The organism is Lachnoclostridium sp., assembly GCF_031997925.1.
Lineage (GTDB): Bacteria > Bacillota > Clostridia > Lachnospirales > Lachnospiraceae > Lachnoclostridium.
In genome coordinates this window covers 1-57,671 of the sequence record NZ_DAMADT010000005.1, presented here as the reverse complement: position 1 = coordinate 57,671, position 57,671 = coordinate 1, and the positions used below count along the sequence as shown (strand labels likewise).

Annotated in this window: 48 protein-coding genes and 1 pseudogene (1 of these 49 running past the window's edge); 42 read left to right on the top strand and 7 right to left on the bottom strand. The window is 32.9% G+C overall.

The features are described from left to right. Together RTP52_RS05375 and RTP52_RS05370 are read right to left on the bottom strand one after the other, a co-directional pair. On the bottom strand, nt 1-677 hold the 5' portion of the coding sequence (locus RTP52_RS05375) for an ABC transporter ATP-binding protein (RefSeq protein ID WP_312100923.1). Its footprint begins 397 nt before the window's first position; the window shows 677 of its 1,074 coding nt (coding positions 1-677); it begins with the start codon at nt 675-677; its stop codon lies beyond the left edge, outside the window. Nucleotides 678-691: 14 nt separating this feature from the next. Beyond that, nucleotides 692-1,231 (bottom strand): helix-turn-helix domain-containing protein, encoded by a 540-nt coding sequence (locus tag RTP52_RS05370; protein ID WP_312100915.1) that lies wholly within the window; start codon nt 1,229-1,231, stop codon nt 692-694. Nucleotides 1,232-1,740: 509 nt separating this feature from the next. On the opposite strand from RTP52_RS05370, the gene RTP52_RS05365 reads away from it, so the two are divergent. Next, a complete protein-coding gene (locus tag RTP52_RS05365) occupies nt 1,741-2,793 on the top strand; it encodes a DUF3221 domain-containing protein (RefSeq protein ID WP_312369720.1) in 1,053 nt (350 codons plus the stop codon). 278 nt (nt 2,794-3,071) lie between these two features. On the opposite strand, the gene RTP52_RS05360 is transcribed toward RTP52_RS05365, so the two are convergent. Next, the gene (locus RTP52_RS05360) at nt 3,072-5,069 is read right to left on the bottom strand and encodes an ABC-F family ATP-binding cassette domain-containing protein (protein WP_312369718.1); all 1,998 of its coding nucleotides are present in this window, start codon (nt 5,067-5,069) and stop codon (nt 3,072-3,074) included. Between the two features lie 652 nt (nt 5,070-5,721). Here RTP52_RS05360 and RTP52_RS05355 point away from each other — a divergent pair. The 22 genes and pseudogenes from RTP52_RS05355 (at nt 5,722) to RTP52_RS05255 (ending at nt 27,475) form a co-directional block, all read left to right on the top strand. Further along, nucleotides 5,722-6,369 (top strand): redox-sensing transcriptional repressor Rex, encoded by a 648-nt coding sequence (locus RTP52_RS05355; RefSeq protein ID WP_312369716.1) that lies wholly within the window; start codon nt 5,722-5,724, stop codon nt 6,367-6,369. Next, complete coding sequence (locus RTP52_RS05350; RefSeq protein WP_312369714.1) at nt 6,366-7,139, top strand: hypothetical protein; 774 nt, start codon at nt 6,366-6,368, stop codon at nt 7,137-7,139. The genes RTP52_RS05355 and RTP52_RS05350 overlap by 4 nt, the downstream gene beginning before the upstream one ends. 24 nt (nt 7,140-7,163) lie before the next feature. Continuing rightward, entirely contained in the window at nt 7,164-7,523 is a 360-nt protein-coding gene (acpS, locus tag RTP52_RS05345; RefSeq protein ID WP_312104523.1) for a holo-ACP synthase, read from the top strand. A gap of 204 nt (nt 7,524-7,727) precedes the next feature. Beyond that, on the top strand, nt 7,728-9,287 hold the full coding sequence (locus RTP52_RS05340; RefSeq protein ID WP_312369711.1) for an NAD(P)H-hydrate dehydratase: 1,560 nt from the start codon (nt 7,728-7,730) through the stop codon (nt 9,285-9,287). Continuing rightward, on the top strand, nt 9,268-10,437 hold the full coding sequence (gene alr, locus RTP52_RS05335) for an alanine racemase (RefSeq protein WP_312369709.1): 1,170 nt from the start codon (nt 9,268-9,270) through the stop codon (nt 10,435-10,437). Before RTP52_RS05340 ends, alr begins: the two co-directional genes overlap by 20 nt. Nucleotides 10,438-10,568: 131 nt before the next feature. Further along, the gene (locus tag RTP52_RS05330) at nt 10,569-10,916 is read left to right on the top strand and encodes a type II toxin-antitoxin system PemK/MazF family toxin (RefSeq protein WP_029501644.1); all 348 of its coding nucleotides are present in this window, start codon (nt 10,569-10,571) and stop codon (nt 10,914-10,916) included. A 485-nt stretch (nt 10,917-11,401) separates the two neighbouring features. Then, nucleotides 11,402-12,865 (top strand): hemolysin family protein, encoded by a 1,464-nt coding sequence (locus RTP52_RS05325; protein ID WP_312104512.1) that lies wholly within the window; start codon nt 11,402-11,404, stop codon nt 12,863-12,865. An 870-nt stretch (nt 12,866-13,735) separates the two neighbouring features. Beyond that, nucleotides 13,736-14,509, top strand: a complete 774-nt coding sequence (locus tag RTP52_RS05320) for a threonine/serine exporter family protein (protein WP_312369707.1) — start codon at nt 13,736-13,738, stop codon at nt 14,507-14,509. Then, nucleotides 14,506-15,102 carry a threonine/serine exporter family protein gene (locus RTP52_RS05315; RefSeq protein ID WP_312369705.1) on the top strand — a complete coding sequence of 199 codons (597 nt, stop codon included), beginning with the start codon at nt 14,506-14,508 and terminating at the stop codon, nt 15,100-15,102. The genes RTP52_RS05320 and RTP52_RS05315 overlap by 4 nt, the downstream gene beginning before the upstream one ends. A gap of 163 nt (nt 15,103-15,265) precedes the next feature. Then, a complete protein-coding gene (gene rlmH / locus RTP52_RS05310; protein ID WP_312369703.1) occupies nt 15,266-15,745 on the top strand; it encodes a 23S rRNA (pseudouridine(1915)-N(3))-methyltransferase RlmH in 480 nt (159 codons plus the stop codon). A gap of 522 nt (nt 15,746-16,267) precedes the next feature. Beyond that, a complete protein-coding gene (locus tag RTP52_RS05305) occupies nt 16,268-17,587 on the top strand; it encodes a reverse transcriptase/maturase family protein (protein WP_312369701.1) in 1,320 nt (439 codons plus the stop codon). 85 nt (nt 17,588-17,672) lie between these two features. Beyond that, complete coding sequence (locus RTP52_RS05300) at nt 17,673-20,096, top strand: DNA cytosine methyltransferase (RefSeq protein WP_312369699.1); 2,424 nt, start codon at nt 17,673-17,675, stop codon at nt 20,094-20,096. Between the two features lie 1,181 nt (nt 20,097-21,277). After that, nucleotides 21,278-22,510 carry a hypothetical protein gene (locus RTP52_RS05295; RefSeq protein ID WP_312369698.1) on the top strand — a complete coding sequence of 411 codons (1,233 nt, stop codon included), beginning with the start codon at nt 21,278-21,280 and terminating at the stop codon, nt 22,508-22,510. A gap of 294 nt (nt 22,511-22,804) precedes the next feature. Then, nucleotides 22,805-23,028, top strand: a pseudogene (locus RTP52_RS20500) (ApaLI family restriction endonuclease). A gap of 60 nt (nt 23,029-23,088) precedes the next feature. Next, entirely contained in the window at nt 23,089-23,379 is a 291-nt protein-coding gene (locus RTP52_RS05290) for a hypothetical protein (protein ID WP_312369696.1), read from the top strand. Beyond that, a complete protein-coding gene (locus tag RTP52_RS05285; protein WP_312369694.1) occupies nt 23,336-24,529 on the top strand; it encodes a recombinase family protein in 1,194 nt (397 codons plus the stop codon). The genes RTP52_RS05290 and RTP52_RS05285 overlap by 44 nt, the downstream gene beginning before the upstream one ends. Nucleotides 24,530-24,791: 262 nt before the next feature. Next, nucleotides 24,792-25,403 carry a hypothetical protein gene (locus RTP52_RS05280; RefSeq protein WP_312369693.1) on the top strand — a complete coding sequence of 204 codons (612 nt, stop codon included), beginning with the start codon at nt 24,792-24,794 and terminating at the stop codon, nt 25,401-25,403. Nucleotides 25,404-25,436: 33 nt separating this feature from the next. Beyond that, on the top strand, nt 25,437-25,625 hold the full coding sequence (locus tag RTP52_RS05275) for a hypothetical protein (RefSeq protein WP_312369692.1): 189 nt from the start codon (nt 25,437-25,439) through the stop codon (nt 25,623-25,625). 42 nt (nt 25,626-25,667) lie between these two features. Next, the gene (locus RTP52_RS05270) at nt 25,668-25,955 is read left to right on the top strand and encodes a helicase C-terminal domain-containing protein (protein WP_312369691.1); all 288 of its coding nucleotides are present in this window, start codon (nt 25,668-25,670) and stop codon (nt 25,953-25,955) included. Nucleotides 25,956-26,231: 276 nt separating this feature from the next. Further along, nucleotides 26,232-26,786, top strand: coding sequence for a hypothetical protein (locus tag RTP52_RS05265; protein WP_312369689.1), 555 nt, complete (start codon nt 26,232-26,234; stop codon nt 26,784-26,786). A 66-nt stretch (nt 26,787-26,852) separates the two neighbouring features. Next, on the top strand, nt 26,853-27,227 hold the full coding sequence (locus RTP52_RS05260; RefSeq protein WP_312369687.1) for a hypothetical protein: 375 nt from the start codon (nt 26,853-26,855) through the stop codon (nt 27,225-27,227). Between the two features lie 68 nt (nt 27,228-27,295). Then, on the top strand, nt 27,296-27,475 hold the full coding sequence (locus RTP52_RS05255) for a hypothetical protein (protein ID WP_312369686.1): 180 nt from the start codon (nt 27,296-27,298) through the stop codon (nt 27,473-27,475). Between the two features lie 375 nt (nt 27,476-27,850). Here RTP52_RS05255 and RTP52_RS05250 read toward each other — a convergent pair whose 3' ends face one another. Both RTP52_RS05250 and RTP52_RS05245 read right to left on the bottom strand, forming a co-directional pair. Further along, nucleotides 27,851-28,303, bottom strand: coding sequence for a hypothetical protein (locus RTP52_RS05250; RefSeq protein WP_312104505.1), 453 nt, complete (start codon nt 28,301-28,303; stop codon nt 27,851-27,853). Nucleotides 28,304-28,463: 160 nt separating this feature from the next. After that, nucleotides 28,464-28,883, bottom strand: a complete 420-nt coding sequence (locus tag RTP52_RS05245) for a VOC family protein (RefSeq protein WP_312369684.1) — start codon at nt 28,881-28,883, stop codon at nt 28,464-28,466. A gap of 607 nt (nt 28,884-29,490) precedes the next feature. Here RTP52_RS05245 and RTP52_RS05240 point away from each other — a divergent pair. From RTP52_RS05240 to RTP52_RS05170, 15 genes are all read left to right on the top strand, one after another. After that, entirely contained in the window at nt 29,491-29,718 is a 228-nt protein-coding gene (locus tag RTP52_RS05240) for a hypothetical protein (RefSeq protein WP_312369682.1), read from the top strand. Between the two features lie 364 nt (nt 29,719-30,082). Further along, complete coding sequence (locus RTP52_RS05235; RefSeq protein WP_312369667.1) at nt 30,083-30,691, top strand: hypothetical protein; 609 nt, start codon at nt 30,083-30,085, stop codon at nt 30,689-30,691. A 604-nt stretch (nt 30,692-31,295) separates the two neighbouring features. Continuing rightward, nucleotides 31,296-32,693 (top strand): Wadjet anti-phage system protein JetA family protein, encoded by a 1,398-nt coding sequence (locus RTP52_RS05230; protein ID WP_312369680.1) that lies wholly within the window; start codon nt 31,296-31,298, stop codon nt 32,691-32,693. Nucleotide 32,694: 1 nt separating this feature from the next. Continuing rightward, nucleotides 32,695-33,345: a DUF4194 domain-containing protein gene (locus RTP52_RS05225; protein ID WP_312369678.1), complete on the top strand. Its 651-nt coding sequence runs from the start codon at nt 32,695-32,697 to the stop codon at nt 33,343-33,345. Next, on the top strand, nt 33,329-36,589 hold the full coding sequence (locus RTP52_RS05220; protein ID WP_312369676.1) for an SbcC/MukB-like Walker B domain-containing protein: 3,261 nt from the start codon (nt 33,329-33,331) through the stop codon (nt 36,587-36,589). The genes RTP52_RS05225 and RTP52_RS05220 overlap by 17 nt, the downstream gene beginning before the upstream one ends. Then, nucleotides 36,570-37,793 carry a Wadjet anti-phage system protein JetD domain-containing protein gene (locus tag RTP52_RS05215; protein WP_312369674.1) on the top strand — a complete coding sequence of 408 codons (1,224 nt, stop codon included), beginning with the start codon at nt 36,570-36,572 and terminating at the stop codon, nt 37,791-37,793. The genes RTP52_RS05220 and RTP52_RS05215 overlap by 20 nt, the downstream gene beginning before the upstream one ends. 331 nt (nt 37,794-38,124) lie before the next feature. After that, nucleotides 38,125-39,897, top strand: a complete 1,773-nt coding sequence (locus RTP52_RS05210; protein WP_312369673.1) for an ATP-dependent nuclease — start codon at nt 38,125-38,127, stop codon at nt 39,895-39,897. A gap of 288 nt (nt 39,898-40,185) precedes the next feature. Continuing rightward, the gene (locus RTP52_RS05205) at nt 40,186-40,992 is read left to right on the top strand and encodes a MerR family transcriptional regulator (RefSeq protein WP_312369671.1); all 807 of its coding nucleotides are present in this window, start codon (nt 40,186-40,188) and stop codon (nt 40,990-40,992) included. Nucleotides 40,993-41,120: 128 nt separating this feature from the next. Continuing rightward, entirely contained in the window at nt 41,121-41,924 is an 804-nt protein-coding gene (locus RTP52_RS05200) for a CPBP family intramembrane glutamic endopeptidase (RefSeq protein WP_312369669.1), read from the top strand. A 303-nt stretch (nt 41,925-42,227) separates the two neighbouring features. After that, nucleotides 42,228-42,836 carry a hypothetical protein gene (locus tag RTP52_RS05195; RefSeq protein WP_312369667.1) on the top strand — a complete coding sequence of 203 codons (609 nt, stop codon included), beginning with the start codon at nt 42,228-42,230 and terminating at the stop codon, nt 42,834-42,836. Nucleotides 42,837-43,438: 602 nt separating this feature from the next. Further along, complete coding sequence (locus tag RTP52_RS05190; RefSeq protein WP_312369665.1) at nt 43,439-44,227, top strand: ABC transporter ATP-binding protein; 789 nt, start codon at nt 43,439-43,441, stop codon at nt 44,225-44,227. A 4-nt stretch (nt 44,228-44,231) separates the two neighbouring features. Continuing rightward, on the top strand, nt 44,232-45,872 hold the full coding sequence (locus tag RTP52_RS05185; RefSeq protein ID WP_312369663.1) for a hypothetical protein: 1,641 nt from the start codon (nt 44,232-44,234) through the stop codon (nt 45,870-45,872). Between the two features lie 144 nt (nt 45,873-46,016). After that, nucleotides 46,017-46,556, top strand: a complete 540-nt coding sequence (locus RTP52_RS05180; protein ID WP_312103024.1) for a YcxB family protein — start codon at nt 46,017-46,019, stop codon at nt 46,554-46,556. 116 nt (nt 46,557-46,672) lie between these two features. Beyond that, nucleotides 46,673-47,164 (top strand): adenylate kinase, encoded by a 492-nt coding sequence (locus RTP52_RS05175; RefSeq protein WP_312369661.1) that lies wholly within the window; start codon nt 46,673-46,675, stop codon nt 47,162-47,164. A gap of 341 nt (nt 47,165-47,505) precedes the next feature. After that, nucleotides 47,506-48,096, top strand: coding sequence for a nitroreductase family protein (locus tag RTP52_RS05170; protein WP_312369659.1), 591 nt, complete (start codon nt 47,506-47,508; stop codon nt 48,094-48,096). 437 nt (nt 48,097-48,533) lie between these two features. Here the strand turns inward: RTP52_RS05170 and RTP52_RS05165 are convergent, their stop codons facing one another. After that, a complete protein-coding gene (locus tag RTP52_RS05165; protein WP_312369657.1) occupies nt 48,534-51,161 on the bottom strand; it encodes a glycosyl hydrolase-related protein in 2,628 nt (875 codons plus the stop codon). After that, complete coding sequence (locus RTP52_RS05160) at nt 51,161-52,243, bottom strand: substrate-binding domain-containing protein (RefSeq protein WP_312369655.1); 1,083 nt, start codon at nt 52,241-52,243, stop codon at nt 51,161-51,163. The genes RTP52_RS05165 and RTP52_RS05160 overlap by 1 nt, the downstream gene beginning before the upstream one ends. Before the next feature lie 461 nt (nt 52,244-52,704). Between RTP52_RS05160 and RTP52_RS05155 the strand changes: the two genes are divergently transcribed. The 4 genes from RTP52_RS05155 to RTP52_RS05140 form a co-directional block, all read left to right on the top strand. Then, a complete protein-coding gene (locus RTP52_RS05155; protein ID WP_312369653.1) occupies nt 52,705-53,598 on the top strand; it encodes a carbohydrate ABC transporter permease in 894 nt (297 codons plus the stop codon). 37 nt (nt 53,599-53,635) lie between these two features. Continuing rightward, nucleotides 53,636-55,051: an extracellular solute-binding protein gene (locus RTP52_RS05150; RefSeq protein WP_312369651.1), complete on the top strand. Its 1,416-nt coding sequence runs from the start codon at nt 53,636-53,638 to the stop codon at nt 55,049-55,051. Between the two features lie 29 nt (nt 55,052-55,080). Continuing rightward, nucleotides 55,081-56,022 carry a carbohydrate ABC transporter permease gene (locus RTP52_RS05145; RefSeq protein WP_312369649.1) on the top strand — a complete coding sequence of 314 codons (942 nt, stop codon included), beginning with the start codon at nt 55,081-55,083 and terminating at the stop codon, nt 56,020-56,022. Between the two features lie 15 nt (nt 56,023-56,037). Next, the coding region (locus tag RTP52_RS05140; protein ID WP_312369648.1) for a discoidin domain-containing protein at nt 56,038-57,671 on the top strand (1,634 nt) is incomplete at its 3' end.

Sequence of the window (57,671 nt, the reverse complement as noted above, 5' to 3'; positions counted from 1 at the left end):
TCGTTGTAAATCTTCTCTGGTGTACCAATCTGCTGAATATAGCCTTGATTCATGACCATAATTGTATCAGACATGGTTAATGCTTCTTCCTGGTCATGAGTAACATACACGAAAGTAATACCAAGTTCATTTTTTAAACGAATTAATTCATATTGCATGTCTTGGCGAAGTTTTAAGTCAAGAGCACCAAGAGGCTCATCTAGTAGAAGAACCTTAGGCTCATTTACAATAGCACGAGCAATTGCGATACGCTGTTGCTGACCACCGCTTAAGGAATCCGGCATACGATTTTCAAAACCATCTAAGTTTACTAATTTTAAGGCATAAGAAATCTTATCATTAATATATTGCTTGCTTTTTTTCTTGATTTTAAGACCGAACGCAATGTTTTCTTGAATCGTCATATGAGTAAATAACGCGTATTTTTGAAATACAGTATTTAGTTGACGTTCATTTGGAGGAAGCTTCGTAATATCTTTCCCATTAAAAATAACACGGCCCTGATCAGGCTGTTCAAAACCACCAATAATACGGAGGGTAGTAGTTTTACCACATCCGGAAGGACCCAGGAGTGTTAAAAACTCATTTTCACGAATGTAGAGATTTAAATCGTCGATTACGACGTTATTTCCATAGCGTTTTGTTATATTTATAAGATCGATTAACTTATTATCTATCATGTTCATTCCTCCTAGAAGCTCGGCGGGGTGGATACCCAAAGTAGCGTAGCGCCGGTCTTACCGGTAGCCGCTATATAGTGATTTTTATTTGGAGTAAAGTAAAAGGATTCCCCTTTCTTTGCTCGATGTGTTTTGTTACCGATATGAATTGTAATCGAACCGCTAAGCACATATCCAAATTCTTCTCCCTCGTGTGGGTTATCTGGATAGGTGGAACCACCTGGTTCTAATGTCAATAAAATTGGCTCCATCATATTTTTCTGAGCATTTGGAATAATCCATTCTATCTTATTATTCAGCTCATTATCTACCTTTTCAAAATAATCCCCACGTTTGAATACTACCTGCTCCGATGTTGTGTCCGTAAAGAATGCCTCTAAGTTCGTACCTAAGCATTGCAAAAGATCGACTAAGGTGGCGATGGAAGGCGAAGTGATGTCACGTTCTAATTGAGAGATAAATCCTTTTGAAAGCTCCGCTCGATCTGCAAGCTCTTCCTGGGTTAAGCTTTTTTGAACTCGTAGTTCTTTAATTTTAGCACCTATCTTCATGCTGTTCACCAAACCTTTCTTTGTGGTTCATGTTTACATGTATCATCATTCGTTATCAAAGGATAAAAGGTACGATTTTTGTACCGCTAATCCGATTATGTTCTTTAGAATTCCATTAATAGGAAGTTGAGATTTTATTAAACCATAAGTTTAGCATTTCTAAACTCGACTTCTATTATTATACACAGATAAAATAGTATGTCAATATAAATTCTTTCTATTACTAAACTTTTTATGTCATTTTACTAAACTTATAAAAAGTTGGAAATGAAATAAGATTTAACTTACATAAGGAGTATTCTTGTAATTCATAAATAACGTTTTGAGGCAGTGCCACTTCGAAAAGACATCATTGGAGAAGAAGGAATCAATAAAATCTGGCATAAATATAAACTGTGTGCCGCTTTAGTGGCTACAATTAAAATATGGAACTTTTGGATATTCTAATCGTCTAATAATTTTGATATTCTAATCGTCTAATAATAAGGAGATGTGGAAGGAGCAATTTCATGAAGAGAAAAATGTATTTATTTTTATCCATATTACTTTTTTCCGGAATATTAGTTGGATGTACTAAGAAACCTTTCTCTATAGAAAATACAAAATTGGAATTTACAAATATAGAAGTTAGGGATGGTACAACTGGTAATATGGTATCTTTGGATGAGAATGAATCAAAAGAGTTATATAATTATCTAAAGAAGATAGTATTTACAAAAGGAAAATCACCTGAGCAAAATACAGGATGGCGTTATGCTCTTGATTTTATGGCAGATGGGAAAGTAATAGATACCATCATGATTCAAGATGAATCAATTATTAAATATAGGAATTATTTCTATAAGACTGATGATGATACTACTATGGATTTAGATTATATAGCCTCTTTATGTAAATCTGTATTTAAGGCACTGGTTATTGATAACAGCAATGGTCTTTTAGTAAAACCGGATGTTAATTCCAATGAATTTAGGTCTTCTGATAAAATCAGTATAGGAACTGGCAGTGCAATAATATATGATGAAGATAAAAAGGAAGTAGATTTAAATGAGATTCAAATTGGAGATGTTATTAATATCACTTATAACGGGATTATATTAGAGTCATATCCTGCGCAGATAACAGCTGATTATATTAATATTTTGGAATCTAATCTATTAATAGATGGATATGCTACTATAATTGATGATATTTACAACCTTGATAGTGGTTTAAATAGTGGTATAAACATAATTGCTCTCGATTTAACTGAAATAACGAATCTTTCTGAGACAGATAAGGAAATCTTATTAATGAAATTGTATGGAATGTATGGTCTGGAAGTAAAGGAAAGTACTTTTGATCAATTAGCGGAAGAAGGACTTATTAATAAAGAAGAACTTTATTTTCCTACAGGAATTATAATAACCATTAGTAATTCAGAATATAAGGAAGATATAGAAACACTAAGGTATGATATCAGAAAATGGAGAAGTGGACTAGGTGCTATTGGTTATAAAGGTAATGCAAAGTTTGATGGAGAAAAGTGGATAATATCAAGTGAAAATATGTGGGTTAGTTAAAAAAATGATTAAGATGATTTGATAAAAATAGCCTCTGGTAACACTCAAAGATTCCGGGAGATTTAGTGTTCAGAATAAGAGATTAAGAATGAGGTAGTACTGGTAGCGTAAGCGGAAAACTTGCCTGTAGGCAAGTGGAAATATCCGCTTTGACCAAAAAATAAGATCAGCAAAAGTCTATAAAAGGTTATATATCAACCTTTTTGACTCTGCTGATCTTTTCTTTATTTTATAGTATTTTTAGATCATTATTATGTCTTATAAATTTAAATGATTAGTTACTCACTAAGTTCTTCCCATTGTTCCATTAGAGCTTCTAGTTTTTCTTCTACTTCCTTCTTTTCTTTATGAACCTCGATTAGCTTTGAGGAGTTCGTATAGATAGAAGAGTCTGCAAGCAATTCTTCTAGTTCTTCATTCCTTGCTTCCATACGTGTGATTTCATCTTCGACTTTCTTTAAGTCATTCTGACGCTTTCTAAGTTTGGCTTGTTCTTCTTTTTGCTGTTGCCAGTCAAGCTTATTCTCAGAAACTGGTTCTTGTGGATAAGATGAAGCTTGTAAATCTTTATTTGCCTGATCTAAATGCTTATCAATACGAAGTCCATCTAAAACATTATTGTTAGCGTCAGAATTAGATCCATATTTATTACCAAAGGCTCTCCATTCCATCTCTGGTTTCTTCTCAAGATAATAATCATAATTACCAAGATAATTTAAGAAAGTCTGATTGGTTAGGTCAAGAATTCTGGTTGCAGTACGATTAATAAAATAACGGTCGTGGGATACATAAAGTACCGTACCGGTATAATTGTTAATCGCATTTTCTAATATTTCCTTTGAGGTAATATCAAGGTGGTTGGTAGGCTCGTCCATGATAAGGAAGTTCGCATCGGATAGCATAAGCTTTGCTAGAGATACGCGGCCACGCTCTCCACCACTGATATCTTTAATTAATTTAAATACATCATCGCCGGTAAATAAAAATGCAGCAAGGATATTACGTACTTTTGTGTTATCCATATTTGGATACGTATCTTGAATCTCGTCAAAGATTGTTTTTTCCATATTAAGAACATGATGTTCCTGATCATAGTAGCCAACAAAAACCTTTGCACCAAGTTTAACGTCTCCTGCATCGGCATTTATAATCTGATTAACTATTTTTAATATGGTTGTTTTACCGGTACCGTTATTACCGATAATTGCTACTTTTTCACCACGTTTTATTTCAAAATTCAGTTGGTCAAACAGTGTTAGAGAACCATAGGATTTTTGCAGATCAGTTACAGTTAGTACGTCATTGCCACTTATTATATTTGGTTCAAGGGCTATATGCATTTTATCATTAACGGTAACTGGTTTATCCAGGCGATCTATTTTATCCAACATCTTCTCGCGGCTTTCCGCGCGCTTTATGGATTTTTCACGATTGAAGGAACGAAGCTTTGCTATGACCTCTTCTTGATGTTTAATTTCACGCTGTTGATTTAAGTAATGACGAATCATGGTTTCACGAAGTTGCTCTTTTTTCATTGCATAGTCAGAATAATTTCCTTCGAACATGGTTGCCTTTGTGTTATCTAACTCTACAACCTTAGTAACTACTTTATTAAGGAAGTAACGGTCATGGGCGATTACAACAACGGCTCCGGAGTAATTTACTAAGAAGGTTTCTAACCAAGCAATAGATTCCATATCAAGGTGATTGGTAGGCTCATCCAAGAAGATGATATCTGGTGTGCTTAGGAGAAGTTTACCAAGGGCCACACGGGTTTTTTGTCCACCAGAAAGTGTTGATACTTTTTTGTTAAAATCTTCCTCCGTAAAGCCAAGGCCTTTTAGTACACCAATTACTTCACTTTGGTAGGCATATCCATTCTTCAATTCAAAATCATGTGTTAGTCTTGAATAGGAAGAAAGCATCCGTTCTAATTCTGCACCGGTAGCTGATTTCATATCTACTTCAAGACGGCGAATTGTTTCTTCCATTTTAATAATATCAGATTTTATTGCTAAAACTTCTTCATATATAGTACTATCTGTGGACAGGTCCTGATGTTGGGCAAGATATCCGACAGTTGCACCTTTTGCAAAGATAATCTCTCCTTCATCAGCAGTTAGTTCTCCCATGATGATTTTAATTAAGGTAGATTTTCCTGCACCATTAATTCCTACAATAGCTACTTTTTCGCGCTCATTTACATGGAAAGCGATTTTATCTAATATTGGAGTCGTTCCAAAGCTTTTACTAATATTTTTACATGCTAGTATCATGATGTATCCTCACACTTCTGAAAGGAAGCTGCATAAGAGCTTCACAAATAATATATTTATCAGAAGTTTGCTTTGTAAACTTCTGATAAAAGGTGCGTACTTTGCACCGTCAATCCGATTAATAGAACATGTTTTTTGTTCTGATAAAAGGTGCGTACTTAGCACCGTCAATTCGATTATCAAAACATGTTTTTTGTTCTGAGAAAAGGTGCGCACTTAGCACCGTCAATTCGATTATCAGAACAAGTTTTTTGTTCTGATAATATATAAGAAAAAGTACATTATATGAGTTTCCTTGTCATACACAAGAAAAAACACGATTTACAAACTTTTCCTTGTTAATAATTAAGCAAAATGAAGATTTTATATACTTCAATTTGCATGATAAGAAGACGATATTTCTTCACACTTTCTTAACACCTACAAATCCCATGAATAGAAGTGTATTGCAGGCGCATATTAACTGTAGATTATTCTAACATACGTAGTATACTTCGTCAAATCATTGACAGGTTATTCACAATTTACTATAATATTTATAATTGAAACACATCCTATCTGTGTATAATCTGTTGTAATACCAGGGTTACAATCTTATGAATACGGGGTGTAAGAATAGGAAAACCTGGAAGGAGAAAGATGGAGGGTTAGCATGTACGATAAAACAATTTCATCAGCGGTAATCAAGCGTCTTCCAAGATACTATCGTTATCTTGGAGAATTATTAGAGAATGATGTTGTGCGTATCTCTTCGAAAGAGTTAAGCGAGAAGATGAATGTAACGGCATCACAGATCCGTCAGGATCTAAATAACTTTGGCGGTTTTGGTCAACAAGGATATGGTTATAATGTAGAATATCTTTATACCGAAATTGGCAAAATACTTGGTCTGGATAAGAAATATAATGTTATTATTATTGGAGCTGGTAATTTGGGTCAAGCGCTTGCAAATTATACAGATTTTGAGAGAAGAGGATTTTATATCTGTGGAATTTTTGATGTGAATCCTAGATTGATAGGACTATCCATTCGCGGAATTGAAATCCGATTAGTTGATGAGCTAGAAGAATTTATGAAAAATAATACAGTCAATATAGCAGCACTTACGATACCGAAAGCAAAAGCACCACAGGTTGCGGCAGATTTAGTTCAACTTGGTGTACGTGCAATATGGAATTTCGCACCAACAGATTTAAATTTACCAAAAGATGTTATGGTTGAAAATGTTCACTTGGCAGAAAGCCTTATGAGACTGTCCTATAATTTAAAAGCGGCAGAAGAATCGGGGGAGAGTATTTGAGATTAGGAAAACGTTTTGGCGACAAATCGGAACCAAAGACCAAGTCATTAGGTGATTTGGACGATTTAGACGATGATTTTGATCTTGAGTTTGAAAATTTGAAAGTATCAAGTTCTATAGAACCTTCAAGGACGGAACCAAGATATGTGAAAGAAAATCGTAGTAAAGTATTCTCAGAAATGAGTCTTCGCCAAACCTTTCGAAATCGAAAGATTCCAATTGTAACACTAGATGAACGCTTTATCAATTTATTCCCAGAGGAAAAGATGTCTGGGGTGCAACTAAGGTTACGGGATGAACTTGTCGAATTGATGAAAGATCAGAGCAGAGTCTTAGAAGATATCAAAGGTTTGAAACGATATAAGTCTCAACTGATGCAGGAAATTGTGGAGAACATGGAAGTGGATCATACACCGCTTGGTAAACTAAAAGGAAGAAAATTGTCCAAAAATCAAAAACTTATCGAAGATATTAATCAGAAGTTATTGATTGCAGAGGACAAACTCGAAAAATTACCAAGTGAAATAGCTGCAAAAAATGAAGAATTGATGCTAGAGAGCTTACAGCGTTGTTATAATAATATTTATGATGAAAATTTAAGAAAAAAAGCCTTAACAGATGAAATCATGGAGATGGAAGTAAAGCTACGAAATTTGAAGAAGCAAAAACTTGAAATAGAGAAAGATTATCGTGGGACTTATACATATCTCTATGAAATGCTAGGGACTGAGATGATGCGCAAAATTGATGAAGAACAAGATTTACTATAATTAATCAGAGTGGAGTTTCTTATCATGATTTTTGGTATTGGCACGGATATGATAGAAATTAACCGTGTAGTGAAAGCCTGCGAACGGAAGGCATTCTTTACGAAGATTTTTACGGAGCAGGAACAGAAGCTGCTTCTTTCGGATATTCGAAAGGCAGCTTCTAATTTTGCTGTCAAAGAAGCGGTAGTAAAAATGTTTGGAACAGGCTTTCGTGCAATTGCACCGAATGAAATTGAAGTACTTCGCGATAATCTTGGGAAACCTTATGTAAATCTATATGGAAATGCTGAACTTTTGGCGAAGGAACATAATGTCGTTAGGATTCATGTCTCTATTACAAATACGAAGGAATTAGTTAGTGCTTATGTAATAGGAGAAGTGTGAAGTGTGAGAAGAAGTTCTAGGGCACCTCAATACGGTGCCGAAGAACTTCTAAATCTCACACAGAAGTTTGTGCCTGCGTAATCCTCGGCGCAAACTTCCAGCCTACTACTAAATAATTATATTTAACATAGCTTACTGAGCAGGCATGATTACAAGTGTGTTTGTGTCCCAGATTTGCAGGATTGCTAAAGAATGGAGGTTCTTATGCGGTATGCACTAGATGCAGTGCAGATGAAAAACTTAGATAAGATGACAATCGAGCAGATTGGAATTCCAGCAATGGTTCTCATGGAGCGTGCTGCACTTTATGTGGCGGAACAAGTGAAAGAACATGCAAAACAGACCGATAAGATTATCGCGGTTTGTGGAACCGGCAACAATGGCGGTGATGGGATTGCAGCTGCTCGTATTTTACATTTATGGGGTTATAACGTAACCATAGGAGTCATCGGTGAATTTGAGAAGTTTTCGAAAGAATGTAGAGAACAGTGGAAGATTGCGAAAAATTTAGGGTTATCCATCCGTACCGAATGGGAGATAGCAGAATATAATATAGTAATTGACGGTATCTTTGGTATTGGCCTTAGCAAACCAGTGGGTGGTGAATATGCGAAGGTAATCAAAAGTATTAATCAAAGCGACTGTTACGTGGTTTCGGTTGATATACCGTCTGGTGTTAATGCAAGTGATGGGCAAGTCTTTTGTTGTGCAGTAAAAGCAAACGAAACGGTTACTTTTGGGGAACAAAAACTTGGACTTTTGCTTTACCCTGGGGCTACTTATGCTGGGAAGGTTCATATCGCAGATATCGGATTTGCAAAGGAAAAACTGGACAGTCTTACCTATACTTACTATGAAGCTGCTGATTTAGATAAACTACCAGAAAGAATGGCATATTCTAACAAAGGAAGCTATGGTAGGGTACTTGTGATTGCTGGAACAGAAAACATGACTGGTGCAGCTTATTTTAGTGCGGCAGCAGCATATCATATGGGTGCAGGTTTAGTAAAAATTCTTACAGCAAAGAAAGCAATTCCTGTGCTTCAGGGGATGCTTCCTGAAGCATTGTTTGCAGCCTATGATGAGGAGAATAGTGAGGAACAGATTAAGAAAGCATTGGAGTTTGCAACTGTAATTGTTATTGGTCCAGGGCTATCGACAGAGGATATGGCTAAGAAATTATTGCTTAAAGTGTGTAAGGAAGCAAGAGTGCCACTTATTGTAGATGCAGATGGAATTAATTTACTGGCTAAGTTAGCAGATGAAATGATACCCGAAGTATCAGAGATGACAGATGAAGTAGAACGTTTCCATCAACGAATACACCATATAATGGATATACTACCAAAAGGAACTATCTTGACACCTCATTTAAAGGAGCTTTCAAGGCTCACTTTATATCCACTTAATAAAATTCCTTGTAATTTAATTGACATAGCCGGCTATTGTACTTATAATAACTTAATGATTTATGTGTTAAAAGATAGCAGGACTATCGTTGCTTCAAAAGACTTGCGTTATATCAATGTATCCGGAACCCATGGAATGGCGACTGGAGGTAGCGGTGATGTACTCACGGGAATCATTGCTGGTTTGATAGCGGGGGGACTTGAAGCAGGAAAGGCAGCAACACTAGGTGTATATCTTCATGGGCTGGCAGGAGAAGAGGCCGCCAAAGTAAAATCAACTTACTCTATGTTAGCTGGGGATATAATCGGAGCGTTGCCGGAGGTTTTAAGAAATCATGATGGAAGAAACGTATAATCCAAGATACTTGCGTGTAAGCGCTGATATTAATTTGGATGCTATTATTCATAATGTTGCGGAAGTAAGAAAGAACATAAAGAAAGAAACTGGGATTTTTGCTGTAATTAAGGCAGATGGTTATGGTCATGGAGCAGTTCCAATTGCTAGAGCTATTGATAATGACGTAGAAGCTTATGCAGTAGCGATTGTGGAAGAAGGAATAGAGCTTCGTGAAGCAGGCATAACAAAGCCTATCTTAATTTTAGGATATACAGCTCCAGAACTTCTGACTGAAGTAATCCAATATGATTTGACACAGACAGTTTTTCAACTGTTGATGGCAAAGAAAATGGATGAAATTGCAAGAACTCTTGGCAAGGTAGCCAAAATTCACATAAAGCTTGACACTGGTATGAGTAGGATCGGATACCAGCCGACAGCCGAAAGCATAGATGAAATTGTCAAGATGAAGAAACTTTCTAATCTAAAGTTAGACGGAATCTTTACTCATATGGCATGTGCAGATATGACAGATAAAACATCGGCAAAAAAACAATTTGAATTGTTTACAGCCTTTGTGAATCAGTTAGAAGCGCAAGGGGTTAAATTGCCTATACAACACATTTCTAATAGTGCTGGGACAATCGACCTTCCGGAAATGAATCTTAGTATGGTACGGTTTGGAATAAGTCTCTATGGATTATATCCGTCCGAAGAGGTTGATAAGAATCACCTTAGATTAGAACCCGCGATGGAACTTAAAACACATATCTCATTTGTAAAGGAACTGGAACCAGGCCATGGAATCGGTTACGGAAGTACATTTGTCACAAAGAGAACTATGACAATCGCAACAGTACCGGTGGGTTATGGGGATGGTTTTCCAAGACAACTGTCAAACGTTGGCAGAGTCTTGGTTCATGGAGAATTTGCCCCAATTGTGGGTAGAATATGTATGGACCAGTTTATGATAGATGTTACAGACATACCTGAAGTAAAGCAAGGAGATATCGTGACGTTAGTTGGAAGGGATGGCGATAATGTTATACCAGTAGAAGAACCTGCAGACCTCGCTGGCTCCTTTAACTATGAATTTGTCTGTAATGTAGGAAAGAGAATTCCAAGAGTTTATTATCAGAATGGAAAGCCCGTATCGATCCGACATTAAAAAAGTTCTATATTTTGTTAGGAGATGTGAAATACATAACCGCAATCTACATAGAATGTTACGTTTTATGGAATACGATGGTCAAAAGTGGTAATAATAAAGCTAAAGCCATAAGATGGAGTGTGAGTTATGTGATTATAAAAAGAGGCGATATTTTTTATGCGGATTTAAGACCGGTCATTGGAAGTGAGCAGGGTGGTGTACGCCCTGTATTAATAATTCAAAATGACACCGGTAACAAGCACAGTCCGACAGTTATCTGTGCAGCAATTACTTCAAAGATGAATAAGGCGAAGTTGCCTACGCACGTGGAAATCGATGCTGACAAATATGGAATTGTCAAAGATTCCGTAATCCTGTTAGAACAGGTTCGTACCATTGATAAATCCAGATTAAAAGAGAAAGTGTGTCATTTGGACCAAGATATCCTTAAGCGTATTGACAAAGCTTTACTTATTAGCTTCGCCCTGGATACATAGGTCGTACTTATTATGAATGCGGTGGTGACATTGGTTCACTTCCGCGCCTCATAATAGCGTGCTCTTAAGGGGAGCAAATAAGTTATTATGAAATATGTAATTTCTTATAGCGCTGTGCGGCATGCACTCAATAACAAGTTATTGGTAATAATGACAGGAAAATTAATATATTGATTTATTAGTCCTTGTAGAGGAGTGTAACGTACGGAGATTAGTTAGGAAAAAACCTTAAGTAGGCTAAGTTTAATAGATGACACGAGGCAAGCAGGGACACGCTTGCCAATTTTTAAAAGTAGACCGTTATCTATCTTGTTCATCATGAAGTAACAAGAAGATGTAAATAACCTAAATAATAGAAATGTTGTAAACTTAATTTCTATTATTCAATACTTTACATAACATTCATGAAGTATGTTTTGCACCGCAGAAAAATATGGTATAATAGAAACTGCGGAAAAAATATATTAAAGGAGATTTGAAATTATATGGATGGACATCCCATACGTGGTCTTGTCTTAATACTAGTACTAGTAACACTAAATGCATTAGCATCAGCAGCTGAGGCAGCCATTGAAAATGTAAACGAAGTCCTTGCCAGAAAGCGGGCAGAAGAGGGAGATAAGAAGGCAAAACGCTTAGTTAAATTGTTAGATACCCCTCATCGATACATAAATGTCATCGAGATTCTTCTAACATTAGCCAGCTTACTTATTGGTATGACTTATTCTTTTCAGCTTTATAGTGTGATTGAAAAACTTATCGAAAGTAGTATGCTTCCAGAAGCTATGGCGATAACAACCAGTATCGCAATGGTATTGGTTACGATATTAATCACTTATCTAATCGTATTGTTTGGTATGCTATTACCACGAAAGCTGGCACTAAAATATGCGGATTCCTGTGCATTTAACATGGCGGGAATGATATTAACCTGTTCTCATCTATTTGCACCAATTATTTGGTTATTGGAAAAGAATACGAATGGCATACTTCGTTTATTTGGAATTCGTCCTTGTGACTTAGAAGAGAATGTAACAGAAGAAGAAATTATGTCTATGGTAAATGAAGGTCATGAGCAGGGAGTTCTTGAAGCGGAAGAAGCTGAGATGATATCCAATATCATCGAATTTAATGAAAAGGCTGCGAAAGACATTATGACTCATCGTAAGAAGATGATTGCAATCAACTGTGCTCTCTCTATCGAAGAGGCTCTTCGGTTTATGTTAGATGAGAATTACTCCAGATTCCCATTGTATGATGGGGACATTGATAATATTGTAGGTTTGCTACATTTAAAGGATGTTATGTTATATTTTCTGGATCCTAGACTTAAGGTTGAACCTTTGTCAAAGGTGGCCAGAGAACCATATTTCATACCAGATACACAAAGTATTGATGTATTATTCCACGATATGCAAACAAAGAAAATCCATATGGCTATTGCAATTGATGAATACGGGCAGACTGCCGGTATCGTTGCTATGGAAGATATCTTAGAGGAAATCGTAGGCGATATACAGGATGAATATGATGACGAAGAGGAGCTTTACACAAGATTAGAGGATGACTCTTACTTGGTGTCCGGTGAAGCTTCCCTAGAAGATTTAGAAGATATGTTATCTCTTCCTTTTGCAGAAGAAGATATAAAAAATTACGATACGTTAAATGGGCTTATAGTATCGTTACTAGACCATATTCCAGGAGACGATGAAAGGGCTACCATTCGATATTGCGGATATGAATATGAACTAATGGAAATACAGAATCGAATGATTACCTCTGTTCGGGTTCGTAAGATTCCAGAGGATGAATTAAATGCTTCCGACAATGAAGATAAACAAGTTTCACAAAAACTTGGTGCGGCAATAACGGATGCAATTGATACAACAGATGAAAAGATTTTAAGTAATGTTGGGGATATTATCCTTGAAAAGAAAAAAGATAAATAATTAATAAAAAGGAGTTTTACAGATGTTTAACTGTAAAGCTCCTTTCTATTGCATGAAGATTTTTATAAAACAAAAAGGCAAGCAGGGGATGCTTGCCTTTTGTTTTGTAATGCTAAAACGTAATCCTGAACTAGGGAGGTTCTATCTACGTGATATCAGTTCCTTACAACCGGGGAGGGAGTAAAGATGTTTGATAACAGCATTACAATTTGTACAACTCAATGTACCATCTTGCGTATAATAGGGTGGGAGTAGAAAGTGTTTAACCACTATCTATCTTTATTATAAAATTGATTTGTGTTCATTTTGTGTTTTAAGTATGAAAAAAATCTGAATAGTATAAACTATGTCATAGGTAAATTAAGACTGCCCATGGTATAAGTAAAAAATTTTAAATATAGTAACGAAAAAAACCTTAGCGGTTAAACTAAGGCTTTTTTATATATTATAATTGGGGGAGGAGGAGAGAGTGAAACTTAAGATTCACTTTCATGCTTTTATTATATTCAATAAATATGAGGAAACTATGAAGTAATTTAAAATAATTTGTGAACAATTTATGTTATTGTTTGTTCATATATTGTTTTGCCATTGTAATTATATGGGAAAAACACTTATTTGCGACAATAAACTCTATTCTCTTGCTATTTTTAACAGCTCACATTATAATTATGATAGATTTTAACCACAAAGATAAGTTTCACCCGCAAAGATAAGTTTCATCCTTAATAAAAAATAAAAACTGGTATTGACATAAATTTCTATTTTGAGTATAGTATCTTACAGTAAATGAACCTGCTTGAAAGTTAGGAGGAGAAAGAAAAGCGGAACATAAATCTGCTTTATCATCCAAAGAAGGCGAGGATGTGAATGAACTATAAATTATTGGTGGATACCGCAGTGCTGGCAGGTGAGATTATGTTACGTTCTGGTGCGGAAACTTATCGAGTTGAGGATACCATCTATCGAATATTAAAAACATCGGGGTTTGATCGCTGCGATGTTTTTGTTGTGTCTACAGGGATTATTGTTACATTAGCAGATTCCTCAATTGATGCAATTAGCCAGGTAAGGCGAGTTGCAGAGAGGCAAACAGATTTAGGAAACATCTATTACGCGAATGATATTTCACGAAAATTATGCAGTGGAGAAATCGACCTTGAAACTGCAAATGAAAAGCTAAACGAACTTACGAAAGTTGTACGTTATCCAACTTGGCTCGCCTATCTTTGTATGATTATTGCAGCTCCAGGATTTGCAATCCTTCTTGGAGCAAATTTCATAGAGTGTTTTCTTGCTATGTGGAATGGTATCTTTATTATGGTTAGCAATATTATGTCGAAAAGGTTAAAAATTAACCGCTTTGTAACCAACATGATGATATGTGCCGTAATGGCAATCAGCTCGACTTGTATCGTAAATCTTTTTCATTTGAATGCAGAGATGGAATTGATCATTGCAGGCGCTATCATGCCGTTATTACCCGGTGTAGCTTTAACGAATGGCATTAGAGATACGCTTCAGGGTGATTATGTATCTGGTGCTGCAAGATTAGTAGAAGCATTTGTAACAGCGGCTTCTCTTGCCGTTGGAATAGGTGCTGGACTCGCACTTGCTAAAGTGATGTTAGGAGGTATTGTATGATAGTACAGATTATAGGTGCCTTTATCGCAGTACTTACCCTAGCTTTGGCATTTGGAGTACCAAGAAAATTTTTAGTATACTCAGCAATAGTGGGAGCAATCGATTGGCTTGTTTATCTCATCAGTCTTGGCAGAGGTTTAAGTCTTGCTATGAGTGTTTTTGTTGCTACTTTAGTTATTGCTTTTATCTCCCACGCCTTCGCAAGAAGATTTAAAGCTCCAGTAACCGTATTTTTAATTCCTGGTATTTTACCTTTGGTTCCTGGTGTTGGGACATACCGTATCGTTTATTACTTAATTCTAGAAGATGGAGCAAAAGCTTCTTATTACTTTTATCAAACTCTCCAAATTGCTGGTATGATAGCAATTGGTATTTTTATAATGGATACATTTTTTAAATTCTTTCAAAAGCCTCTATCCGTGGTAGGTAAAGAAGCGGAAAACATCGAGCTGCAAGGAAGCGATAGTGTAGAAGATAGTACTGGTCACGTTCTTGAGGAGGAAGAGAAACGAATGGAACAAGACCTTCTTGCTAGAGCAGAAGCATTACGAAAGAAGATGAAGGAAAGAGAAAAGGATGATTTGGGCTTGTAATACGCAAATTTGTACTTGTAGCACGCAAATTTGTAATTGTAGCATGCAAATTTGTACTTTTAACATGACACTTTGTGCTTGTATCGAACAACTTTGTATTTTATATGCAACTTAATACGAGCGGAACAAAGTTTACAGGCTATGGAAAGGCATAATTATTAATATGAAAATTACAGTAGTATGTGTTGGAAAAATAAAAGAAAAATATTTAACGATGGCAATTGATGAGTATTCAAAGCGCTTAAGCAGGTATTGCAAGTTAGAGACAATCGAGTTGCCAGATGAAAAGACACCAGACAACGCCTCGCCTGCGGAAGAACTTCAGATTAAGAAAAAAGAGGGCGAGAGGATATTAAAAAATATCAAAGATAACGCTTATGTCATTGCACTTGCAATTGAAGGTAAGATGCTCTCATCCGAAGAATTATCAGATAAGATGCAGCAGCTTGGGGTTAACGGAGAAAGTCATCTTGCTTTTGTGATTGGTGGCTCACTTGGGTTGGATAGTGAAGTTTTAGATAGGGCAGATTATAAGCTTAGTTTTTCTAAGATGACATTTCCACATCAGGTTATGAGGATGATTTTATTGGAGCAGGTGTATAGAGGGTATCGGATTATGAGTGGGGAACCGTACCATAAGTAGGGGAGAATTTTACAAAAATGTACTGAAAATATATAATAATTGTATAGAAAAAAGCTAATATTTCTTATATTGTAGGATGTATTAGCTTTATTTTGTAAATTATCATGTAATATAGGACGAGAATTTAATCGGATTAGGAGCGCTTAGCATTTGAACTTATATCTGCTCTAAAGTTCAGAAAAAGTTTTTGTCAGAATAAGTCTGAGACTTGTTGTAATAGTTGGAAATATGAGGTATAATTATTTTGCCTTATAAATAGTTATAAGGGAATTTCGTATAATACGTCAAGTATTAATTTACTGACAAACATAATGATTATGCTATGTACAGCTATGTGCATTGTATGATTACCTCCCATGTTGATTAGACTAATAGTCCTATCAATAATGTTATTATACCATATTTCGTATTAATGGAGGTAGGTAGAGCCGTTATTACAAATAACGTCCATAATTGCTTATGCTTGCTAATTCATATTTGATATCTACCGGTCATGTAATTAGCAAGCTTTGGGAGAGAAAAATGAGAAAAATTTTAAAAAATAAACCGTATACCCATATTGATCAGAAAAAGAATGGAAAAGACTATTTGAATAAAGTTAAAAGTCCTAAATGGATACTTAAACATGGCTTCTACCCATTTATTCACTTTGAAATGACATTAAAAAAATATATAGAGAAAACTGACGGACAGAAAGAAAAAAAGCCCAAAGTCCGACAAATTTATTATGCTGCACATGTTGATCGATTTATATATGAGTATTATGGAAATGAATTAAACAACATTTATAATGACTATGCTAAGTCTTATGGGACTAATAATGCTGTTATTGCATATAGGAATAATAAGCATGGATTAAATAATATAGATTTTGCAAAGGAAGTATTTGAATTCATTTCTAAAAGTATTAATTCATATATTTTCATAGCTGATTTTAGTGATTTCTTTGATAACTTAGATCATTCATATTTAAAGAAAATGGTCTGTACAGTTTCTAATAAAAATCAACTTGATGACGCAGAATACAAAATATTTAAAAGTATAACTCAGTATAGTTACTTAAATAGAGCTGATATTTTTAGTTTTAAGAATATTACAGTAAAAGAAGGTAAAGGTTTGGATAAATTCTTTGAAACTAAAGAGTTTCATGAGTGTAAGAAGCAATATCTTCAAAAACATAGAGAAAACTATGGAATACCACAAGGGTCTTCTATAAGTTCAGTTTATGCGAATGTATATATGATTGAATTTGATAAAATTATAAATGATTATGTAACGAGTAAAGGTGGTCTTTATAGAAGATATTGTGATGATATTATTATCTGTATACCAACGAATAAGAACACTATGGATGAAAGAGAAATCATAAATCATAAAGAGTACATATTAGGTGTAAAAGATTCAATTCCTAAATTAATAATTAATAATGATAAAACGGAAGAATACCTATTTACAAATAATTCATTCAAAGATTGTAGCAATAAAGTAACTACAATTAATTATTTAGGGTTTTCATTTGATGGTGTCAATGTACGCTTACGAGAAAAAAGTTTATTTAAGTATTATACAAGAGCTTATAATAAAGTGCGATCGGTCAATTTAAAAGAAGGTCAAGATAAAATTGCTGCCAAGAAAGCACTCTATAAAAATTATACTCACTTGGGAGATATAAGAAATAGAGTTGGAAAAAAAGACAGAAACGGTAAGACATATCATGGTAATTTTATTACCTATGCACGCAAGGCTCATGAGAAGTTTGATAATAGTACTTGTTTAACGAGTTTAATTAATAGACAATATAAAAGACATTGGAAGAGAATAAATGACAGATTAATAATTTAATTTATATAACTAACTTTTTTTGAACAACTCTTTGAGTTTCTGATGCCTAAGAAGATAAAAGCATATTGTGCAGGAGATGGAGATAATGACAGGAAAAAAAGTATTAGATTTAAATGCAGGATTGGGTGGACGGGTATATGCATTTAAAAAAGCAGGTTTTGAAATTCTGGCTACTATAGACAATGATATAGAAAATTGTGAAATAATGAAGCCATGGTTGCCTAACACTAATATTATAAATGCCAATTTATTAGAAGTAGATCCAGATTCTCTACCAGATGCAGATTTGATTGTAGCAAAATATATACAACAATCATTCTCAGTTTCAGGAAAGAAAGGGTATAATGAAAATACTAATATCACCATATATAATATTATTGAAAAAAAAGATCCTACTATTTTTTTGTTTGAGGTTCCAGTTAGTAGCTTAAAGACAAAAAGGTACAACTTAGAAGAATATATGCAGAAATTTTTAAAACTAGGATATGATATCTCCTATATGGTTTATGATGAGATGAATTTTTCGGGATTTCCTATGGTTGGTAAACAAGGATATATTATTGGATATAAGGTTTTAGGTAATATAAAATTTAAATTTCCAGAGCCTGTTTATCGAAGTCCAATACATGAACCATCTTATGAAAATTCAGAAATGGTCGATCAATGGTATAGAAAAATCAATTTTTCAACTGCAGATTGGAAAAAAGAAAACTGGTATCTTAGAACCCACGGAAATGTGGAAAAAACAAGTAATATTCATATGGGATATATGCGCGAGAATTACTTGATTGATTCAATAGGTCCACGAAGATTTACACATAATGAGTTTGCAGTATTTAAGGGACTATATAATTGTGATTATAATCGATGTAATAGTAAAAGTCGTATGTATAATAAGATTGCATATGCATCTAATGTTTTTGTTTTAAAAGCAATTGCAGATAGAATAAGCGATTTTATTCAAAGTGACGACAGAAAAATAGTTAATGAGATCAAGGCTGAAAAACAGAAAACAAAAGCTAAAAGAAACACTGCAAAAATTATTTTTCCAAAGTATATATTGAAAGGAATTACGATTAAAAAACTAAAGGGGATAGACAATTTATCATTAGAATTTGATAAGAATCTTATTGCATTAATGGGCGTAAATGGTTCAGGAAAATCGACAATTCTCCATGCATTAGCATGTACATATTCGCCATATGAAAAAGGAGAAAATTATAGATTTAGTTATTTTTTTACGCCAAATCCAGATGCTTCATGGATAAATAGTAATTTAACTATAGTAAATCATGATTTTAATGAAGGAAAAGACCATATAAAAAAATATGAAAAGAAGGGAGATAGATGGGCAAGATATTCTACACGTCCAGTGAGAGATGTCTTTTTTATGGGGATTTCTTCGTGCATTCCGGAAATTGAAATTGAGAAAAAATCGTCTTTTATCAATTATGTTTCAAATAGTGAAAAGAATAAACTATCGGAAAAGATTATTGAAGATGCATCATATATTTTAAACAAGAATTATGAAGAATTAATGTCTCATGTGGCAGGAAGAAAGAAGTACATTGGAGTACATACAAAAGAGGGAATTGTATATTCAGCATTAAGTATGGGCGCAGGCGAACAACGAGTGATAAAAATATTACAAACCGTGTATAATGCGTATCAATATTCACTGATTTTGATTGATGAAATAGATCTACTATTGCATGCGGATGCTTTTAGAAAATTGATTATTAGATTATTCGAAATTGCAAGCGATAGAAATCTACAAATAATCTTCACGACACATTCGATGGAGATGTGCAATTTGAAAGAATATGCAGATATCAGATATATAGAGCAACAGAATAGTAAAATGTTAGTCTTTGACTCAATAAAGCCTGATTTGTTGTATAGATTAAGCGGCGAAATGTGTAGAGAGTATTCTGTATATGTAGAAGATAAGTTTGCTGCTGCTATTGTACATAAAGTTGCAATGGAGTTGAGTATGCTAAGGTATATCAATATAATTACATATGGCTCGATAGAAAATGCTTTTACAGTGGCTGCGGGAAAGGTGCTTGGTGGAGAAGATATAAGTAAGATACTTATTGTAATGGATGGCGACAAATTAGTTACAACTGAGGAAAAAGAAAAGCATCTTAAAACTATTTTATCAGGAACAGAGGAGGAACATCAAGGAAAAATTAATAATGCATTGTCAATGATTACGCAATTTAATCTACCTCCGAATACACCACCTGAGAAATATGTCCATTCAATGTTGGTCACAATGAATGATAAATATGAATGCGTAATGTGTGCTAAAAATATCACAAGTGTAAAAAATAGTCATGATTGGATTGGGAAGATTGAAACACAGATGGGAATTGGCGAACAAATTTATAGTTCTATAATGAGTATAGTGTCTGAACATGAATATTGGGAGAATTACGTGAGTGAAATACGTGATTGGCTTATACAAAAAAGAAAAGATGTTAATCTAATTAGTATAAATGAATAATTGAAAGAGCTGGTATCTAGTATTGGTTCAAGACAACAAATTGTATGACTTTATTGCATTAAGAGAGATTGCAGATCAACATGTAATTAAGAGTATAACAAGTGATTAGAGTTGAGCAAAACTACATGGAAAGGTCCACTGTCTAGTTCCATCCGCAGAAGATACCTGTAATGAGCCAACGATTGAAAATATCGTCAGCTAGAAATTAACAAACAACCCTTAATGATGAAAGAATGATGCCCTATATCTAAAAATAATGAACCAAGAAATCGTTATGTCATTCGTTGGAGCAGGATTCATCGGAATCCCGCTCTTTTCTAGTGAGTCCAGTAGTGAGTTCCAAGATATAGAGAAAGCGGTGAAAATATATTTGATACGCATTATGCGAAGTAAGCAAAAATTTATTGATACATGTTATTTATTGGATGTATTTTATTAGTATTACACGACTCTTTTATGGAATATTAATGTATGAATTAATGGTAAAGGATGTATGAATAAGGTAGATACATCAGAATATGTAATGAAGTAAAAAACAGTAAAACTCTCCCTTAGATATGTTACGGTGAACCGTATCATAAATAAGTGGAGTTTTACTGAAATTGGGGAAAAGCAATAGACGAGTTGAAGTCCCGTCGACTGCAGTAAAGGAAAAAGGAATCAAACTTTCGGGTTTGGTTCCTTTTTTGGTTAGGCGATAGTCGGAAGAAGCTATGTGGTTGTTGGAGTTATAGGGAGCAGGAATGATTTGGTGCAAAGATTCTAATTGCGCAGGTATTGAGAAATATGGTGTGGTAAAATAATGTTTGGAGATTAGTTCAGACACTTCTTTGGTGTCTGTGGACGCTAGCCGTAAATATATATTTTATATGGAAAATATATATTCGTAAAATTCTTGAAATACATATGATTGTATCATAGAGTAATAAAAATAATTTTCGGATCTTGCTTTTTTTGTATAATTTAATATGAAGGGTGGGGGAGGTAAAAGCAGACAAGCTTAATGATATAATGTTAAAAAAGGTATCTCTGTAATTTTTGAAGATAGGTGCCATTAGTGCATATCTTTTTTTGTGTGTAAAGTGGAAATGGTATGGTAATAATTGGCGTATTATAGTATACTCCTAATATGTTCGTTATAGTTAGTAAACTGTTATAATCAATTTATGGAGGGGATATTAGTGAAAAAAAGGTTGATGTGCATATGCATGATTTTGATTATGGTTTTTAACGTTTTTTTACCAGCTCAAAAAGTGGATGCCAAGAGGGTATGGGTTAGCGGTTATACCAGAAAAGATGGGACAAGAGTAAAGGGGCATTATAGAAATATTGGAGGTTCAAACGGAGGTGCATCAAGTAATACATCACTAGAAGTTAGCAATTCTGCTGGAACAAGTAATAATTCTAATGGAATCTTTTATAAGAAAGTTGTTAATCTCTATAAATATTACGATATAGTAGGCACGGCAAATGTCTCAGATTTAGTTTATGTAAATGGATATTATGATAAAAATGGAAATTACATTAGACCACATTATAGAACTTACCCCAATCAGTACATAACAGATAATTTCAGCTATTTAGGAATATCTACATTGAAGCCTTTACCTGTTTCAGAAAAATATAATTATAAATATGATTCTAACAAAGAAGTAAAAAAAATAGAGACTTACTTACTTTACAATATTAGTAATAATTTAAATGACATAGGAACAAGTGGAAAATCTTTAATAAACACATATGCAAAAGCACTATATAATAACACAGTAAAAAGTGAAGATGCTATTACTTTTTACGAAAAGATGGGATTTAATGATTGGGAATCTAATGTTATAAGTAAATACGATATTAGTGGTACAATGACTTCTGATATGTATCTTTATAGTGTAGTTAATAATTACGAAATCACAGTAAATGAAGAGGTTACATGGATATATAATTATTATATAGCTCTGCTTAATTTATATTTTAAACAAGAAGTTTCTTATGGTAAGTTTAAAAACTTTGCTTATAATTTTTATAAATATGTAGGATTACCTTTATATTTAATAGATGAGCAGATAGAAATGGACTTAATCCAGAATTTTTCAAATATAGATGATTTTAAATATTATGAAAATCTAGTGCGTAATCTAGTGCAAATAGATTTATCGTATGATTGGGATAATGATAGATATAACTCAAATTTTGAATCATATAAGTCGGTTTTATATGGAATTACAAAGTACTCAGATTTAGATTTATATTTATCACTGTATGAATTAGACCTGGAAATTATAAAAAATAAAACTTATAGTAACACACTAGTAAGCATTTATTATTGGGGGAATAAGTTTTATTCGCTACTGGGTTATAGCAATGAGTTAATAAAGCAAGAGGTTCAACAAGATATAATATTATATTTCTTGAACTAATTAATGTTGTTGCTATAATATATTAATTCCTTAAAGAAAAGAACTACAATATATTGAAATAAAGGGTGGATAGTCATAGACCAATGTCATTAAGTTAACATTGGATTTTACCTAGGCTCTTAAGGTAAAGGCGGAAGAATTCTTTGTAAAAGTATTTCTTCCGTCTTTTTCATTGAATATAAGCAACACAATAAGGCAGATTTGCATCTGCCTTAATTTCATTGTTCAATTAGTTGATATTATGCTACTCTATATAAGAAGCTTACAAATGCCATTCTCAGTTCAAGTGTTAAGGTGGTGTTTACTAGCAGCTTTAGGCATAAAGAGAACCATAGTGTAAACAAATTCAAAAAGGTAGAAATAGACTGCGAAATAGGTAGCACTGTGCTTAAGATTAAGTGGAGAGATTCAAGAACAGATGGGGATCACATAAAAAAGAATACAATAGAGTATATGCTATAAAACAAGCAGGATATACGCCGATTAAATTAATGTTCTATTGTCCAAATCGTACTTAGGCTACAAAATGAAAGTAGTATAATATGATAGATTTAGTACACAAAAAGAAGGAGATAAAAATGGCTGTAGACAAAAGCAAATATATTGTCTTAGACTTGGAAACTAACGGTTTAACGGTTGATGATGATATTTTATCTATTTCATTATATAAACCAGACGATGAAATTATGTACAATAAGTTTTTACCCTTGGAGCGTGCAAAACTTATAAAGACGACACGTATTAATGGAATTACTGTGACTGATTTAAAAGGAGCAAGAGAATTAACTCAACAAGATGTTTATGAGATAATAAAGAGATTTGTGATTGCAAAAGCTAAAACGGGAAGTTGGAATAGTGCTTGGATATGATAGTATGCAGGTAGGAAACAGTAATGTGAAGAGACCTGAAAAAAGACTGATGGTTAATGAAAAAGAAGCTCGAATTGTAAGGGAGATCTTCCAGTTCTATGCTTCAGGGCTTGGTTACAAGGCTATTGTCTCTGCGATTAATACTAAGGGCCATAAGAGTAAGAAGGGCAATGATTTTTCGGTTAATACTGTAAGGCAAATCTTATTGAATCCGATTTACATAGGAAAGATTCGGTTTAATAGGTATCCAGACTGGAGTAGCAAACGTAGAAGAGGTGTCAACGAAGAATACATTTTGGTTGATGGTTTACATGAGCCTATTATTAGTCAACAGTTGTGGGAAAAAGTACAGTCCATTATGAAGTTAATTACAAAAGCACCTAAGAAGTATGACTCATGGTTCCCATTAACAGGTATTTTAAAATGTCAAGTATGTGGAGCAGGCATGGTCATTACTAGAGCACCGAGTAAGGGAGGGAAGATTGAATACTATTCTTGTGGAGCATGGAAGAACAAAGGGACTAGCGTATGTAATTCAAATTCCATAAGAGTGGATAAAGCAAATGCAGAGGTATTAAAACGTCTGACTACATTTATAAGTAATCCCAAAATGATAAAAGAAGTAGTCAAGGTTCTAAATCAAAGTAGAAGTAATCAAGTGAAGCCTTCGCAGAAAGAAATTCAGACGATTGAAAAAGAACTGCTTATGATTAGTAATAAGAAGCAAAAGATATTTGAATTGTTTGAAGAAGAGCTGATTACAAGAGATGAATTCGTAGAAAGAAAAGAACATCTCAATCATCAAACGAAAGACCTAGAAGAGAGAAAGCTAGAATTACAAGTTACTTTAAACGAAGCTCAGGGAGATGAAATTTCGTATGAAGCAGTACAAGCAATTTTAAATCAGTTCAGTGAGGTGATTATTAAATGTAAGGACAATGCAGAAAAGAAGATTCTCTTACAGCTAATCATAGAGAAGGTTACGATTGACCAAACACGTAGTATTGATAGCATTCAGCTTCACTTAAATGACAATTTAATAAGGTTTCTTAAAGCAAGCCAAGAGGGTATATCCAAAGCGGATATGCCCTCTATTTTTGTGCGGACAATGAAGGGATATAGAGAGGTGGATATTGCATTGACTATTTAATTGATAGTGATTTGACTTCTATTGAAGTCCAACTCAATGAGGACTTAATAAGTATGTATACGGTGGAGATGCTTCTTAAAGGAAGCATCTCTATTTTTGTCAGCTAAAATGATAGATAAAGAATTAATTAATATAAAGATTTCTATATAAGTTATTGTATGTATTTAAATTTATGTTAAATAGATTTTGTTCTTGACAATAAGAATCTTAGGGTATAAGATATAACCCATAGATTTATACACATAGAATTGGAGAAGAAAAAATGTGCATAATTGAAAAAGAGTTTAGTGTATTAAAAAAGATTTGCATTGAATCTATTGAAATGGACACTCTTGAAGAAGCGAAGACAGGACAAAAGATGAAAAATTCTCTGAATACAATTTTTCGAGAAGGTAGATTACCTGCTGTTGGGGCTAGAATGACTTCAAAACCATTAACAATTAACGAGTATAAAGTAAGTGATGAAAAAATTATTCAAACAGGCAAGATCCTAACATTAACAGGTATGAATATAAAAGATATGTTTGTAGAATCTGTAATGAAATATGGATATACGTTTTACCCATATTCGGGTGACTTGCCTAAGGAACAAGGACTAAAGCAACTACGATTATTCGTAAAAATAGGAGAAAAGTATAACTGTCTAGCGAAGTTTGATATTGAAGAAGTTATTAAAACAAATGAGTTAACAGTAGAACAAGCTAAGAAAATGGTAGACCCATCAATTGTTATAAATTGGAGTTTCAACTACCTCATAAGAATATGCAATGTACAGATTAAAGACTTGCCAAGTAGTTATCTCGGTAGTGCGAGTGGCTTAGATATATATGAAAAAGCATTTAATGGTGGTTGTCCTAATATAGTATTAATCTAGTATAGTAGTCATGAATATTTAGATAGGAGAAAAATGGGAAAAAGAAAAATGGATAGTATCGAACAAGAAGTGAATATTGTGAATGAAGTATATGAAGCATTTCTAAGCATGCTGTCAGCGGGATGTGATTATAATGAGGCTTACAAAACTTCAAAAGAAATGTTGCCAAGAGGTTGCAGTGATATGTTTTATGATCAAGTACATGGTAATCTGCACTTATAGCAATAGTATATTGTTATAGATTTTATGTTGAGCATTGAAGTAATGATTAATTCGGTAATAGCATTTCAAATTACATATGCGGTCTCAATTCATAAAGCACAGGGTCTCGAGTATGATTCTGCAAAAGTAGTCATTACTGAAGAGATTGATGAAATGATAACTCATAATATATTTTATACTGCAATAACAAGAGCTATAGAAAGTTTAAAGGTATACTGGACACCAGAATCACAACAATATGTTATAAGCCATTTTGAAAGTCATAGTGCTATTAATGATGCAGTAATATTTTTACCGAAAACAGGAATTAAGAGAATTAGAAGAAGATGAATTTCTTTGAAGGAGATTCTAGATATAAGTGACTGATTTTAAGTTATATAAGGTGAGTAGTATTGAGTTTAAGGTTGAGAAGTGTGAAAATAGACTAACCATATTTAGATATAGATGTATCTTATGCATTCTATTATGATGAGAATAGTAATTTTCGAAAACAAGAAGATACTTGTAAAGTTCCGTAAAAATCTAATAAATATTTAATAGAGATATGGAGACAGGAAAAATATCAATAGTATAAATAAAAATAGAAATGATATTAGGAGGAGAAGAATGTGTATTATTAAATCGGAAAAAGAAGTGAAAAGTTTCGTGGAAGAGATAGAGAAAGAATATTTATATTATTTATATAAAGAATTTCATAGCATCTTTCCAAAGTGTTGTCATCAAGCTACAGGAATATTATGTGGTTATATACAATGTTTTAATAGAGGATATGTGCACAAATATGTTTCAGATGTACCTTATCCTCACAGTTATATTTCTAATAATGAGGGCGTTATAATTGATTTTACTTCATTCCAGTATTATTTAACTTCTTATTTTAATAATATAATGACTGAAGAACTTGATAAAGATGCATTATATGATATGGTAAAGAAATATCAAGCATTCCCTATAACAAAGTACAAAGGAATTGATGTTGGATCTGGTTTTATAGAAGAAAGTTATATAGAAGGAACTTTTGATGTTAAAGAAATTCAGTGTAGATATGTAGCTATCATGGAAGAAGAGAGGATAGTTGATAACTATGAGTTTAACAAAAATGATTTTATGATGTATTGTTCTAAATTTGGAAGAGATATAGCAGATTTATATCATTTATAGTTCATAAGTTAACAAACATTACTTTACATTAACAATTAGGAATTACCAACAATATATGAGTACTAAATGGATTTCTATTATAAGATGGATGAATCGGGAAAGGAAAATTATCAAATAGCGCATCCATCCTTATCAAAATCTGCCATCGAACTACAAGCACTATTTGTCACATTACCAGAGACACTTCAAACTAGATTACTTAAAGAGGATATAGAGTTATTTTTACAATGCGATAATGATGTTGATTTATATTCATTCAGAGAGTATCTAATTAAAAAGAATATGCAATATACCCTACTAACTTTGAGCGAGAGAATAAATACTGAGCTAGAATTAGCATTACATATAATCAAGTTAAATGCTCTTGAAAGCTATAAATTTTTACCTGATAGAAATGTGAATTTCTATAGAATTAAGGAACAGAAGTATGAAAGTATTTAAAAGAAGAGGATGTAGAGGAGAATGGTAATACAAAAGAGGAGTCAATAATAGCCAATGATGGAGAGCAAGTGAATTTTAATCATAAAAAGCAAGAAGAAAGTAGTAATAAAAGAGGTGAAGATTTTATTAAGGGGGTAACTAACTATACTGAAAAAGTGAAAAGTAGTAATACGGCAATTGATGAAACATTAGGATTAGGGAAACGGCTATATGATGCGGTAAAAATAATCTTACACTTTCTAAAGTAATCTGCATAAAGTATATGTAAATATACTATTGTCATTAGTATTTCTCCTTTAGATATGCTACGGTGAACCGTACCATAAGTAGCGGAGAGTTTTACTATTTTAGGTAGAGAGACGGTGTGTTCGAATCCCACCATCTCCGCCAAACGGGAATTATAAGAACACTGTATTTTTTAACGGTGGGTTTGCCGTGACAGTGTTTTTGTAATCCAAAACAGAAAGAGTGGTTAAGGTTTATACCTTGCCACTCTTTTTATTTGAAATCTCATTGTATAAACAATCAAGTGACCAAAAACGAAAAAATAAACTGCTTATATAACACAGGAAATGTACCTAATTAGGAAGTTGAGATTTGTTTGAGCAACCTACAATGAGTGCTTATACTGCGTTATTTTCTAAAACAATTAAATCGCTCAGCATATCCCAATCTGTTTTATTCATTCGAGAAAAATAATGACCTTTAAAGTAACACGGCGTATGTTTTATACTATCTATATGATATGAAACATGCAAAGAACCGCAACAGGGATGACAATTTTCACATTCCTTTGTAGCAGCTATTGATTTTTTTATTGTACCGGAACAACTCGACATTTTTTCAATATAATTATCAATGTGCAATAAATTGGCCTTTACGAGTAATGAATTATCGGATACCTCCATCCAGAACAATACTTTCCTATTGCTTTGTTTGTTAAATATAACTCTATATCCGTTTGGTCTTGTTTTGAAAACAATTTTGCATCCGAGCGACTCACCTGTTTGGTGCAATGTTTTTGCAATTTCATATTCCTCATCCAGTAATACATTGAAAGAATCTAGTTTATCCATTTTTGACCATTCCTTTCCGGCGCCAACGAGTTATGAAACAAGTCAGGTGCGCATCGAATTTTCCCCTACTAATATAGGTGGTACTTACCACAGTGGCGCGGATATACTACAGAGCACGCGGAGGTACCGCATTAATGTTATATATATTAAATGCCATTGTTTATGTGGTTTCTTCTTGTCCCCTACTTCCGATCTCAAGCAAATTACCTTCAGGGTCTGCAATATAGAAATTTCGTATGCCAAATGGGAAGGTTTCAGGTTTTCCCGTAAATGACTTTATTCCAAGCGCCATTAGGCGCTCATATTCTATATCAACATCTGAAAATTTTGGCAGCCAAATACCTATTTCCATTGTTAAGTTAATTCCCTTCGGGGGGTAATAGGGCTCCCCTACGGCTTTCGCAAAATTTTTCCGATCATACATTGCTAATGATAACGGCCCGCTTTTTGTTTTAAATTCCGCCCATAATCCGCCGTCCCAATCGGTATCAAATTCCATAATGTTTTTATAAAATGTAACCATTTTTTCTATGTCTTCAACAAAAAGAATTACACCTACATTAACATTCATACCATTCATTGTTTTACCTCGCTTTCGGTTTCTTTCATTTTACTACATCGGACACGACAACAGTATGTCATGTTTGATAATATAAATTTGGTACTGCATTAGAAGTTCACAATGCCAACGCAGATAACATTTTTACTCTACCATATTTTAACACTAGAAAGAGTTGCTTTCAATATTTATAACTATGTGTGCTTGAATTTTTGAAAAGTAAGCAATGTATATAGATATGCAATATAAAAACAGGGGGCTTGTCAAAGTTGCTCTTGCACCTAAACATTAGGAACATTGGACGGCAAATCAGCTTAGATATGAAACGTATAAAGCTGAGCAAGAGGCCTTTCGACTTGTCAATGATGATCATTATGAAATACGTTTGAATAATAATGGATTAATTGTAATATGCAAATATAAGATGTATAATTATGGGGAAAGAAGGTGAGAAAATGATATTATAAAATATTAATGGAGACTCAGGTGTTAAATCGTATGAGTATGGAGATGGATACATAAGAGTAATGTTTTCTACTGGCGCAATATATCTTTATACGAATGAAAGTGCAGGTTTAGCAAATATTCAATTGATGAAAAAATTGACTGATGGCGGAGAAGGTTTAAATTGGTCACTATGACAGTGAGTGAAAAAGCATTCCACTATCTGAAAGGAATGGAGCATTCCGTAATCTGGCACGAAGAAAACCAATGGAGAATCTGTGTTAATCTATATACTTACGAGAATGCACAAAGCGATTATTGGAATATATTGATGAATGCACATTCTATAGAACCTGCTGAGTTAAGTGAATCAATACGCAGGAAGTTAACAGCATGTCTGGACAGAATATAATTTGCCAGTTCGTACTGTTAAACGATGAGATCCTCTCTAATCTAATACATTGAATCTATCATCATTTCAAATGATGCTCATGGTATTGTAAGAAACAGCAAAACTCATTGTTTAGCATGTTCCGGGGAACCGTACAGTCGGAGTAATTATATTATCATTATTTTGGTATGCCATCTCGACAGTATAATCAAAAGGCACAGACACAATGAAACCTATGCATTACTTTTGCAACTATATTGTAAAAGATTTTAAATAACTTTATCTTGCCTTTAGTAATAAAATACATATTAGAGTAAAGTATTGATAATTTTATGTTTTTACATTATTATGGAGTACTAACTATCAAAAATTATTGTAAGGTACGATGAAGATGATTTATATAGTGTTTATTGCGTCAAATTTTAAATCAGGAAAATTAATTCGGTTTTTCACGACAGGAAGATATAATCATATAGCATTTTCACATGAACCATATATATCTGAGGTTTATTCATTTGCTAGATATAATTATTACGAATCCCTTCTTGGAGGGTTTGGTCCAGAGTATTCGAATCGTTACTTATGCCAGGGAAAAGATATCGCAATAAAGATATGCCAGTATGATGTGGCTGAGGAACATTATGAGAGGATCAAGGAAAAGCTTGATTACTATGGAAAAACTAAGACAAGGTATAATATTTTGTCTGTTTTAACTTACCCATTGAAGAAACAGGTGGAGCTTCCGGATACCCATACGTGTATTAGCTTTATGTTAGAGTTACTAGAGTTAAACAATAATATCACCATTAATAAATTAGAAACGATGCTATCTAAGAGTGTTATATATGAAGGAAATTTAAGTAATCGATTATCATACGTAGCAGCTCTAGATGAAGATGAATTTTTTGTTCGGAAAAAGCGGCTTGACATATGGAGAAAAAACTGTTTGTATTATTATTGGTTATTTGCTACATTGGTTAGATTACATATTTAGTGATGTTCTACCGCAATTACCTTATCACAAATTCTGTGATAGCGTAAGTTAATAAGGAAAGCAATTTGGTAATATGCAATAGCTAATATGAAATGAATTTAGATAGAAGGGGAACATTAATAGACTTACGGTCTGATTCAACAGAATAAATAGGAAAGTATATCAGTACAACTCTCCTTTAAACACGATAGGGTGAACCGTATCATAAGTAGCGGAGAGTTTTACTAAACTTGGATGGAATAGACAACAAAGTGAATGAAATATTTAATAATAAGCCGATATATCTAGAATTTTATGGATATATCGGCTTAATTTATAAAATATTATTTAAATATGTCAATATATTGGATTTAGGATTAATTGAGGGTATCAAATAGCAATTTATGGATTTATATGTAGTAAAAATAATTATTGCATGGTAAAATAAAAAGTATATTTAAGAGTCGTTATAAAAAAGTAATAAATGAAAATATTAATTTTAACAATAAAGATATCCTCAACCATGCAAGCAGCTTACATTTAAACATTAATATGTAGGTTGAAGGGCAAAATTCGTAGCATATAAATAATGATATGATTACTGTTGTAGTTTAGGAGATAACAAATGATGCCAAACTTATTTGATACAATTCCAAGTGGTTTTTTTAATTGTCTTGCAAATAGTAGCAATAATGTTTTGTATGCAGGTTGCTTGCAAGTGATTTATGAGCAATATGATAGAGAAGTTTGCTACCAGATAAAAAGAAATATTATCAGAGATACAATAGCTTTATATTTAGTTGAAAATCATTTTGATTTGAGTGAGGATGAGTCGCAGAGAAGTCCTTCTGATCGTGCAAGTGATATTTTACGAAGATTTTGTGAGAAAGAAATTGGATGGTTAGAAGAAGAGCTTGATGAATCGACATATGAGAAAAATATTGTAATGACAGAACAGGGAATAAGGTTGGCGGAATTTTTATTGATATTAAAAAAGCCAGAGAAGGAAGAATATTCGAGTTATATCTATAATATCTATAATACAATGACAAATCCTAATCAATGGCAAGAGGATCCATATGTTTGGGCATTGAAAAATGTATATAAAAATGCAAAATCTTTGGCTAATGCGCTGAAAAAGTTATCTACATTCATAAAAAAAATAATTGAAAAAATGATTAAAGAAGAGAGTTTGGAAACTCTGACGGAAAATCTTTTATCATATCTTGAAGGGGATTTTATAAAAGAGTACTCAAGATTGGTAAAACAACAGAATATACATTTATACAGACGTGCCATAAAAGAAAAGTTGAATCAACTTCAGACAGAAACAGAAACATATGAGTTATTAGTTATAGGATGTGCTTGTGAAGAAGAAATAGATGAGCATGATGCCGAAGAACTGGTGATTAATATGATTCAGGCAACAAAAAGATTTTTGACTGATGATTACGATAGAATACTTCAAGATATTAAACACAAAATCAATATATATCTTCAGGTAGCAGTAGGTAGAGCAAGATTTATTAAAAACCATGAGGTGGATGACAGGGGTAATATAGATCAAACTATAAAGTATATCTCTGATGAATTGGACACATTCACGTTAAAAGACGACTTGCCAGAAAATATGAGAAATCTTTTTCATTTGCAGAGTAACGAATATCTTGATATTAATTCTTTACGGTATCCAAGAACACAGCAATCAATCAAAAAAGAAGTCATAAGTAAAATTGAAAGAATGACGGAAGAAGATATAGAAAAAACAAAGAGAATTCATGAGAGAGAAGCGAATAATCCATATTCTAAAGCTAGGGCTAAGCAGTTTGTTAGTCAGTTTATAGAGAAGAGCAGAAGTATTAATGTTGAAGATATTCCTGTAAAAAGTAAGAGAGATTTATTGATGACGATGTCAGCAGTTGCCTATGGAGAAGAGAATGGATATAAAATTGAATTATTAGATGGATATGTGGAATATGAAAATATGACAATAAAGAGATTTCGCTTTATTGAGGAGGAGTAGAATGGGTTTTGAGGTGACATGGTCTGATTTTTCAACCAATGAACGTGATATGTTTCAAAAAGTTTGTCGAAAGTTGTTAAAACAAACATTTATTGTTAGAGAAAAAGAAGAAGAAAAAAAGCTATATTATTTTGTTTCGAAAAACAGTAATGTTTTTTCAATGTATTTTAATTTTATTGGTTTTGATGTTGTTATTGACAGGGATAGTGGGGTGGCAATGTTATCTAATTGCAATGCAGCCGGAGAGCATGGAAAAATACAGTCTAATCGTTTAAAACTAAAATTAGCTGATAGTATTGTATTATGTTGCTTATGGACATTATATGCTGATCGAATTAATGCAGGGTCTCTTTCGAAAACTATTGTAATCAGTATGACTGACCTATTATTTGAGTTGGAGAAATATGGTTATAGAGATAAAATTGATAAAACATATATGGAGCGAATTCTGAAAATGTTTTCTGAGTATAGCCTACTTGAAGTGAATGGGAAAATTGGAGAGGGAGAATGTTTTATTAGGCTTTATTCTTCACTGCAATTCGCATTAGATACTGAAGAATTTAAAGTATTTGTTGAAAATGTTGTAGCTAAAATGCATGAAAAAAACTTATCAGTGACAGAGGGGGAGGATACAGATGATTCAGAAGAGTAACTTAAATCGTAAAACGGCAACAAAATTACTTCTTGTGCAGTGGTCTAGATTCTCTAATGTCTGTGTTAAATTAGAGGGATCCACTTTGTTTACTGGTATTAATGGAAGTGGTAAATCAACTATATTAGATGCAATGACATATATGCTGACGGGTAATACGCAGTTTAATAAAGCTGCCCAAGATAGGGATCGTACAGTATTGACTTATGTAAGAGGCGATACAAAAAGTGATGGTACAGCTAGATATCTTAGATCTGGAGAAGTAATTAGCTACGTTGCTATGGAGTTTCATTCTCCGATTGAAAATATAGATTTTGTTGTGGGTGTATGTATTGAATCACCCAATGAGAATAAGTCGGTAAGCAAATGGTTTGTCATAAAAGACGCAAAAATAGAGACAATTAATTTTTATCGTATTTCTGGAGAAAATTTAATTGTTACTCCTAAAAATGAATTGCGCCATAATGGAAGTAAATTACAATCATCCATCTTTATGTCACGTGATAAAGGGACGGAGCAACTATTAAGAGCGCTAGGACTACGCTGTGGAGTAGACAAATATAGAGTAAAATTGATAAAGATGATGTCATTTAACCCAGAGAATAATATTGATAAATTTATTCAGGAGTGTGTTTTGGATGATCATCCAATTAATTCATTAACGGTGTTGAAGGAACATAAAAAACGGTTTGAATCACTTAAAGAAATGTACCATAATCTTAATATGGGGAGAGGAAAATTAAAGGAGTTAGAGGAGAAAACTCAGGACTATGAATTAAAGTTACGTGAATATCAAATTAGGGAATTACTCCTGCTATATCAGGAGTGGCAGGTGAAATTGAGTGAGAAAGAGGAAAATGAAAGAGTAGTGGAGGGAATAGAGGCTAAGCTTGGTGAGCTCAGCCAAAGTCATGAATCTGCTACTAAGGAATATGATTCGGCGTTAGAGAGATATAAAATTGCTGCTAATAATGATATTCTACGAGGTATGAATGATACAAAGAAAGAATTACAAATGCAATTACATATGCTTGAAGATCAAGAGAAAACAAATTTAAAATACATAAAGAAATTGGAATCTTTGCAATTGAATCTTAAAACATTATTTTATTGGTTTGATCAAGAAAACCGGGAATATTCAAGCTTATTACATATACTTGAATCAAAAGTAGGTATAAAAGAAAAAATAGATTGTTTTATTAGATTAAAGAAGAATGTAGAAAAAACCAAAACATCACTTAATAGTAATTCAGTTCATATTGATGATGAGATAAAAGAAGCAAATCATCAGATTGAAGAAATGGAATCGAAAATAAAAAAATTAAGTTCGAATATTATATCTTTCCCTAAATATATAGAGGATGCTAGGAATCTAATTCAATCGGAGTTGCAGAGCAAAGGTATTAACACAGAGGTAAGACTATTTGCGGAATTAGTCAAGTCAATAAAGCATGAGGAGTGGCGTCTGGCAATTGAAACATTTCTGGGAAAGAAAAGATATTACTTAATTGTTGATGGAAAATATTGCTCAGAAACAATGGAGATAGCACATAAACATGGTTTGCGAAATATTAATGTAGTAATAACGGACAAGCTACCAAATTCGGATGTGCAATTTGGTTCTGCAGCATCCGAATTGGATATTCCCAATGTTTACGCTAGACGATTTGCCAATTACCTGTTGAATGGTATTCACTTGTGTAATTCCTTGGAAGAGCTACATGATAATCCTAAGGGTGGATTGATGACGGATGGTACATTGGCAAAGAGTTATTCTATGTCATGTATGGATATTGCAAAAACAGAAGTATGTTTAGGAATGGATGCTATCGCGCTTCAGTTAAAAAGGGCCAAAGAAGAAAAGAAAACATTAGAAGATAAAGTTCCACAGAAAATTAATCTTCTGAATACAGTGAATGGAAAAATAGCTGATATTGAACGTATTGACTTTGATGTTAACAACTATCACTTTAATGCCACTGAATTGCTTTGTGACATCAAAGAAAAACAAAAAAAGATTAAAGAAGACATTCATGACATAGATAATAATCCAGATATGATGGAAGTTCTAAACGAAGAGAAAAGAGCAACAGAAAATCTTAATTTGGCGAAAAATAAGCAATCATCTATTGTAAGTCAAATGGAGTTGATGAAGCAAGATAGAGAACGAAAAGAGGAAAGGAATAAGAATCTGTCAGGAGAAATATATAGTGCCAAAAATAAATATGATGAAAATGTTTATAAGCAATTAGAAATAAAGAGACCTATGCTTGAATTGTACGAAAAATTAAAGCAGCAAAAAGGAAGTCCTGATGTAATGGCAGCAAAAACGGTAGCAAACTGGAGGTTAGATGTTGATGCAAGCATGAGACAGATGGAGAGTATACAGTTAGAATATTGCAAGCTAGATGGTCAAGATTTGAATAGAAGAGGGCCAGCCTTTATAGCTTATTACCGTCAAGCATATAAAGATGTGGCAAATGTAAAAATTGAGGAAACTCATGAGCAGTTAGAGGTGCAAGCAAAGAAGCTGGAAAGCGCATTTATGAACGATTTTGTCGCAGAATTAAATGAGGCAATCCTTGAGGCAAAAGAAGAGATTGATTTGATTAATAAGGAATTAGCACAGATTCCTTTTGGGAATGACACATACAAATTCAAAATGATAGAGCGAAATGATAGAAAAGCATTTTTCTCTATCAGTGAAAAACTAAAAGATTTCATGAACCAGCCTGAACTTTACTTAAATTCGAACCGCGATAATGAAGAAATGGAGCAGGATATTAAAGAATTTCTTGATTTGATTCTTGAAGAGGAGGACGAAGATGAATATACAGATTATCGAAAGTATTTTGTATATGACATGGAGATTCGTAGCCGTCAGGGAAATGAACAGGTAGTAGCTTCGTTGTCTAAAAAGCAAGGATCTGCAAGTAATGGAGAAAAGCAGACGCCATACTTTATTATTCTAGCGGCTAGCTTGCTACAGTGTTATCCAAGAAATAATTGTTGTGCCAGATTAGCATTTATTGATGAGGCTTTTTCAGCATTATCCCGAGAAAGAATTGAGCAGATGGTTAATTTTTTAGAAGATAATAATTTTCAAGTCATATATGCAGCGCCTCCTGAAAAAATAGGAAGTATTGGTGCATATATTAACTCTACCGTAAGTATGGTGATTACCGGAAGGTATACTAATGTAGTTGAAGGATTGGTGAACACGGATGAATTTGAGACTAAATAGTATACAAAAGCAAATTATTAATAGTTTGCTTGATAAGTATGAGAATAGCAAAAGTTATACAGGTCAGAATGTGGTTACGCAGAATTATTATCTATTTCCAACAAATATTTATAAAGATTATGAATCAGATTTTGCAGATGTTGATTTTGTGCAGAAGTTCGAAGATGCTGTATTTGAATTACAAAAGGAAGATCTTATCAGTGTTGAAAAAAAGAATGGTGCAATTATGAAAATTGTTGCAATAAAGGATGCAATTTCATGGTATTATGATTTGGTGAATAGGAGAGAAATCTGCGAAATCCAAGATGATCAAATTAATTATTATAGAAGTTGCATTGGAACAAATAGCATAATTGATAAATTCTGTTCCTATCAAATAGAAAGGCTTTCGATAGGGAAAAAAGCAACATATGAGTTTGAAGTTGCTAGTAATGTCATCAGAATTGTAAATTTTATCTTAAGGAATGATAAGTATATTCTAGAACGTGAAATGTCAATGGCATTACTAAATGATAGTAAATTATTCACGACAAAATATCGTAGTCGAGTTTGTAAAGTTTTAAAGGAATATGGGATATTTGAAGATTTGCTCAAGGATATTGATGAGAAGCAATTTGAAAATGTACTCTTAGAAGAGCATAAGATATTTTCTAATCCGTCATATGTATATTTTAAAGGGAGTGCATGCATAAATTTTAAAGATGGTACAGTATTAAATATGATATTAGAGAGGCCAATAGCATTGTCTTCTGAGACACTAGATAGTATTAGTAATATTATTATTTATAATCCAACAATCATGACTGTAGAAAATCTGACATCATATAATCGCTTAAATTCGAGGGAGACATTTTACATTTTCTTAAGTGGATATCATAATTCATTAAAGCAAAAGTTTCTAATTAAATTGGAAGAAAGTAATCAAGGGAAAAAATGGTGTCATTTTGGGGATTTAGATCCGGACGGTTTTTATATTTTATTAAATCTAAGAGAAAAAACCAGAATAGATTTTGTACCTGCTTATATGACATTGGAATATTTAATTAAATATCAGAAATATAGTAAGCCTTTGGAAAGTAATGATATTACGAAAGCAAAATCATTATTGAAGGCAGGTGAGTTTGCCAACATAATGCAATATATGTTAGATAAAAACTGTAAATTAGAACAGGAAATAATAAGTTGGTCGGAACAGGAATGGTAGAAAATTCAGAATTTCAGGTGTTTGTGTACAGTTTGTTAGGCAGTATCTGACAGGAGCTATAGATGATATAGGAAAAGAAAATCAAAATTTATTGAGGAAAATAGAAATGTATTGAGAAAATGAAATTAAATAGAAACTGAGAGATATCATAAATGAAGAAGAAAATGAAAGTATTAAATCTAAAACTTTGTACAAGCCATTCTATAAAAAAATAAGTTTATGCAAATGCTTTTGAGTTCGATCTACCATGAATAACTGCTTTCAAGTGGAGTATATAAATTTGAAGTATTATGTGATTGGGTGAATTATTCTAACTGTGGAGGGGGATAACATGAAATTAAGGGAATTGATAATTAAAAATTATGGTTGCATTGGAGCAGAAGGTCTAAGAGTAGTAATTGATAATATTATAATATTAATTGGACCTAACAATGTCGGAAAAACTACTGTTTTAAATGCATATGAAGCATTTGCAAGTTCCGGAGCTCCATTAAGTATTGATAACTTTCATAAAAATAACACGAAAAATCCAATTGAGATAATAGGGATTTTCTCTGATATTAGTACAAATGATATTGCTCAAATAGGTGAAAAATGGATATTTAATCATGAGGAATATGATAAGTCAATTAAGTATAAGTGGAGATGGAATAATGAAGATACTAAGGGCGATAAGTATTCATGGAATAATGATGAATGTGATTGGATAAAAGGAGGTATGGGGGGATGGGATACTAAAATCGCTAGTTGTATACCAACTCCATTAAAGATAAACCCTTTAGATAGTCCAGATGAATTACAAAAACAAATTATAGAGATATTAACAGAGGCAGTAAAAGAGAAATCTAAAAATAAAGACTCAAGAGTAAATGAGCTAATTGAAAGTATTAATAGAATAGCTGAAGAAGTCAAAATAGAAATAGAAAGTACATTAGAAGTTACTACAAGTATGGTTGAAAGTAATATGAAAAACATATTCCCAGACTGTGAAATCCTTATAAAACCCCAAGCTGGAAAGTTTGAACCAGAAAAAATAATAGCGGCTGGTAGCCACATTAGAATTAAAGATAAGGATGGAAACGACTATCCACTAATAAATCAGGGCGCAGGGTTACAGAGAACGTTTCTTTGGTCTGCTATAGAGTCTTTATCAGAAGGAGGAAACTATAAAAAAGGAAGGACAAAGGTTGGGAATGAAAAACCGAGAATACTACTGATTGAAGAACCAGAGTCTTTTTTGCATCCACCTGCAGTTAGAGCAGCTAGGGAGGCACTATATAAAATAGCTGAACTAGATAATTGGCAAATAATGATAACTACACATTCACCAATTTTTATTGATGTATCAAAATCACATACTACTATTATAAGAGTTGATAAAGATGATGAGTCTAAAACAAGAATTTTTTCTACAGAAAATGCAGGATTTGATGATGATGAAAGAAAAAGATTGCAAATGATAAGAGCGTGTAATCCTACTGTAAATGAGTTTTTCTTTGCTGATGACATCGTATTGGTAGAAGGGGATACTGAACAAAGTGTATTAACCAATGTAAAGAATATGAATGATGAATATATTAATATACAAATAGTTAATTGTTATGGAAAAGCTAATATACCAATGTTTCAAAAAATATTAAATCACTTTGGGGTTAATTATACAGTTATACATGATGTAGACTCACCATTTAGTAAAAGAAAAGAAAAATGGATTATAAATGCGATGTGGAGTATTAATAAAAAGATTTTTAATGAATCTAAAATAATAGAGGGTAGCAATAATATGATTATTGCTAATATGCCAGATTTTGAATTTCAATATTTTGATTATCTGCAGAGAGGAGATAAGCCATACAATGCAATTTGCGAATTAAATAGCATTGAGTTTATGAAAAAGGCTGAATATGAAGAGTTAATTAACATCTTTGAATCAATACATACTAGGACACATGTTAGGAGTATAAGAGAACTTGATGACTATAAAAAGATGTTGGATGAGTTTGTAAGAGAAGTGAATCCTAAGCCTATAGAACAGTGGACGCTAATAGTGGATGAGGCTCTAAAGGAAGCTGCTGCTACACTTGATGAATATAGTAATAATTAGTATTTTGTATTTTTAAGTCCATCTATGTAAGCAAAGCAAAAATCAATTAGTATCTGTTATTTATTGGACATATCCAAGTAGTGTTACATGACTCTTTCGTTGAATATCAAAGTATGATTTATCAAATGCCACCGTCTAACGATGATGAAATATCACTAATAGTTGCCATTAACTTCTATGTGAATTTATTTTTGAATTATAGATAGTATTAAGGATGGCATATACTGAAGGAGTTTATTTGATGAGAATAGCTGATTATTAGATACTTCAAAAGGAGAGTTATATGAAATGAGGGAAGTCAATAAATATAGAACAAGCCAATTATCAGAAATTCTTGGAGTGTCGAGAGATGCACTTCGATATTATGAGGAAAAAGGGATCATAAAGCCTAAACAAACGGAAGTAAATAATTATAGAGAATATGATTTATATGACATTTATACATTAATGGTTACAGATTTTTATAAAAAAAGAGATTTATCTATTAAGGAAATTAAAAGATTACAAGCAGAAAGCGAAATAGATGAGTTAGAAATTTTATTAGAGAAAAAAGCAAGAGAAGTAGAAGAAACTATACGTATTAAAGAACACATACTTCAAAAAATAAATGAAACAAAAGAATTCTGTGAGGATATAAAAAAATATTTAAATAAATTTTCTATAAGGAAATTATCTTTATATGAAATAAAAGGAGAGATTTCTGACTTTAATGCTTTTAGAGAGTATCCTGCAATATTGGAAAACATGGATTTGATTAAGGAAGATATTTTAAGTAAAATCATGAGAAAGTTTGTTTTTGATGAAACAGGGTTTCTAAATCATAAGATGTATATTGTTGAAAAAAGCGAAACAAAACAAAAAGACAGACACTACTTGGAGTATTCTAACTGTATTTATACTATTGTTGAGGATGGCAGGTATCAAAATGGAGAGGATGATATCAGATATAAAATCTTTGATTCTACTATGGCATGGGCAAACGAACAAGGACTCAAGCCAGAGGGGGTCGCTTTTGCCAATACCCGCCTTATCACTTATTGTGACAACATGGAACGAGTATTCCTGGAAATATTTATGCCTATTAAGGAAAAATAAAATATTATAATAAAGAGTCTTGACCTGGGGGTAACACCATAGTTTATATTCGAACCAATGGAACAAAATACAAGAATTGTTCTATTGGTTTTATTTATTTGTAAATAAATTGACAGGGGGTTTTGGCATTGAAAAAAATATTAAAAGGATATATTCTGTGGACATATGGAGTATTTTACTGTTTTCTTCTTCTGATTGGAATAACAATGCTTGTTTTAAAATTTCATACATTAGCAGAAATTTTAAAAGTGATATCAGCATGGACTGCTACATTTGTTTTTGTAGTTATGTTCCATAAAATTTATCCAAAAGATAACTTTATACACTTCATAAAAAGGCAAGTTAGTGGAAGGATAAAAATATCAACTGTAGCATGCATAATTCTACTTCAATTTTTCATCTGTCTTGGAAGTATTTTATTTAAAAGTATTATAGATAATATGCCAATAAAAGCTCAATTAATTACTTCATGGACTACATTACTTGCAGTATTTGCTAATAATTTGATTCAAGGACCACTAGGAGAAGAACTAGGCTGGAGAGGATTTGTATTAAATGAATTGCAAAAAAAATTCAGTCCATTAAAATCAGCAATTATTGTTGGTGCAGTTTGGGGATTTTGGCATGCACCGCTATGGTTTATAGCATCAGGATATGAAGGAATTCAATTAGTACAATATATTATTTTCTTTATGGTTTCAATTATCTCTTTATCTATAATTATGACAGTATTTTATAACTTGACTCATAATCTCGTTATAACAATGATTATTCATCAATTCTTTAATTATTTTACGGCTATCCAGCTTGGGGATAGGCTACATACCTTCATGGTCACGGCTTTATTATATTTTATAGCAGCATTAGTTTTAGTAAATTATAAAGGAGTCCTATTTAAACAACAAAACAGTTCATTGAATAATAATGTTTAAAAAGTTAACGTTATAGCTGTTACGGTGAACCGTATCATAAATAAGTAGAGTTTTACTGAAATTGGATAAAACAGAGCTAATATATTGGAAATTATGCGATTTTGGTATGCCATCTCGGCAGTATAATCAAAAGGTACAGACACAATGAGACCTATGCATTTCTTTTGCAACTATGTTGTAAAAGATTTTAGATAACGTTATCTCGCATTTAGCAATAAAATACATATTAGAGTAAAGTATTGATAATTTTATGTTTTTACATTATTATGGAGTACTAACTATCAAAAATTATTGTAAGGTACGATGAAGATGATTTATATAGTGTTTATTGCGTCAAATTTTAAATCAGGAAAATTAATTCGGTTTTTCACGACAGGAAGATATAATCATATAGCATTTTCACATGAACCATATATATCTGAGGTTTATTCATTTGCTAGATATAATTATTACGAATCCCTTCTTGGAGGGTTTGGTCCAGAGTATTCGAATCGTTACTTATGCCAGGGAAAAGATATCGCAATAAAGATATGCCAGTATGATGTGGCTGAGGAACATTATGAGAGGATCAAGGAAAAGCTTGATTACTATGGAAAAACTAAGACAAGGTATAATATTTTGTCTGTTTTAACTTACCCATTGAAGAAACAGGTGGAGCTTCCGGATACCCATACGTGTATTAGCTTTATGTTAGAGTTACTAGAGTTAAACAATAATATCACCATTAATAAATTAGAAACGATGCTATCTAAGAGTGTTATATATGAAGGAAATTTAAGTAATCGATTATCATACGTAGCAGCTCTAGATGAAGATGAATTTTTTGTTCGGAAAAAGCGGCTTGACATATGGAGAAAAAACTGTTTGTATTATTATTGGTTATTTGCTACATTGGTTAGATTACATATTTAGTGATGTTCTACCGCTATTACCTTATCACAAATATGAAATGAATTTAGATAGAAGGGGAACATTAATAGACCTACGGTCTGATTCAACAAAGAATAAATAGGAAGTAAAATCAGTACAACTCTCCTTTAGACACGATACGGTGAACCGTACCATAAGTAGATAGTGTTTTACAAATATCTACTGAAAACTAGTTTAACCAAGTAAAGTAGAGTTTTACTAAATAAGAGAATACAACAAGGACTTGTAATTGTAAGGAATTATAGAGGTTCAAGTCCCGTCGACTGCAGTAGTAAGAAAAGGAATCAAACTAACCGGTTTGGTTCTTTTTGTGCTATATGGCAATCTTTTAATAAACCACCTGCTATATTGGTATGAACACAGCTGTTTGAGTCTTAAGTAAAAATCTCCAATGATATGATAAGTGCTGGTTTCTTAACGCTATGTTAAATGGTTGTATTGAATACTTTCTAAATTTTGACAATATAAGGAACTAGTATTACAATACATATATGAATAAAAACAGTAGGCAAGGTGTTATCACTACAGATCATATGAGAATGGAAACGTTTTGTAACTATTGTTTTTAGAAGGAGAACAGATGAATGGAAAATAAGAAAGAAGCAGTTATAAGCATTAATAATTTACATATGAGCTTTGGCTCTAAACAGGTGTTAAAGGGAATTAACCTTGAGGTTTATCCTGGTCAGATTATTGGTTACATAGGATCCAATGGAGCAGGGAAAAGTACTACGATAAAGATTATGCTTGGACTGTTGGAAGGATATGCGGGAAATATTAAAATCTTTGGTAGTGAATTGCTTAATGGTAATATTGAATACAAAAAAAGAATAGGATATGTACCTGAAAGTGCTGAGATTTATGATACCCTTACTGCTAGAGAGTATTTGATGTTTATTGGAGATCTTTATGGTAAGGATTCAAAACAAACAGAAAAAAAAGCTGTGAAACTAATGAAACTTTTTGGTATTCAAGAGGTGTTAGATGCTAGAATATCGTCATATTCGAAAGGCATGAAGCAAAAGGTAATGATAATTTCATGCTTACTACATAATCCAGATGTCTTATTCTTAGATGAACCATTAAGCGGTTTGGATGCTAATAGCGTCATTCTTGTAAAAGAATTACTAGTGGCATTAGCAAAGCAAGGAAAGACAATCTTTTATTCTTCTCATATTATGGATGTTGTAGAGAAAATCAGTAATCGGATTATCTTACTAAGAGATGGTCAAATTTTAGCGGATGGAAGTTTTGAAGAATTAAGAAGAAAATCACAAGATGAGTCTTTAGAGCAGATTTTCAATCAACTGACAGGGTTTAACGAGCATCAGTCAATAGTAGAAGAGTTTGTATCTATAATTGCGGAGGAGTGACGCTATGAAAGAATTCAAAACGTTAATAATATTAGACCGCTTCCGAAAAATGTTCGAAAAAATGGGAATAGATTATGATTTGATGCGAAGAATCCTTCAAGTGAAATTTGTAATGGACGGAAGAAAGGTCCCTTCTGTTGTAGGAAACGTGAAAGAAAAAAACAAAGAAACGGAGAATAACTTCCTGAAATCCCTATGGGCTTATGCATTGATGGGAATTATCAATGTTATCTTTGTAACGCTGAATGTAAGTTATCTCTTCCAAATGAGCCTTGTATTTGGCATTACAATGTTTATGGTGATGACGTCTCTTATTTCTGACTTTTCTTCGGTTTTGTTAGACGTTCGGGATAAGAATCTTATACTTTCAAAGCCTGTCAATAATATTACGTTAAACATGGCCAAAATCATACATATTGTTGTTTATTTATTTTTCATTACTATGGCATTGATTGGCCCTGCTTTGGTAGTAGGTACCATACGGCATGGAATTATATTTTTTCTTTTATTTTTTATAGAAATCATATTACTAGATTTTTTTATAGTAGCATTAACAGCGTTGTTGTACTTAGGAATATTACGTTTTTTTGATGGAGAAAAGTTGAAAGATGTGATAAATTATGTGCAAATTGGGTTATCTATAACGATTACAATAGGGTTTCAGTTTGTCGGACGATTATTTAATTTTATAGATTTGAACGTAACATTTCAACCTAGATGGTGGCAATACTTTGTGATTCCTACATGGTTTGGCGCTCCTTTTGAGGTTTTTCTCCGAGGAGATGTAAACATACATTACATCATCTTATCAGTGTTTGCGTTGGCTATTCCTGTTCTTTCTATTTGCTTATACATTAAGCTGATCCCAGTCTTTGAGAGAAACCTACAAAAACTAAATAACCAAAGCGGTAGAAATAAAAAGAAGAAAGGAAAGATAATTGCTTGGATTGCAACAATCGTATGTTCAACCAAGGAAGAAAGAACATTTTTTCATTTTGCCACCAAGATGGTGAAGTATGAAAGAGAGTTTAAGTTACGCGTATATCCTACGCTAGGATTTGCGTTTGTTTTTCCCTTCATTTTTCTTTTTACCAGTATGCAAAATGGTGGTTTTCATCAAATGGCTTCTAGTAATGCATATTATAATATTTACTTTTGTGCGTTGTTCTTGCCTACTGTAATTTTGATGATGCGATATTCAGCCAATTATAAAGGGGCGTGGATTTATAAGGTTATGCCGATTCATGAATTGGCCCCTGTTTTCAAAGGAACTCTGAAAGCTTTTTTAGTGAATTTATTACTACCTCTATATGTTTTAGAATGTATCATTTTTACTTGGATATTTGGGGCTCGTATTATACCAGACTTAATCGTGGTACTTCTAAATATTTTTATCTATACAGTCATTTGTTTTAAGAAATTAAAAATAGAGTTACCTTTTACGCGTCCCTTTGAACCAGGGCAGGAAGGAAATCAAGGAGCCGTAATTTTACTTATGCTAGTTTTGGGTATTTTGTGTTTAATACATTATCTTTGTAAGAGGGTGACTTTTGGAATCTATATCTATATTCCGGTAGCGCTAATCATAAATGTAGCTTTATGGAGAAGGGCTTTTAATATTTCATGGAAGACCTTAGAAGAGTAGATCTTATTAAAATAGTTCTTTGGGAAAGCTTATGAAACTGAAATATGTAGATTCGTGCAGATAAAGATTAGAATGTAGGAAAAGCCTAATTGAAATGTAGGTGAAAGCAATTGGAATACTCATTCAATTATAAGGAGGATTTAAATGTTTGATTTAAAGTTTACATATACCAAAAGAGAATGGATAAGAGCTATTCGAAGATATCTGTTTTTGTCAAAGATGATATCGGTGCCCATGATATTGACGATTCTATTTTTGTATGTAGTAATGATTGATTTAGTCATACTTAATAAGTTCATATGGTTAGCAATTATATTTGGTTCAATTAACTTTTTTGTCACGGTTGTCTATGTATATCTTTATTTTATTCAACCAGGATATTCCTATAAAAAAAGTGGACTCGAGCAAAAAGAGATACACTTTGTCTTCTTAGAAGACAAAATATTGAATGAGCATATCCTTGGTTCGTCTAAAGTTTTATGGGAGTATTACCATTCCTATTTAGAGTCCCCGGGGTCCTTCTTCCTTGAGGTAGCAAAGAACCAATACAATATCATCCCCAAAAGAGTGTTAGGAACGAAGGAACAGGTTGATGCATTCCGAGTACTAGTGAAAAAACATCTGATGGAATCATCTGAACTAGAACGCGAGAAAAGAATGAAGCAGAAAGACAAAGATATATAAAGGGAAAATTATAAATGACAATTACGAAGCAAGTAATTACCAAAGAATTAGTTACACTTACAAGGCTATCGTCTCTACGATTAATACTAAGGGCTAAATTTGAATGGAGGTGAAGAATGAAAAAGGAAATGGTCATTGGATGCCCTGGATGTGGTAAAAGTACATTTTCTAAGGCATTACACAAAGCAACAGGATTACCGTTGTTTCATTTAGATATGTTTTATTGGAATGCTGACAGAACTGTAGTTCAAAAATCCATATTTAAAGAAAAATTGCAAAGCACACTCGCACAAGAAACGTGGATAATTGATGGGAACTACGGTTCCACCATTGAGTTGCGGCTGCAAGCATGTGACACTGTTTTCTTCTTGGATTATCCAGTAGAAGTGTGTCTTGAAGGTATACAATCTAGAAAAGGGAAAGCACGCACAGATATGCCATGGTTTGAGTCGGTAGATGAAGAGGATGAAGAATTTATTACCTTCATAAACAATTACAACTCTGTTAGTAGACCAGTGATAATCGACTTGTTAAATGCGTATGCTGATAAAAACATTGTTATATTAAAAAGTCGAAGCAAAGCCAATGAATATGTAACTCAATTATAGTAATAAATTCCAGTTTGTGAGAATTTTATTTGATCAATATGCGAAGCGATCACAGTATACATTTATAGAGAATTCAAACATTAGAGTTCTTATAAAAATAATTATTATCTTTATTTAAGATAAAATCATTAAATTAAATAGGTTGGTGTGCGGTTATTAATAGCTTATTAATAACGGTTTATTTGTAATGCCAATATATTTAGTTATGATTTTATATTTACTCTCAAGGCGAATTTTACAATCTTTTTAGTGTGAAAGTCGTAGAGTAAATCTGCGGCTTTTTTATTTTACTGAAAATCATATTATTACATTTATTTTAGGAAAAAGAAAGGATGTTAAATATGTTATTAGAACTATTAAGAAATAGAACAAGTATTAGAAACTTTACAGGTGAGGATATATCTATGGAGATAATTAAGTATATTCTTGAAGCGGGAAGATTATCTCCTTCAGGTGGTAATGAACAGCCATGGATATTTGGTGTAATTATTGATAAAGACATGATAAAGAAGGTTTCAGAAATAGCTTACAACCAAAAATGGATAGAATCAGCCAGCTTTTTAATAGCTCTTTGTACCTGCATTGTAGAAAAGGAATGTGGTGGAAGAGATATTCAAAAAGCACGTTTTCCAAAAATTACAGAAGTAATTGAAAATATGAATGATGAAATTTATTCATGTTTAAATGTGGAAGAGCATCAGACAAAAATTCCCGGAACACATATGGCACTTGCAGCCTTAGAACATGGAATAGCATCAACCTGGGTATCCTATTTTGACGTTGATAAAATGTCAATGCTATTAAACTTGCCAAAAGCATGCATTGCCTCTGAAATACTTGCTTTTGGGTACCCCGCTAATAAAAAAGAACCATTAAAGAAGAAAAAGTTAGAGGAAATTGTTTTTTATAATGTATTCAAAATTGAAAAATAAGTACTTAATGAGAGGAGTGTTGCTCTGAAAAAAGCGTTGATAATATGGGGAGGATGGGCAGGACACAACCCAGAATCAATTGCGATTCTTTGTTATAATGGTTCAATTCAAATGAAACTGAATATGAACTTACGAAATGAACAGATATTATTGTTGAAAGATATACATAGCGTATTCGGTAGTACAAGTATCACAAATTGTTGCACACATTTAGCATGCTGCTGGAGCATTTAAAGACATAGAAAGTTCCCGAATGGTGATTTCTTTCATTTGTGGCAATATTTTTGCCATGTTTGAGACGATGGATCAAATTGTTTTGCTCCTAGATATAGATTATTGCAAAATAGCGGAGTCTTAATGAAAAAGCCTGCATGACATCCTGGAGAGGGTGGCTGTGCGGGCTTTTGTGTTATATGGAAAATGGATGGTTTATTTTGTCAAAATTCAATAAGAATATTAATCATTTTATACGGTGATGCATACACAGTCAGTTCATTGTTGTTTACCGTTATAGATTCTATTTTGTTTTCTAAAAAGTCACATAAATAAGCATTTTTTATATCTCTAGTCATGGTTATTGTACATGAGCTATTTTGGTCTGAATAGTTAGCACTTCGAATTATAATGCCTTTATTTTGAGAAGGCATACATGTGATATATGCCATATCCTTTGACTCGAAGGTAAAAGCACTTTCATTATGAGTAATAGTACCACTTGGAATGGTAAACTCTCTATAGCCACTTACATATTGATCTTTTATCCGAACTAATTCACTATCAGTTTCATTGGAAATAGGTAACAATGCATATTCAAAAATTTGCCTTCCTTGTAATTGCCCATCGACTTCGCCGTTCGTTCCAACAGTTTTACAAAAGCATCTTAGCATGGTAATATCCATACTGTTTTCTTTATCCCCAATACATGATACTTCATGAAGGCCACCTTTTGAAATAAAGAGAAGTCCGTTGTTGTGATTACGGATAAAGGCCATATTTTCAAAAGGATATTCTGATATATCAGCTTCTTTCCAAAGATAATGGCTATGGTCAATACCTACTTGACGTCTGACAATTAGATTGCATTGATTTACAAAGTAGGATTCTGATGGAACGTTAGTTGGCAAATGTAACTGTAAACGATGATCACGGACATTGTTTTCGATTTCAGTGAGGACTGTCACTAGCTTAGAGACGCGAGAAATCGTAAACTCTGATTTTATAATATATGGCTGATAGGAATCGCTACGTCGCGAGAAATCATATTCAAAGATTCTTTGGCTAGGTAGAGAGAACTCGTATCTAACTATAAATTTACAGGCAGCGTATCCATCAAAGGTCTTTTCAATATTTATTTTAGCACCAAGGGAGGATATCACGGTATCGTTAATTGGTCTTGTATGGAACCATCCGTCCCCAGCTTCACACCCGTCTATGAATGAATGAAGATTGTTATATTGATATCCTGTTTCTTTATCAAGGATATTAATTGTGCCAATAGGATTAATTTCAAATTTAATCCACTCATTTTCGCAAGAGTTAGGAGAGTTCGTAAAACGATCTGTTATTCTATATGGCTTATCGAATGGTTTAATATAAAAGTTTGTAAAGGTCATAGGTTTTAATGTAGCAATAAGAGCAACTCGATGTGGGTCGGATATATCTTTATTGTCACTTAGATGTTTACCTAGTTTACCTCTGCTAGCTTCTATGATATTATATGTTAATTCATTTCCAGATTCGTCATAAATGAGAAAGGTATTTCTTTGCTCATAGCGGATATAGGGAAGATTTTGAGTGCTAAAATTCGGAGAGAAATCGATATCAAATTCAATAAGTCCTTGGTATTCGTAGGGTAATGGATTGAATATTTTGACGTAACAATGATCGTCCTCTGATGTGGCATTATTAAATTCTGTTAAACAAAATTGGGTAAAATATTCTTTGGCTGTATAGTATGTTTTGCTAAAACGAGTAAGCATTTCCTTATGTACTGCGTCAATAGAGCAGCCACAGATGCTATCATGGGCATGGTTTAGGAGTAAATACTTATAGGCTAAGGTAATATAAGAATAAATATAATCTTTGTTATTAATTTCATTAATTGCAGCACATGGCATGGCATAATGTTCTATAAGATTTTGGCAGGTATCATTTGCTTTTTTTAAATCATATCGAGAAGAAGTAGTGTGTGGAATTAATTTGTTATGCATGATATTATCTTTACAATGTGAATTAAGCTCTCCTTCTTTTACCGGAAGTCCATCATCGATATAATTACTCAATTCATCTAATCTTTTTTGAACAACAGGACATTCAAAGTGTTTTGCTAATCTGTCTAGAATTTCTGGCATAAATTCGTGAATGGTAGAATGGTCCATTGCATCCATGAGTATTACGTAAGGTTGAGTGGTTCTAGTAAGTTCCCGTTCAACATACTCAATTGATTTTTGTGTTATTTCATCTATATGCTCCTCGTAGTTTGGAGCAAACTCATGTAATACTTCAAAGTAATAGGAACCATATCCGCATACTTCTGGAGCTTTAAAAGTGATAAGACTAGAGCCATCTTTTGATGTCCAATTAAAAAAGCAATCAAGTTCACTATCATTGGTTCCACGGCTTATTAATGCATTATCAATTTGAAATCCCCGTAATATTTGTGGAAAGTTTGCTACGTGACCAAAAGTATCACAAACATAACCTGACTTGAGTGGCTCCACTCCATACTGTTTAGCTATTCTATGGCCAGTAAGTAAGTTTTGAATAATACTTTCAGAGGAGAGGGTAAATTCGTCAGGCATAGTGTACCAAGGGCCAATTGCTAACTTTTTATCTTGGATGAGTTTTTTTAGCTCCATGTATTTTTCTTCTCTAATGGTTAGATAATCTTCAAGAATACAAGTCTGACCATCTAGAGTAAATAATTCAAAATCTTCATTGTTTTGTAATGTGTGAATAGCTTTATCCATAACAGGAATAAGCATATAACGAAATTCATCTACTGTTTTATACCATTCTCTGTCCCAGTGGGTTGAAGCAAAATAAAATATCATCTTTGGTTTCATTATTCTCTGTTACCTCCAGTTGATTGTCGTTCTATGATGTCACAATCGATAAGTATCTTATCGTTTGCTATAGCCTTTTTTGAAATATAACTAGTAATAAGTTCTGCTGCACTTTTACCAATCTCAAAACTTCTTTGTGAAATACAAGTTGGTGAAAAAGGAAGCAAATCATTAAAATCAGTATATTCATCATCAATAAAAATTATCTTTAATTCTTCAGGGACTCTGATACCTGTCTTAATAATTGCGCGATATAAATTAAGCCCAACTTGTCCGCCATAACTAAGCAATCCATCCATATCTTTATTTTGTTCCAAAAACTCTAATATTTGTTCTGATTGGTTTGGATCATTTTTTTTAATATAGATCATATTTTTCAGTATTATTTTTCTTTCATTTTCAACATGGGCTTTTTCGTATCCGGAAATACGTCTTGCAATGCTGCTAGAATAGTCTGGCGGCATGGATATAAAACCTATGTTCTGGCAACCTTTATCTATGAGTAATTGGACGGCTTTCTTAGCAATTTCTAAGTGATCACTGGTCACTGAACTAACATCAAAGTCATGTAGAGTACGATCAATAAAGACAACCGGAAATTTGTTTAGTGCAAGTACAAGTAAATCTTTATTATATCTTGCTCGACTGTTAGGAAATACAATAATTCCTTTCACACCAAGGTCAATAATATGGCTGATTAGGTTGTTCTTTATTAATGTTTCTTCTGTTTCGCTTATTATTATTAAGTGGAATCCGTGTGCTTTTAAATGTATTTTTACGCCATCTACGATTGTAGCAATAAACTTGCTTTCTAGATTAGGAAGCAATAAACAAATGAAATCGTTTTTTAATTCTTTGTTGGCTGCCACCTCTGGTGATATAAAAGATCCTTTTCCATGAATTCTATAAATGTATCCTTCATCTTGAAGTTCTGTTAATGCACGCTTGGCAGTAATTCTTGTAGTCGCAAATTTTAGTGCAAGTTGATTCTCTGATGGTAATTTGTAATTTGCTATACTTTGATTTTCTTTAATTACACCTAATAAATATTTTTTTATTTCTTGATAAAGATATCTGCTCATACTTTATCGTTCCCCCCCTAAAAATAAAATACATACTTGTATATAAACTTGTATAGAATGTTTATGCTTATGATTTAATTATATTATTTTTTTTCGTACTGTCAACTATAACTTGGTTGGTTCCTACAAGTTATTTGTGCATTATGTAAAATATCTATTGTAAATATGTTGCTAAACTATTAGTAATCACTATATATATACACAGTGAGTACTCAAATATAAGGATGATAGTTTACAAATTGGTATAAAAGGTGGTTGTGTTTTAAAAAAATGGGAAAAATGTTGTGCAAATTGTAAAAAAATGCTGTTAAATAAGCGTTAACTTTATCAAGTTTATCAAGTTTTTATATATTTCTAGAAAAAAAAAGCAGATTATTTGTTGACATTGATATTTTTAGGTGATAACATCACTTGTAAAAGTTGATGACTAACTTGTAATAATTTTGCTAATGGGGGCTGTGATGAAAAACATGACTGATTTTGAATCTAGAATGAACAAAGCAAGAAAGAATAAGAAGCGAAAAGAGTTAATTATGAAAACACTTGTAATATCTCAGTTAATTATTTTCGCTATCTTTTTTCTATTCCCATTTGTTTGGATGCTATCTGTTTCACTACAAACAGAGACAGAGATTATGACAACTGTTGGATTCTTAGAACAGTTGGTTCCTGATACTTGGCGTTGGGAAAATTACATAGATGTTTTTAGAACAATACCATTTGCGAGGTACTTTGTGAATAGTGGAATTGTTACGGGACTCACAGTAATAGGTACATTACTTTCTTCTTCTATAGTCGCATATTCTTTTGCAAGGCTTAGATGGCCGGGAAGAGATTTTTTCTATTCACTTATGTTGGTAACAATGATTCTACCATCATTTATATTAATGATACCTACGTTTAAGATGTATAGTGCATTTGGTATGACTAATTCATGGATACCATTAATTCTACCTGCTTTCTTGGGTGGAGGAGCTGGGAATATTATATTGATACAGCAATTCTATAAGGCCATACCAAAGGAAATTTTTGAAGCGGCAAAAATTGATGGCTCTAGTGAAATAAGAATTTGGGCTAATATTATGGTTCCATTATCCAAACCAGTTCTTGCCACTGTAGCAGTTTTTGCATTCTTATACTCATGGAATGATTATTTAGGACCGTTGATTTATGTGAATGACCAAAGTTTAACTACGGTTGCTTTGGGATTAAGAGCATTTCAAAGTCAATTAAGTACAAACTGGGGATTACTAATGGCAGGCTCCGTCATATCCATGATTCCAAACTTGATAATTTTTACTTTTTGTCAGAAGTACTTTTTAGAAGGTGTGAAAGCAGGAGCTGTAAAAGGTTAATATAATGATAAGTAAGGATAAATAAGGAGGGTTTTTTATGAAAGTATATAAAAATCGTAAATTATGTTTAGTAATGATGATGATTTTATCAGCAATGTGTTTGTTAAGCGGCTGCAGTTCGAAATCAGATAAGATTGATAAGGACGGGAATATTAATTTTAACTTTTGGTCTATTTTTCCGGAAGGTGATCCGAATTATGAATGGATGTTATCAGTGATTGATCGATTTGAAGAAAGAAACCCAAATATCAATATTAATTATACTGGAATTTCTTTCTGGGATTATTTCACCAAGATTACTACAGCAATGACAGACCAAGCTGGACCTGATATTTATCTCCAAACAATTAAAGATACAGGTGATAGAGCTAGAGGCGGTGTTTCAATGAATCTTACACCTTTCTTTGATGATACATATAATACAGGTGAGGAATTTTTCTTTAGCCAAGACATATTACCTATGACATATAAGGAAAATGTATATGGTGTTCCATATAGTTTAGATAATCGAGTTCTTTATTATAATATCGATATTGTGAATCAGTTAAAAGATACTACAGACACGGACTGGACGAATACGAAAGTTGGCCAAAAGACTGGAACTACAATTACAGGTAAACCAAGCGACTTATTAGATGAGAATGGCAACGTAAGAGCGCCACAAACTTATGATGAATTATTAGCATATCAGGAATTGCTTACAGTATACAAGTCAGGTAAAATCACTCAGTTAGGATTTGATGTTAATATTGGTAATTTTAAAATAGAGAATCTAGTCTTTACTCATGGTGGTGATTTCTTTGATGCAGAAGATAATCCAATGGTTTCTACCAATGAAGGTGTAAAAAAAGGATTTGAAACATGGTATGAATTAACTCACACATTGTCTCAGGCTAAAGTGAATGCATTTGTTGATACGGCAGGAGATAATACAACCAATTTATTCTGGTCTGGTTTAGTAGGTATTATCGTATCTACTAATGAAATTCCTTGGCAAAATGATGCTTTGGGTGATAGCAAAATAAATTTAGGTGCTGCACCAGTTCCTTATAATAACGTTGAGGAAAACAGATATAATTTTTCTGGCGGATTTTCTTTAGAACTTTCCAATCGTCTTAGTAAAGAAAGTGAAGAAGTTCAAAAAGCAGCATTTGAATTTGTAAAATTCTTAACATCAGAAGAAATTCAGAAAGAAGTTCTTACTGTGACAGGCAATATGCCAGCTAATAAAAAAGTATGCGATGCATTTATTAGAGAAACTGAAGATCCGGTGAAAAAAGTAGTGTTTAATGAAATGGATTATCGTAAGCCTTACCAGTATATCTATGATGCACCAAACTGGTTTGGAGAAGTTCAAAATAGTTTAACAGACTATGTTTCAGATAAGAGATCCCTAGAGGAAACACTAGAGAGAATTCAAAGTGCTATTGTGCAGTTAAAGGAAACTTATTAACAAAGAATATGATATGAGAAGGTAAATTAATGGGTGAAATAAAAAAATCTTCAATGAATGAAAATTTAGTAACGAAACAGAAGTCAAAAAAGACTAAGATGAAAAAATATAGTAAGAGAGAAACTATAATGGGATATCTCTTTGCATCTCCTTGGATTATCGGTTTTGTAGTATTGATGGCTTTTCCGTTGTTTTATTCATTATATTTGTCATTTACGAATGCAACAACAACGAATATGAATCTGGATTTCAGGGGCTTGGATTATTATAAGGTTATCTTACAGGATCCGAATTTTTGGGAAAGTGTAGGGAATACAATTAAGTTTGTTTGTATCAGTGTTCCATTGAATCTTTTGTTTGCATTGTATCTAGCTATGCTTTTAAACACTAAAGTTCGTGGAAGAAAGTTTTTCCGTGCACTATATTATATTCCAACATTGGTAACAATTGTTGCAGTTGTATTCTTATGGAAACAACTACTTGGTTCATCTGGAGTTGTGAATGAGTTTTTAGGCCTATTTGGTATAGAAGGGCCTGACTGGTTCCATGATTATACTTGGGCTACACCAGGTTTGGCAATCATGGGTATGTGGAGTGTAGGTGGTACAGTAGTTATCTTCTTATCTTCATTAACTGATGTACCAGTTGAATTATATGAAGCTATTGCTGTAGATGGAGGAAACGCCTTTACAAAATTCAAAAGCGTAACATTGCCGTCCATATCCCCAATACTATTTTATAATTTATTAACCTCAACCATTGGAGCTTTCCAGATTTTTGTTCAACCAATGTTAATGACAGGTGGAGAATATAATACGAATTATCTAGGTTATTACATCTATCAAACTGGTTTTACAGTAGGAAGGCAAGGATATGCTTCAGCAATGTCATGGCTTATGCTTTGCATCGTAGGAGTATTTGTAATATTGATTCAATTAGCTCGCAAGAAATGGGCATTCTACAATGACTAGAAGGAGGATTATTCTGTGATTCATGGTAAGTTTATTGAGGCCAAGGCATTTGCAAAGGAAGGAACCTATATTCGACAGCCCCAAAATGTTGTTAATGGTTCTGATATGAGTGGATATGGTGGAATGTCTCATACTTGTGGAGTTGATTTAGAAGCTACTTGGTTAACCGAGAAAGACATTACAAAAGATATTTGGATTGGTTTTGATTTGGGAAGCATAGTACGTCTTGGTTATATGTCTGTATGGAATTTTAATCAAACGGATGGATTTGAAGCTGGAATTAAAAAAGCTAAAATTTATTATAGTTATGATAATGAAGAGTACTTTGAATTTAAGGGAGAGGGATATCCTTACACATTTGCTCGTGCCAACGGAAAACCTAATTTGAAAGCTACAAATTTAGATGACGGCAAAAATTCACCAATTAATTTCAATGGGTTATCCGCTAGATATATTAAAATTGTGCCAGATATTGAAAGTGCAGAAGGTTGCCATGGTAAGTATATTGAGGGACAAACAAGATATGGATTAAGCCAGGTGAGATTCTTCTTATATCGAAGCGAACCGAAACAAGATTCTTATCTATATGCAAGAGCATTGGATCCAGAAATGGATGTTCTTACATCAAACTACGGACTAGAAGATGGAGAGCAGATTCTAGACGAGAACACAATGTATTTGAGTAAGCTTGGCCCAGTTCTTAAGGACATGATATTTGACTTAAATATGTGTACCTGCATAAAGGGTATTGATCTTATCAACTATAATGAACCATCTAAACTTAATGCTGGTATTAAGAAATTTAAATTATACTATAGCTTAAATACATTTGATTGGATAGAGCTAGGTTGTTATGAGTTAAACAAAGCAAAAGGCAAAAATGAAGAGATAACTACTTTAGTAAATGGTGAATTAATTCGTTTTCCTTCTGTGTATGCTCGTTACATTAAGTTATCCATATGTGGTGGTCCTGGTAAAGGAACTTATGGTTATGTAAATGGTTATGAATTCCGATTAGGGTTGAGTAAAATACAATTTGTAAGTGCAGATCATGGTTATTACGTAGAACCTGCTAGAGATTGGACAGCTTTAATAAGTAGATTTAGTGGCTGGACAGGTTCTGACGGAATATTTATTACTAACCTGTGTGGTGACGAAAGTAAACCAAAAGGAAGTAAAAGGGATACAGTAAAAAATGTAATTTCCTTTGGAGATACGTTCATAGGCGAAGTGAATCCTGTTACAAATGCCAGGAAAAGAGGAGATTTTGTTAATAATTCCATATGTTATATGGAAGGATTAGATCCTGATGGTTTGACCATGGAATATGTATATGGAAAAAATGGAGATAACACCATATCTAATCTTATTAGTAATGATAAGGAGTACAATTATTGGCTACAAGATTGTGTAATCACAGGAGGTAAATTTTATTCATTTACAGATAATGTGGTTACAGATAATGACAATACTGAGTTGCCCGAAGGATTTCGTTTCTATCTTGTAGGTGTTGATATGGTTAGCTTTGATGTTAAGGATGGAAGACTAGATTATTCTACTCAGAGAAACATACCTACTCCTTTGTTTGTACAAGGTAAGAAAAACATTATGTTCGGATGTGGTATTTATCCTAATACAAGTGAAGCGGT

Excerpts from the sequence above, each read along its gene's own strand:
- RTP52_RS05370 (WP_312100915.1), bottom strand. The coding sequence starts at position 1,231 with ATGAAGATAGGTGCTAAAATTAAAGAACTACGAGTTCAAAAAAGCTTA.
- RTP52_RS05365 (WP_312369720.1), top strand. The coding sequence starts at position 1,741 with ATGAAGAGAAAAATGTATTTATTTTTATCCATATTACTTTTTTCCGGA.
- RTP52_RS05360 (WP_312369718.1), bottom strand. The coding sequence starts at position 5,069 with ATGATACTAGCATGTAAAAATATTAGTAAAAGCTTTGGAACGACTCCA.
- RTP52_RS05355 (WP_312369716.1), top strand. The coding sequence starts at position 5,722 with ATGTACGATAAAACAATTTCATCAGCGGTAATCAAGCGTCTTCCAAGA.
- acpS (WP_312104523.1), top strand. The coding sequence starts at position 7,164 with ATGATTTTTGGTATTGGCACGGATATGATAGAAATTAACCGTGTAGTG.
- RTP52_RS05340 (WP_312369711.1), top strand. The coding sequence starts at position 7,728 with ATGCGGTATGCACTAGATGCAGTGCAGATGAAAAACTTAGATAAGATG.
- alr (WP_312369709.1), top strand. The coding sequence starts at position 9,268 with ATGATGGAAGAAACGTATAATCCAAGATACTTGCGTGTAAGCGCTGAT.
- RTP52_RS05325 (WP_312104512.1), top strand. The coding sequence starts at position 11,402 with ATGGATGGACATCCCATACGTGGTCTTGTCTTAATACTAGTACTAGTA.
- RTP52_RS05320 (WP_312369707.1), top strand. The coding sequence starts at position 13,736 with ATGAACTATAAATTATTGGTGGATACCGCAGTGCTGGCAGGTGAGATT.
- RTP52_RS05315 (WP_312369705.1), top strand. The coding sequence starts at position 14,506 with ATGATAGTACAGATTATAGGTGCCTTTATCGCAGTACTTACCCTAGCT.
- rlmH (WP_312369703.1), top strand. The coding sequence starts at position 15,266 with ATGAAAATTACAGTAGTATGTGTTGGAAAAATAAAAGAAAAATATTTA.
- RTP52_RS05305 (WP_312369701.1), top strand. The coding sequence starts at position 16,268 with ATGAGAAAAATTTTAAAAAATAAACCGTATACCCATATTGATCAGAAA.
- RTP52_RS05300 (WP_312369699.1), top strand. The coding sequence starts at position 17,673 with ATGACAGGAAAAAAAGTATTAGATTTAAATGCAGGATTGGGTGGACGG.
- RTP52_RS05290 (WP_312369696.1), top strand. The coding sequence starts at position 23,089 with ATGGCTGTAGACAAAAGCAAATATATTGTCTTAGACTTGGAAACTAAC.
- RTP52_RS05280 (WP_312369693.1), top strand. The coding sequence starts at position 24,792 with ATGTGCATAATTGAAAAAGAGTTTAGTGTATTAAAAAAGATTTGCATT.
- RTP52_RS05275 (WP_312369692.1), top strand. The coding sequence starts at position 25,437 with ATGGGAAAAAGAAAAATGGATAGTATCGAACAAGAAGTGAATATTGTG.
- RTP52_RS05270 (WP_312369691.1), top strand. The coding sequence starts at position 25,668 with ATGATTAATTCGGTAATAGCATTTCAAATTACATATGCGGTCTCAATT.
- RTP52_RS05265 (WP_312369689.1), top strand. The coding sequence starts at position 26,232 with ATGTGTATTATTAAATCGGAAAAAGAAGTGAAAAGTTTCGTGGAAGAG.
- RTP52_RS05260 (WP_312369687.1), top strand. The coding sequence starts at position 26,853 with ATGGATTTCTATTATAAGATGGATGAATCGGGAAAGGAAAATTATCAA.
- RTP52_RS05250 (WP_312104505.1), bottom strand. The coding sequence starts at position 28,303 with ATGGATAAACTAGATTCTTTCAATGTATTACTGGATGAGGAATATGAA.
- RTP52_RS05245 (WP_312369684.1), bottom strand. The coding sequence starts at position 28,883 with ATGAATGGTATGAATGTTAATGTAGGTGTAATTCTTTTTGTTGAAGAC.
- RTP52_RS05235 (WP_312369667.1), top strand. The coding sequence starts at position 30,083 with ATGAAGATGATTTATATAGTGTTTATTGCGTCAAATTTTAAATCAGGA.
- RTP52_RS05230 (WP_312369680.1), top strand. The coding sequence starts at position 31,296 with ATGATGCCAAACTTATTTGATACAATTCCAAGTGGTTTTTTTAATTGT.
- RTP52_RS05225 (WP_312369678.1), top strand. The coding sequence starts at position 32,695 with ATGGGTTTTGAGGTGACATGGTCTGATTTTTCAACCAATGAACGTGAT.
- RTP52_RS05220 (WP_312369676.1), top strand. The coding sequence starts at position 33,329 with ATGATTCAGAAGAGTAACTTAAATCGTAAAACGGCAACAAAATTACTT.
- RTP52_RS05215 (WP_312369674.1), top strand. The coding sequence starts at position 36,570 with ATGAATTTGAGACTAAATAGTATACAAAAGCAAATTATTAATAGTTTG.
- RTP52_RS05210 (WP_312369673.1), top strand. The coding sequence starts at position 38,125 with ATGAAATTAAGGGAATTGATAATTAAAAATTATGGTTGCATTGGAGCA.
- RTP52_RS05205 (WP_312369671.1), top strand. The coding sequence starts at position 40,186 with ATGAGGGAAGTCAATAAATATAGAACAAGCCAATTATCAGAAATTCTT.
- RTP52_RS05195 (WP_312369667.1), top strand. The coding sequence starts at position 42,228 with ATGAAGATGATTTATATAGTGTTTATTGCGTCAAATTTTAAATCAGGA.
- RTP52_RS05190 (WP_312369665.1), top strand. The coding sequence starts at position 43,439 with ATGGAAAATAAGAAAGAAGCAGTTATAAGCATTAATAATTTACATATG.
- RTP52_RS05185 (WP_312369663.1), top strand. The coding sequence starts at position 44,232 with ATGAAAGAATTCAAAACGTTAATAATATTAGACCGCTTCCGAAAAATG.
- RTP52_RS05180 (WP_312103024.1), top strand. The coding sequence starts at position 46,017 with ATGTTTGATTTAAAGTTTACATATACCAAAAGAGAATGGATAAGAGCT.
- RTP52_RS05175 (WP_312369661.1), top strand. The coding sequence starts at position 46,673 with ATGAAAAAGGAAATGGTCATTGGATGCCCTGGATGTGGTAAAAGTACA.
- RTP52_RS05170 (WP_312369659.1), top strand. The coding sequence starts at position 47,506 with ATGTTATTAGAACTATTAAGAAATAGAACAAGTATTAGAAACTTTACA.
- RTP52_RS05165 (WP_312369657.1), bottom strand. The coding sequence starts at position 51,161 with ATGAAACCAAAGATGATATTTTATTTTGCTTCAACCCACTGGGACAGA.
- RTP52_RS05160 (WP_312369655.1), bottom strand. The coding sequence starts at position 52,243 with ATGAGCAGATATCTTTATCAAGAAATAAAAAAATATTTATTAGGTGTA.
- RTP52_RS05155 (WP_312369653.1), top strand. The coding sequence starts at position 52,705 with ATGAAAAACATGACTGATTTTGAATCTAGAATGAACAAAGCAAGAAAG.
- RTP52_RS05150 (WP_312369651.1), top strand. The coding sequence starts at position 53,636 with ATGAAAGTATATAAAAATCGTAAATTATGTTTAGTAATGATGATGATT.
- RTP52_RS05145 (WP_312369649.1), top strand. The coding sequence starts at position 55,081 with ATGGGTGAAATAAAAAAATCTTCAATGAATGAAAATTTAGTAACGAAA.